Below are 57,671 nucleotides of genomic sequence, written 5' to 3'. Positions count from 1 at the left end.
AAGCACCATACAATCCTAAATGCTCGTCTTCTTGACTAGAAAAAGTGTGTAAAATTTCGCGGACAACTGTAAATGCTGAAGGTTGTTTACTGCGTTCTTCTTCAGCAAATAGTTTTTTGGTAGGTTTAACAAAGCCTACAACATTGTTATTGTCTAGGGTGACTTTCTCCAGTTGGATTGAGTTGGATAAACACTCTAATAGTAATGGCAAAAGCACCCGACCGCGTTCATTTAACGCTATCAAAGTAAAAGCATTGTCCTGTGTAGTCAATTCCAATGGTGGATTGACAAATCCGATCGCCCATCTTTTGTATCTGCCTGGATATTCGTAACTGCTCCTTAACAAACCTCCACGCTGAGAATTTAAGTGGAATAGAATGTCTTCGAGAGCAGTGTCCATCTTAACTTCTGTGATGGAGCGAGAAACAAGTACACCGCCAAGGGTTTTGTAGGAACGGGAATCAAAAATCATAGAGAATATCTCTGGAAGAGTTATTAGTCAAAAGCCATTAATCATTATTGATAACTATCTTCAAATTAAAAACAAATCCAGATAATCCGATGTCAATTTAATTCAAACTATCCAAACCTGCGTATTCTTTTAAAAGATGTAATGAAAAACTTTTTGCTTCTTATTTAACAATACTAGATATCAAGCAGGTAAGACATTGAATAATTTTTCGATTAGGTGTCAATTTATTCGCTTTTTATACTGCTTTTCTAGTACATTTCCTAATAGTGCTGGTTGAAAATCTCCGCCTCCCTCAAAAGTAGTAGATCATCTCACAACCTCAGCGTTCCTTTGCGCTTCCCTCAGCTACCTGGAGCGTTTAAAATCCAATCCTAAAACTCCCTCAACAGCGATATTGCCTGCCTATACAAAAACAAATCCACCTCATGAACCTCAATTCCTTTTCCAATTCGTTGTAACAGCATCAAAGTCAACTCTCCCCCCAAATGTTCGCGGAACTCAGTTAAACCCCGAAACAGACAATGAGGATGTTCCAATTGTGATAATTTCTCAACCAGTTCTGGCACATACAACGTGAAACCCAACGCCGATAAAGTACTTAATATCTTTTGCCACTCTGAACAATCCAGCAATCCTACCAAATAGGAATAGGTGCTATCCAAAGCAATACCGATCGCAACTGCTTCGCCATGACGCAAGCGATAATTTGTCAAATGCTCCAGTTTATGAGCCGCCCAATGTCCAAAATCCAGGGGACGAGACGAACCCATTTCAAAAGGATCGCCGCTATTGGCAATATGTTCTAGGTGCAACTGGGCGCAACGATAAATAACTTGTTGCATAGTATCCATGTCTCGCCGTGCAAGGGCTGGGCTGTGAGAGTGGATATAATCAAAAAAGCTAGCATCCTTAATCAGCGCCACTTTGACTGCTTCTGCGATTCCAGAACGCCAATCGCGATCGTCTAAGGTTGTCAAAAAGGCAGAATCATTTATAACTGCATAAGGTGGCGCAAATGTGCCGAGAAAGTTCTTTTTACCAAAGGCGTTGATGCCATTTTTCACCCCAACCCCGGAATCATTTTGTGCTAACACCGTCGTCGGAACCCGAATCAGACGAATTCCCCGGTGAGCAGTTGCGGCTGCATATCCTACCAAATCCAATACAGCCCCACCCCCGATCGCTAACACGTAACAATGGCGACATAATCCGGCTGCTTCAATCTGTTGGTGGATTTGATCTACTAAATTGCGATCGTTTTTAGCAGCTTCTCCTCCCGAAATTATCATCGGTTCGGCTGCGATCGCTACTATCTCTGCATAAAACTTGGTATACGCTACTAATTGCTTAACCAATTCCGGTTGATGTTGTAATATTCCTGCGTCTACTATCGCTACAACTTTCTTCGGCTTTGTCTCCCCATCTGCTGTAATTACTTGGGCTAAGGTAGGGTTTTTCAACTCAAATAAATTTTTGGTGAAGTAAACCTCATAGTTGAAAGTAACCGAAACACGTTGATGAATTGGTTGCAGATTGAATTTACTTTTTTGCTTAATGTCAATTACCATGTTTTTGCTGATATATTTACAAGTGTGGCACAATTGAAAGCTTGAAGGAACATTTCTACCGAATGAGAACCATTTATTTTTACTTTATTATTGATGATGAAGAACGGCACGCTGTTGATGCCATTCGGTCGAGCAAATATTGATTCCGCTACGAAAGCTTTAATCGTAGCATCATCACTCAATTGTAGGCGTAATTCCCTAGAATCCATTTGGTAAGCTCTACCTATGGCAATCAGAACTTCAATATCTCCGATGTTCAAACCGTCTTCAAAGTAAGCTTTATAAATGGCTTCTACGACATCGTTTTTTACCTTTGCTGGTGCGAGTGTAATCAATCGATGCGAAAGCTTAGTATTGACAGCCAAACGGATTTTTTCAAAATTTAGCTTGACTCCAGCAGCCTCACCTGCATATTGCGTAGAATCAAACAGATATTGCAGTTCTTGGGCTTTGATGCCTTTTCTATTTTGCATAAAGCTGTGAAATTCGTACCCTTCATCAGGAATGGTATTGTCGAGAATAAAGGGATGCCACCGGATATCTACTTCTTTTTCTGGCCATTGTGCCAGTGCATCAAACAGATGCTTTTTACCAATTCTGCACCAGGGACAAACGGGATCGTGAAAGATGTCTATCAGCATAGTTTTTATCCTTCAAATGCTAATATTTGTATGCATCTGGGGTTTAAAATCTCGTTGGAGATCGGTTGTATTTAAAGGCTGTAGAAAAACGTTGATTTTTTCTTCAAAAAAGTTTTGAGTAATTTCAAATTCCTGAATTAGTGCGTCTCTATCTTTCCTTGCTACCAGTCTTGCTAAACGGCTGTAAGTCTTAGCTAAAAAGCTAATTGCATTACACCTTTCTTCTGTAGCTAGCATAATATCAACACATAAATTAGGATTTTGAGAAAACAAACGTTTAACAATGTCAATTTCTTGACGATAGTTAGGTGTTGACATTGTTAAGCTCTGCTCTACGTCCACTTGTACTTGTGCTAAGAAAACACCAAGACTAAATCTACAGAAATGTTGCGTTGCTTGAATAATCACCATCATTTGATCGTGTTCTTCAGGCGTGCAAACAATTACTTCTCCACCTTTACTTTTGATAAAGTCTAATAACCACTGAAATGAATCATCATTTCGACCTAGGCACACTACCACCTTTTGTCCCAAAAACGATTTGATATTTGGCCCAAACATTGGATGTAAACCCATGACTGGGCCGGAATGGTGTTCGAGCATCGCCTGAGTTGGCTGAGTTTTTACGCTCGTGATGTCACACAAAGCTGTATTTGAGCCAAGGTATTTCGCTGCACGCTTGATAACATCAACTGTATGTTCAATAGGAACGCTTACTAATACTAATTCTGCCTGACTTAACAGTTTATCTGCGTATTCCCAATCTTCATGTTCGAGAATGCTAACATTGTGACCTACAAGCGAAAGCTGCTCTTGAAATAATCTTCCCATCCTGCCGTGTCCACCGATGATGGTAATTTGTCGGGGAGTGACATGATTTGTTGCAGATTTAGGAATCAGAGTAGCATGACAACTATTTACTACACTTGCCCAAACAGACTCAGGAATACCAGCTTGAGCGAGTAGGGGAGCCACATCAGCCAGTTGTTCATCTAAAGAAGGTTGTTCTGATGCTGCTAATAATGATATGCGATCGCTCAATAAGGCGATCAAGCTTTGGTCAGTTTTTTTAAGCTGATCTGAATTAGTCATTTGTCATTTGTCATTTGTCATTTGTCATTTGTCGTTGAGAGACTACGCGCACAAGGGACGTGGTATGTACCAAAAAGTCTTGATCAACAAGTGATTCCTTAGAACTCAATTCGGGCAAGAGATCCAAATTCGTTGCTTTTTTGGCGATCGCATCCGAAAATAAGTCTTCATACCGATCTAGCGCTTGCTCAAAGGAATAGTTTTCTACCGCAAACTTTCTTCCTTTGCGTCCTAATTGTGCTGCTAATTCCGGCTGATTATATAAATCCAGCACCGCCCCAGCTAAAGCATCTGCTGACTCTGGCTCAACGATAATACCGCCACCACTTTCTTTGATAGCTTTGGCAGCAGTACCGGCGGCGGGAACTGAACCGACAATTGGGCGACCACTGGCTAACAGCAGTGGTATTTTAGAAGGCATATTGAAGGAAATCACATTGCTCTTTTGCACAATCAACCCGACATCTGCGGCTGCTAACATTTGCGGTAGTTTTTCTCGCGGTTGCAGGGGTAGCAGCAAAACGTTATCTGCACCACAAACAAGACAATGTTTTTGCAACCTTTCGAGGGCTTGGGGTTCGCCTGCGATCGCAAAGACAATATCATTAATATGACGCAACCGAGATGCTGCTTCTATTACTGTCTCCAAACCTTGCGTCAGAGCAATATTACCTGAATAAAGCACTACAAATTTATCATCGAGTTGATGGGTAGCTCTCCAAGAATTATTCTCCTTCGGCAAAGGGCGGATAAAATTTAGATTCACCCAATTGGGAATGCAGGCAATTTTATTAGCAGGTACACCTTTATTTATTAAATTATCTACAAAGCCATCAGCAATCACGCTAATGGTATGTACAGTTCGGTAGGCAAATTTTTCTAAAGCTTCCAAAGCTTGAATCATCAACTTATTTTTAATTAGCCCAACACGCACAGCAGCTTCCGGGAGGATATCTTGCACGTTCAGCACTACTGGGCAGTTGTATAGCCAAGCTATTAAGGTTGCAGGTAAACAAACTAGTAGCGGCGGCACTGTTAAAAGAATTACATCAGGTCGCTCACCCTTAAGGGCTTGTGGTAAACTCGTAAAAACAAAGCTCAACTCTAGCAGTAGCCTGTCTATAAGGTTAGGTTTAGACTTAATCCGCAGGTAACTACGCTGAATTTTGACACCGTTTTTATGTTCAGTAACGTATAACTTCCCTCGATACCCATCGTAAATCTGACGCTGAGGATAGTTAGGCATACCTGTGATTACTCGCACTTGATGCCCTCGCTTCACCAGCCCTTCTGCTAGTTCAGTCATTAAAGGTGCAATACCAATTGGCTCTGGATGATAATTGTATGAATAAATCAGAATTTGCATGAACTGTTAATGTGCTGAAAGCAGCTTGATAATGTTGGCTTTATTGTGTTATCCAGCTTTTAACTCCCTTGTTCCGGATTTAATAACCTGAAATTTTCGTAGAAAAGTTTGTAGGATGTGTTACCGCCGAGAGTATAGCACCGAATTTATTGAGATGGTGCGTTAGCCAAGGGCATAACGCACCCACGAAACAGAAGTTTTAGATTTTGTTTAATCCACTTCAGCCTCTGAACTCGGAACTTCAGCCTTTGAACTCGGAACTTCGACCTCTGAACTCGGAACTTCGACCTCTGAACTCGGAACTTCAGCCTTTGAACTCGGAACTTCAGCCTTTGAACTCGGAACTTCGACCTCTGAACTCGGAACTTCGACCTCTGAACTCGGAACTTCGACCTCTGAACTCGGAACTTCAGCCTCTGAACTCGAAACTTCGACCTCTGAACTCGGAACTTCAGCCTCTGAACTCAATACAGTTCAGTTAAGCCTAAAACTCAACTCTACGTAGGTTGGGTTGAGGAACGAAACCCAACACTTCCGTGACTTTGTTGGGTTTCACTTCGTTCTACCCAACCTACAATTTTCTTAAGTGAACTGTATTGCCTCTGAACTCGGAACTTCGACCTCTGAACTCGGAACTTCAGCCTCTGAACTCGGAATCGGTCACTTTAGTGCTACTCAAGCATGAGAACTCAGCACTGTTTTTCCAGTTACTTCTCTAAACTGAAGACTGGCTTTTGTTGTCCACGTTTCCGCAATGTGATGGTAGCAGCCCCAAGTCCGAGCAATGCTAAACCCAATGCTGAACTAGGTTCAGGTACTTTAGTTCTGTCTTCTACGTTTAGCACTTGGACGCGACCTTGGAAGAAATCGCCCACATAAAGCTTGCCATCTTTGTAGCTTGTGCCACCCGTCCAGTTAAATCTGCCGGGAGTGAGGTCGAGGGGATTGCCAAAAGGAGGACCAGTTAATGCTGGAGGCGGTACAGGGTTACCTGATGCATCGCGGGCATTTTCACCGAAGGAAGTCAAGAAGTTACCGTTTTTATCAAATACCTGTACGCGGCTGTTGATAGAATCAGCTACATAAATATTCTCTTCTTCGTCCACTTCGATGCCAATTGGTTGAAGAAACTGTCCAGGTTCGCTACCTACTGAACCAAATGCCAACAGAGGGTTACCATTTGGATCGAGTACTTGAACGCGGTTGTTATACTGGTCAGCTACAAAGATATTTCCACTAACTGGGGAAATTCTTACACCTGCTACACCTTGGAATTGTCCAAGTTCAGTCCCAGCGGTGCCACCAATTACACCAAGTGGCTGTCCGTCTGCGGTGAATTTAAGAATCCTTTCGCCGTTAAAATCACCTATGTAGAAGTTGCCAGCTTTGTCAAATGTTACACCAGATGGTCCAAAGAAAATCCTACCTGGTATGAGACCGGTAAATTCTCCATTTGCAAAGGATCTAATAAAGTTACCCTGAGAATCGTATTGATTCACGCGGTTGTTGTAAACATCACCTGCATACAAATCCCCTGTTACTGGATTAAAGTCTACAGTTGTTGGCTCGTCAAACTGCCCCGGTCCTGTGCCGCCGGAGCCAATTGCTCCAATATACTGACCGCTTGGACTAAATTTTTCAATTTTGTTACCGAGGTTGTAGTTAGGAGTACCATCCGCTGGGTTAATACCGCGTCCGTTAGCTATGAGGGTATTCCCTTGGCTATCCACCGCTATACCTTGGGGAACAAACAGTTGCCCAGGGCCGAAGCCAGGTTCGCCGATACTTCTGTCGTAAGTTAATGTTACAGCCTTGGCTTGGGCTGCTGTTGCCAGCACCATGAATCCAGTACCGAGAATGCCGATTGATAAATTTTTGACTAATCCCATGAGTTTGAAGTCCTGGTTGTATGAGTGTATACTCTTTCCTAGACTAATTTTGTTCCCAGTCCCAGTTCGGGAACCCTAATATTCGGGCTGCTGCCTCCTGTTTGAAATGCAACTTTCTGTGTGAGGCAGCAGCCTATTCTCTAACTATTACCTGACACCAGGTAATGAGGAATTAGACTATCTCTGCTTTGGGTAGTAACTCATCCAACTTTTCTGGACGTTTGCGCTTGGCGATCGCAGCAGTTGCGCCTACAGTAGCAAGTGCTAGTAAACCAACTATTGAACCAGGTTCGGGGACTCTTTTTCTAACGACACCATCCACCCGAACAACCGATCCTATATCTGGGCCAACACCGCGCTTGGTGATGTATATTTGCCCGTCAGGGCCAATATCGATTCCAGCAGCCGACTCCAGCCCTTCACCGGCAGTGACGAGGGTTGTGCGAGTTAGATCAGGAGCAACTTGAATCAGAGAACCAGGGAGGAACTTTAAGTCACCCTTCAATTGAGATTTGTCGCTGAACTGTAACACCAGCAAATTGCCTTGATCATCAAAGGTTAGGTCAGTGATGTGCGTAAACCCATCCAGAAAAACCTCTGGGTTCCCATCTTCGCTGATCCGGAAGATCCGCGATTCACCTTCTGGATAAGGAAAACCCGTATATTCACCAACGTACAAGGCTCCATCGGGGCCAATTGTGCCACCTGTAGATACCGATTGAATTGCTATCTTTCCTCCTGGAAGTATATCTATTAACCCTGGAGGCAATTCTTGCCCTGGTGGTAAAGGTGGCAATTTTGAAGCACTAAGGACTTTCTTGGGAATTCCAATTACCTCAGACTCACTTCCGTCAAGTTTGATTTTGTAAGCGGCGTTCCCACCCCCGTCAACGACATAAGCAGTGTCGCCATTAACGGTCAAATCAAAAGGATTGCTAACTACATCCCCACCATCTGGATTATTAGCGATTTCATACTTGGCGAAGTCGAAAATGCTGTCCAGCTTCCCGCTATTCAAGTCAACTTTGAAAAGTTGTGCTAAAAGCGGGCTATTCAGTACTTTATCGGGTGTGGATGGGGGAAAAGTAACAAGTTGCTGCTCTGGAATAGGGAATTGAGAACCAAAGTTAAGTGTTTCTAAATCACGATTTCCTGGATAACCAGCAAACCCAGTCAGAAGATAAGCATTCCCTTGAGAGTCGAATTGTATGTCTTGAATACCAGCACCTTGGTTGCCAGTGGGTTGTTCTGCTAAAGATTGAAAGTTATTAAGTATACGCTGTTTGGTGCCGTCTGATGTAACTTTAACGAGTGAACCAGTGTTACCAGCACAGATAGGCTGAAACAGTGTACTTGGAGATGGTTGGCAATTCCCGTTTCCTCCGATACCTGGCTCTGCTACGTAAAGAGTCCCATCGGGGCCAAAGCTAACACCCCGTGCATTACTGACTCCATCGACAATTGTCGTTAGCGTTGCAGCTTGTACAGATGGTATTCCACAAATAGCAGCAAAACAAAATGTAACAGATGTAAGAGCAAATGACTTGAGTTTCATACCTTTGGAGATTGAGAGTTAAATAAGTGGAAACTTTTATGGTTTTAAAGACAACGAATCCCAGTCTTTGAAGAACGCAGGATTGGTTTGAAACTCTTTACTTGAGCGCCACAGCTCCATTTACGGGAGGTTTAGTAGCTCTCTTCTTGTGCAACCAACCAACGCCGAAAGCACCGATCGCTAATATGCCTAAAGCAGAACTCGGTTCAGGGACAGATTTGATATTTTCAATTCTGAGAACTTGTCCAAGTCCAGGGCGATCGCCTCGGTTTGTGACGTATACTGCACCATCAGCACCAATAGTCAAGGCGCTAGGCGACTCTAATCCATTCCCACTCAGAAGAGTTGTACGTGTCCCATCGGTAGCTATTTTGATGACAGAACCATCAAAATCACCCTTCCAAGCTGACTGATTGGCGTACTGCAAAGCATATAAATTGCCCTCAGGATCAAATTCCAAGTCTGTCAGTTGGGTAAAGCCATCGGCATATACTGATGGTTTGCCATCAGCACCGACTCGATAGATTTTTGCCCCACCTTCTGGGAAGGGAAAACCTGTAAATTGGCTGATGTAATAAGCGCCATCAAGGCCTTTTGTCACACTTGAGGGTACTGCTTGGGTTGCAAACTGCGATGGGCGAAGCCCCGCCGTAGGCGATCGCACCACTTCACCTTGAGATGGAACCTGTGCTGGTTCATTAGATGGTGTACCGGAGGGTGGAAAGACGGGATTAGCTAATATGTCTTGGGGGAACGCAACTATCGCCTGCAAATTACTGCCACCAGTATTAACACTGAGTAAGTCGTTTGCACCGGCATCAACTGCAACTAAATTGTTGCCATCTATGACAAAACCCAAGGGATTGCTACCGACATCACCACTATCGGGATTATTGGCGAGTTCATAGTTAGCTAAATCGGCAATACTCTTCCAGGAATTGGTATTAAAGTCGGGAGCGATGATTTTACCGAGGTCAGTGTTACCTAAATTGCGATCGCGAAAGGCTGGATTAGCGCCATACCCAATTAGAATATAAGGTTTACCTTGAGCATCAAATTTGATATCACGAGGCCCGGCGGCTCCAGTACCATCTGGTAATGCTAAGGAAGAAAGTCCTGTAAGTATGCGTTCGGTTTTACCATTCTCAATTTTGGTAACTGCCCCACTTGTGCCATAGCATAATGAATCGCCTTGACCGCTTGCTGGTGGAACACAACCTCCACTTCCCCCTATTCCCGCCTCTGTAACATAGAGATTACCATCAGGGCTAAAGCTCAGACCTCCAGCGTTATATAGACCGTCGGCGATTACTGAAAAGGATGCAGCTGAGGCAGCTTTGATTCCAGAAAAAGCGGCAACACAAAAAGTGAGGATAGTAATGGTAAGTTGTTTCAGTTTCATATTTTGTCCATTGTCATTTGTCATTTGTCATTTGTTAGTTGACCAATGACCAATGACTAATGACCAATGGCTAGTGATTCTGGAGTTTTTGGTAGATAGCTCATTCCCCGGTCAAATGATTTGAGGTTTCCAGCTTTGGCTTCGAGTAAACGTTTGATGTTCATGCTCTCAGCGCCAAAGTCTTCAATTTGAAGTTTGCCGTGGGTGACGGTTCCATCTGTTTTCCAGAATGTGATTCGATGCAGGATGAAACCTGAAGCTTCGGGATCAGCGAATGCATAAGCGGTTGGGATGAGTAACGCTACAGAACGCTGATAATATTCGTAGTCTGGATAAAAGTGTTCTTGTTCAAGCAAGTAGTATTTGCTCAGACTATGAACCCGGACGGAAACTTTTACCTTCTGGTCATATTCATCTTTGAATTCACCGGAATCAGAGGTAATATTACCATTTGGTCGCAGTAAATGTGCCCACTCGTCTACGTTTTTTAGGTCTTTTAAGTATTCAATGCCGATTTCAATTGGGGCATCAACATAGATGGTGTCAGTATCGATAAAGTGGCTTCCTTTGGCTGCTGAGGTCAGACCAGCCTTGCGTTCTAAATTACCTTTGAGAGAACGACACTCGGAAGTGTGTACCGTGTGAATTCCCTGCATAATCATCTGAGTTTGCCGTTTTGGATCGACAAAGCTTAACCAATGGAAGTATACGCCTTTTTCATCTGTTCCCGGCTCGATGTAGTCGGTGGGAAATAACAAAACTGGGTAAACCTGAAAATATTTCTGATACTCTAATCCACAGTGCCACTCAATGCCGTAGAAAAGCGGATTTTCTAATTTTTTAACATGATAATAGAGGTTTTTGTGATAACCAGATGCAGTTCCGAGCCAGGTATCTTCGTCAATTTGCTCTTTCATCCGGCTATAAAGCGTCCATTCGTCTAAGTTTTTTAAACTACAAAGATACTCAAAGGCGCTCTCTGGTGAAGTAGCAATGTAAGCTGATGTTGCAAAGGTATTCTTTTCCACTTTTTACTCCTTAAGATAATAACAATTAAGCTGCGATCGCTTTAGTCCTGTTTCGCTTACCGCTCTGAATCCGGTCTTCTGCCAATCGTTTGGCAGCATCGTTGGTAGTAATTCCCTGCTGTTTAGAAATATTAAAAATCGCTAGTAGTGTGTCATAAATGTTATGCACTTGCTTAAAAGCTTTTTCTTCGTCATAGCCAATCATTTCGTTGTAAACATTGATTAGCCCTCCGGCATTAATTACATAATCAGGGCTGTAAAGAATGCCTTTTTTGGCAAGCATTTGACTATGTAGTTGCTCATTCTCCAATTGATTATTAGCTGCACCAGCAATAATAGAAGCTTTTAGAAAAGGAATTGTATGACTATTAAGAATTCCTCCTAAAGCGCAAGGAGCAAAGATATCTACATCAAGAGAGTAAATCTCGGCGGGTTCTACAATACTTGCGCCAAAAAGCCGTTTTGCTTCTTCCGCTTTTACTGGATCTACATCGCTAACAAAAAGTTTGACATCATGCTCATGTAAGTGGCGACAGAGGTTTTTACCTACGTTTCCTAAACCTTGAACTGCAACTTTCATGCCATCAAGTCTTTTGCTTTGCCAACGAGACTCTACAGCAGCTTTAATTCCTAGAAAAACTCCTAGTGATGTTATGGGAGCAGGCCCGCCAGACTTTTCTGATACCCCAACAACATGTTTGGTTTCTTGACTGATTGTCCGCACATCGCCGGGGGTAATATTGACATCTTGTCCGGTAATAAAACGCCCATTCAGACTATCAACAAAACGTCCGTAAGCTCTCAACAGATCATCTGTTTTATTTTCAGGATTAGCGATAATGACTGCTTTTCCGCCACCAGCCGGGATGTTGGCACATGCAGCTTTATATGTCATCCCACGACTCAGACGAAGTGCGTCTTTTAAAGCAGCTTCTTCGTTGACATAAGGCAAGAGTCTTGTAGCTCCCATCGCTGGGCCCAAGGTCGTGTCATGGATAGCAATAATTGCTTTAATTTCGGGATTTTTACCATGACAAAAGAGAACTTGTTCGTGACCCATTTCTCTAACAGTTTCAAATAGCAGCATTTTCACCTCTCGATATTGTTTGGTATTGGTTAGAGAAAGTAATTTACATTACAAAATGTAAAGATATAGACACAAAAACGCTCTGGAATATTAAGATAGGATGAAGTAAAAAAGAGTAATGTTCTAAAAAGCAAAAATTCCAGTTGATTGGGTATAGTTTTTTGGCTGGAATAAAGTTTTTACCACTTTTAAATTCATCCTTTGTCTTTTGCTGAATGGTTAAGATGTTTTAGTGTCTATAACAATTGAAAGAAATTGTCAGGTTTTAAAGTCATACCATCGGAAATGAAACTTGTTTGGCTGGATTTTTAGCCGAACTTGATTTAACTCCTTGTGCTGCTAAACTTTTATTACGTCCACCAGAGGGTGCTGGTCGATCAGCGTCAATCACTACATCGATTAGAAAGGGAACGTTTGATGCGATCGCTTGTTGTAATGCTGCTTCGATATCTGACTCTCTGAGGACTACAACCGCTTCTGCTCCCATACCACGAGCAATCATGGCGAAGTTTGTTGGTGGGAGTGTTGCATCTGCGCCCTTTAATCCCAAGATTTTCATCCCTTGATGGCACATGTTGTAACGCGCATCGTTGAGTACAATCCAGATTGCAGGAATTTTGTATTTCACAGCTGTGCTGATTTCGTTATTCATCAGCATTGCTCCATCGCCGACAATTCCTACAGCCTTGCTATTGTTCGCCAGCGCTGCACCCAATACTCCTGTGACGGCGTGACCCATTGCGCCAACTCCGGTGCTGACTCGGTAACGATTGGCTTCGGAAAATTGGAGTAGATGAGTTGACCAAGTAAACGAGTTACCACATTCCGCCATTACTACGGCATCGCTATCTTCAACAATTATCTTTTGAATTGCTGCCATCAATACTTCTGGCCGCACTGGATAATCTACGTCTGGTGCAGGTTCAATTGCTTTTTGTTCTGGACGAGGTAGTGGCATTGTGGAATCAGGAGCATCTGGTAATTGCTGCAACAACTCTTCCACAAAAGCTTTGATATCAGACCGAACTGCGAAAGTTTCAACGTGTGGATAGGCTACACCCGGTACTTCGGGATCAATATCTACATGGACAAAACCTCCTTTTGGAACTAGCGCCGAACTCCAGAAGGAAGTCGGTTCACCAAGGCGGGTTCCTAATACGAGTGTGCGTAGTGGAGGTTGCTGTTCCATATAAGTTAAGACGGAAGCATGACCGCCTAAACCTGTAACACCCACAAACTGAGGATGATCTTCGGGGAAAATACCTTTACCACGGGGTGAGCACATGACTGCTGCTCCCGTTCTTTCAGCGAGTTCAATAATTTCCTCTGCTGCGTCACGCGCACCGAAACCAACCCAGATAGCAAAGGGGCCAGATGATAATAACTCTACAGATTTAGCGATCGCTTGTTTTGAAGCAGTCATCGGAAACGGAGTAACATCTAGTTGAGGCAAGGATATATTCTCAACTAAACTTGTCTGCACTGCGGTGGGAATGCTCAAATGGGCGACAAATCCGCCTGGTTGCGCCATAGCCAAAGCAAGTTTGCGGAAAATCTGCGGTAGTTGAGCCGCAGATTCAATAGTGATTGCATAGTTGAATAAGGCTCCTGGGGTAAAAATTCCCCCACTGGGCAATGTGTAAGTGCTGGTTTCTTGAATTGCCCAACGTCCACGCTGCGGTGCTGAGGTACAAGCCGACAACAAAATCACCTTTGCACCTTCACCACGAGCTGCAAATAACCCGGTGAGGGCGTTAGTGATCCCCGGCCCTGCTGTGGTAAAAACTACAGTAGGACGATTATTGGCAAAGTATGCTTCGGTCGCTGCAAATGCTGCTCCTGATTCATGGCGGAAGTTCAACACGTCGATGCTGCTATTTGACAGCGCCCCCCAAAGGCTTGCCATCGCACCACCTGCGACACCAAAGGCGTAGCTTACTCCCAAATTTACCAACATCTGAGCGATCGCATCGGCAACTGAGAGCGTTGGGGGTGTTTCGTCGTTTAAAAAAGGCTGAATTCCACCGTTATTCTCCGATTCATCAACCTGACGAGAAACGTCAGACACAGATTCTACATATCTGTTTGCTGGAAATTCCTTGTATGGCTCAGTGGTGATGAGAGGAGAGTTTGAACCAGTATAGTTTTGACTCATTAGTTTCACGCAATTACATAAAATTACACAAAGGCTTTCTAGTTTACAATCACAGTGATGGCAATATTTAATACAAACGACTCTGTTGCTTTCACAGCTATGACCTAGCTTAGTCGTTCATAGAAACGGTTAATCGCTGCTGATTGATGCAAGTGATCGCACTACCAAAAATTTTTACCAAAAGCATACAGCAATCAATACTGTGCTTCTTGTGACCAGAATAAGGGACATAAAGACTGTTGTGCAATCAAATATTCTTTGATGAGGGTGTCAAATCTTTCGTTTTTACTATCATGACTACAGTGCTTAAGTAGGTTGGCGGGGAAAAACTAAACCATATAAAGGTCTATAAACCAGCAACTAAGCTTAATTCAAGCACTTCTCATAAACTTTACAAAACTTCATATAGTTAAGTTTAATAACGCTGACTTAATTAATGACCCGCTTGCAGAGATGCTTGCTTTGTGATCTTTACTATAATCAAAACCTATTTGCAATGAAAAATCTTTTGAATAGGCTGTCAATTCTTTCGCTTTTATCGTGATTGCGACATTTCCAACCTAGTCATTCTGAAAGATTGATATACTGCGATCGCACTTAAGACACATTACCAAATTTACAATAGAAAATCTTTTGATCGGGGTGTCAATTCTTTTGCTTTAAGACTTGCACAACTTTTATATTTTTTCGCAAAGGTTATCTAGGGAAGCCAGCGCCCTAATGAGACAGTCCGATCTTCTCCGAAGTAGCTTGTTTCTTAACTTTTTATATTTCCTTTGAGAGATGACTAAACATTCAGTACGTAATTACTTGACAAAATATGTTTTTGATAATACATATTTTGCTAACATATATTTAGTATAAGAATATAATGTTGCTTTATGAAAAAACAAACACAATAATATACGTGAAAATATACGTATATTTTTTGATACGAATGTACTCCTTACGACAGATGACTAAGCATATAATTCTATAGTTAAATTTCTGAGAGACGAAGTTAAGATAAATTAAGAAAATAAATTGAGCAGTAAAATTTGTTCATCTAAGCCAAGCCCAGCACTGCAAATTCATTTACAGCAGTTTTCTGTTGCATGAAGTACAAAGCTATGGGTTTTGAGGCAAGAGGGAGGAGGCAGAAACTCTTTATATCTAATGCGTGAGTGCTGCATTTTGTACCTCACATAAAAAGCAAACTGCTGTATGCTGAAAATCAAACGACTTTACACTAGTACAGCAGGCGGGTAAATCCAGCTACAATCTCAATTAACAAGACAAGTTGCTCTGAGTAACTGGTTAAGTTTACTAGTAGTTCGCCAAAGTCCTTGGTTGCAGAAAGGTTAAAAGATAAAAATTTTTATCCTTTAACTTTTTCCCAGTCGAAACCCGGCAATTTTAGGTTGGTAAACCATTAGTTAGCTCTGGTGCAGGGCTAGTTTAAATTTAAAATACCTTTTTTACTTATAGATTAAGAGTTTTGAATTCTTATCTAATAAGGTTTATTGACTAATCTAGATTTGATTTGTCTAAATTTTGTGTTTTCATAAAAAGCTGTTTAAGTCAATAAAAAGTTTTAACTAAATATTTAGTTTTTTTAGGAAAATTTGGTTTAATAATTCACTTTTTATTGGTATGATAAGTTTTGTTAACAGGATTAGTAATATTTTTTAATTTACTAACTAATCTTATTTTTGAACAGCCTAGCGGTGCTCCAAAGATTTTAGTAAGTTATGACTATTAACTCATTAATGGCTATGGTACTGATTGATTACCAGGAGGAAGTAGGAATATGAATTCTGGCGATTATACATTAGCTAGATCAAACAATCAATGGGTGCTACAACCAGAAGTAGAGATGAAGTTTGCTCACTTCCTAATAAATCACGCTGTAGATGCTGCGTTCTGTTTAGGAGAAAACGCACAATTTCTCTACGTCAACGATGCCACTTGCCGGATGACTGAGTATTCCCGTGAGGAATTACTTTCGATGAGGCTGCATGATATAGATGTAGATTTTTCTCTGCACAATTGGTCAGATATTAGTTCCCAGAATTCCCTTACCTTTAAATCTCGCTACCGGACAAAAAGAGGTCGGATATTTCTGGTAGAAATATCCATTAGCCATGTAAAACAACAAAATATGGAATTTGGCTGTGCTTTTGCTCGTGAGATAAGTGATGAAATAGTAGAACTGAGCGTGCAAAAGTGGACTGATGAATTAAGGGATGCCAAAGACAATTTGCAACAGGAATTTTATCAACTCAAGGCAAAAGAAGTAGAGCTAGAAACATCTCTTTCTTTACTTCGTTCTACTCTCGAGTCTACTGCCATTGGTATTGTTGCAGTTAACTTTGAGGGAGATATTCTGAGCTTGAATCAGAAATTTGTGGACATGTGGCAGATCCCAGAGTCCCTAATACTATCTAAGAAATGTCCTCGATGCAAAGCCTTTTTTGAGAATCAACTTAAAGATCCCCAAGCCTTTAGTCGGCTTATTTGGGAAGTGTCTAGCCAATCTGATTTCGAGAGCTACGACATTTTGGAGTTGAACAATGGAAGAGTTTTTGCACACTACTCTAAACCTCAGTGGCTCGAAGGCAAAATTATTGGTAGAGTGTGGAGTATTTGGGACATTACTGAATCGAAACAGACTGAAGAAGCATTGCGGTTGAACGCAGCTAGATTTAGGACTTTAGCAGAAACGACAGATGTTAGCACTTTTCTGATTCAAGGCACGCGACTTTGCTACATAAATCCAGCAGTGGAGAAACTCACTGGTTACACAGAAGAGGAACTGCTTACAGGTTTTGATCTTCGCAGACTGATTAAAAGCAAAAAAGGCAGACAGATACGTAAGCAGGGTGGAGCAGCTAAGTTTGAATATCAGGAGATGAATATTCTGACAAAAAACGGCACGGAGCGCTGGCTAGCTTGCGCGGTTGCAATGCTGGATGGAGGGCTGGATTTTGGTGGAAAACCAGTAGAAATGATTGCAGGCATCGATATTACCGATTACAAATATGCAGAATTAGGTCTTAACCAAGCTTTAGAACAAGCAAAACAACTTAGCGAACTGAGAGCGCGTTTTCTTTCTATGGTTTGCCATCAATTCCGTACACCACTAAATATTGTTTCATTTTCTAATAGCTTACTAAAGGAAGAAGTAGACAAACGTACACAGAAAAAAATACAACCACTACTAGATCACATTCAAAAAGCTACCGAACAACTCAGTCAGATGTTGGATGATATTTTGTTCTTCTCTAAAGCAGAAGCAGCAAAAATAAACTGTGAACCAAAACCACTTGAGTTAGTTGGGTTCTGTAATGATTTAGTTGCCCAAATGCAGATGAGCGTTAGCCAAATTCCGATTAATTTTGTCAGTCAAGATAACTCTTTAACAGCCTGCATAGATAAAAAACTGTTAGAGCCGATTTTGAAAAATTTACTCGACAATGCAATTAAGTATTCTTCCTCGCCCATTGCAATTGATTTGAAACTTTTTTGCAAAAATGAGAAAGTAATTTTTCAGGTCAAAGATAGGGGGATCGGTATTCCAGTAACAGATCAACAACGAATATTTGAGCCATTTTACCGTGGTACTAATATTGATAGTATACCTGGTACTGGATTAGGGCTATCAATTCTTAAAACTCTTGTAGATTTACATCACGGTCAAGTCTCTGTAGAAAGTAAAGTTGATGTGGGCACTACGTTTACTGTGATGTTGCCATTAATCAAATCAGAGTTTAGTCGTTCCGAGTTATGAATGTTGAAATTAAGAGAATTCTTAATTAACAGCTTAACAATCATAACTATCGGAAAAAAATAATTAATCTCATGCCTATTTACATATAGCAATCCGATTTTATTTTTGAACTTATTGCGTAGGTGGGGAGTGGGGAGTAAGGAATTAGCCCTTTCGAGTTCAGGGCGAGTTTTTTCAAAAATCAAATATGAGTCCTATACTCACCAAAGAGTATAGTAAGCAGCTTCTGCAAAAAGTTATGGTAATAAAAATTATGCATGAATCACCAAAGAAAATTCTCGTCATTGAAGATGATAACGTTACCCGCAATCTTTACTTAAAGGGTCTTGAGGCTAAAGGTTTTGATACGATAGGTGCTGACAACGGTCTTGCTGGTATCCAACAAGCACAAGAGCATATACCCGACTTAGTAATTTGCGATATCACAATGCCTGATATGGATGGTTATAGCGTTTTAACTACGCTACGCCAAGATCCTGTTACAGCAATTATTCCTTTCATTTTTCTGACTGGCAGTAGTACCAAAGCAGATGTTCGCAAAGCTATGGAATTGGGAGCAGACGACTATCTTACCAAACCCTCTACACTAGATGAATTACTCAGAGCGATCGCTATTCGCTTGCAAAAGCAAGCTACTCTTCAATACTGGTGGGCTATGAAATTGGAAAAAGCTCCACAATCAGTATTTGCAGATAATACTACAGCGATCGCTGAAGGTGTTAGCGTTGGCGTTGGCGTTGGTGATAGCGAAGCGGTAGCGACGTTAGGAGCGTCAGCCTCTGGTAGAGAAGCCCCTGATACAGAAATCATGATGCCTCATAAGTCAATTTTTCCCTACATTCCCCAATTAAAAGAAGTTTTCGACTTTATCGAAGCCCATTATCATCAAGGAATTACTTTGTGTGATGTGGCTGTTGCTGTTGGTTACTCACCTGCTTACTTAACTAACCGAGTAGCAAAGCAGACAGGCGAGACTGTAAACTGCTGGATTGTCAAACGCCGGATGGCGGGAGCACGTTTTCTACTCCAAAATAATGATCAGACAGTCGAGAAAATAGCGAAAGCATTGGGCTATCAGGATGTGTCTCATTTCTCCCGCCAGTTTCGCCAACATCACGGTTTACCTCCCCAGGCTTGGCGCAAAGAGCATCAACTTGTATCGCAAAAACAGGTAAAACTTTGGCAAAATTGCTAAAGCATAAATACAGCAATTTTTAGGTATTTAGATTATGACTAAGACGGGGAGTAGGGAGTGGGGAGTGGCGAGTAGTGTAGTTCAACAAGAAAGGCAGGGGACAGTGGGCACTATTCATGCTACCGTCTTCAAATAAATAGTTGCGTAAACTCATATATTAAATCCACCCTGCCCTTACGTAACATGGCTGGATCTAATCTTTCAGTAGTGTTACAAGTCATCAAGACAACTAAGCGTTGCTGCATCTGAATACCAGACTCATCAATTACACTCTGATACAAAGTGCCATCCAGCAAACTCAGAATGTGTTCGGTTTTGTTATTGTATTGCGCTACCTCGGAAGCACGATTTTGCGCTAGATTATCAGCTTCGTTAATAACGATACAGATACGTTCTATGTAAGTTGGTGGGACAAAGTTAGCGATCGCATCATGATCTAAAATAAAAATTACATACCCTAAAGGTACAAGAATTTCTTTTGCTACTGCCTGTGTCCAGACTGTTTTACCTGTACCTGGTTGCCCATGTACAACAACCGCTAACTGGTTTTGATTCAGAATCGCTTGTTGTACAGAATCAGTAAAGTTTTGGATATCTGCTGGAAATGTGCGAATGTTAAATTGACTGTGAACTTTGCCTACACGACTTTGATATCCACTCAGCATCACTGCTAAGTCGTAAGTAGCTTTGTTAATTAGTGGCGCGATATTTTTCGCCATTAAAGTATATTGTCGTCGCCCGCGATCGTAGGGATCAATTTGTAACCAAACGTCATGCTTCGCCCAGTAAGCATAAACAGTATTGATAACATCTAAACGTTCCCAGCTAACAAATTTCTCTATAGGAAAATAAAAATCTCTTTCTGAGTAATACTGGGTGATAATGTCGGGATTACCCAACACTCCTAAAACTCGCAGTACAGTAATTTCTTGCAGTCGATTAAGAACATAATCAATGGGAATGCTACTACGACTGACAAATTGGACGATGGGCGTTTCCGTACTCAAAACATCTTTGTAGCGATGATCTGGTGATTGAGGATCTGGCGTGATGTAATTCCAAAACTTTTCAACTTCGTAGCGGGTATTATCAGATACAACATTTAGTAAATTAGCCCACCAAGCATAATTATTTCGTCCCAAAACATCAGCAACATTACTCGCTAAACTCAAAGTTTTTTGAGTTAATTCGCGGGAGTCACTATACAACAGTTGCCACAAAAACCCCCAGTCTAATTCTCGGTTAAACGGTCGCCAACCGCTAGCAAGCAAGCTCTGGCGGGTATTATTTGTAGGAGTACTTTCATTACTTCTAAAATAGTCAAAATCCATATTTGTTTAGTTATACAGCGTTAATCGAGTTATTTTGTGTTAACTATGAGATTTTGAAAAATTGTTCTCATAATATTAACTAATTGCGTACAAATGGTAATTTTATTTTCACCGTGCTGTACTGGCTAGGAAACCTTTTTAATTTAACTCATTCTATATGTAATATACTATATTACAAAATAACTACTTGCGTCAACTTTTTTGGCAAAGCAATTGCTAAGTGGGAACTTACTTTTAGTTCTTGATGTAACTGCGCCATTTATCCATCTCTAGATGAAGACTAATATCATCGCCGTGGAATTACTAAAATGCAGTATTAATTATTACAATAATTACAGAGAATTTTAACTCCTGTCCGTGGGTTTAAGTCCCCCGGTTCAATAAAAAAGCAAGTTTTGTGTTGGGGTTAAATCCCCATTACAAAACAAAATTTACGAAAGCGTTGCGTTAGCGAGTCCGCGTACTCTTACAGAGAAGCAAGCTACGCGCAGCGTCTCGTAGAGAGCGTCATTACGAATTACGAATTACGAATTACGAATTATTTAATACCTATAAAATTTCTGGAATCGCTGTTATTTCATTCGATTTTCATTCGCTTTCACCTGTCCCAGCACCAATCTATTTCTAGTTGCCCAGGCACTTACCATTTGGATTTCACTTTGGTTACTAGTTGTATCATAATAACCACATAAGATAAGGTTTTTCCATCTATAGCAACAACTTCACCCTCAGTTATTTTTTGCTAAGAGCTAGCTTGTCTCTTTTTCAATATTTAGATGCGTCTGCCCTGGCATTGCTCTCTCTTCCTCTTCTAACTAACTCTACCTTTAGAAGGTTGCTTAATCAATTAAAAAGAAACTAATTTACATCTATAGTGGTAGTCTTTAACTAGTTCCGTGGGTTTAAGTCCCCCGGTTCTATAACCGACAAGTTTTGTGTTGGGGTTAAATCCCCATTACAAAACTTAATTACGAATTACGAATTACGAATTACGAATTATTTAACTGTCTAATTAAACAGTTTTTTTCATTAAATGGGCTACTGTATATTTACGGTTTGTTAGCAAAAGTTACGCTTATTTACAATCAAATTGTTTATTTTAAAGCCAACTTGATGTTAAGTTTATTGACTTGCTTGTTTATTAATTATAGGATTTTGATAAAAAAGTAATATAAAATAATTAAATTTTTTCAGACATTTTCTGTTTTGATTTTTTAACATTTTTGAGGGGTCTAAGTCCCTCGCTTCTAAATCGCGACAAGTTTTGCGGTGGGGTTAAAATCCCCAGACGCTCTCGAAGAGACGCTAAAAGCGAACGCGGACTCGAAGAGAGCAACTCTTGGAGACGCACTCGCGTTCGCTAATGCAAAACAAAATTTACGAATTACGAATTACGAATTACGAATTATTTTAATAATTACCACTAGCGATCGCTACATTAATAATGTTGTACCGAAAGCCAATAAACAAGTTGCAAAAATTCATCCAAAAACAGAGTTATTTACATATAGGGGTTTTCTTGGCAACTCTGTTGAGCATCATATTGTTCAGTTGGGTAGGACTCTCGCAGCAACCAGTTATCCTGAATCTGTTAATGACTGCCCCTGATGCCGAACCTTGGAGGCAGGGTTTAATTAGAGACTTCGAGGCCGAGAACCCAGGTATTCGCATTAACCTAGTTGAAGGGCCGAATGCCACAAATTTGCTCGAAGACCTGTACACCTCATCTTTTATCTTGGGTGAATCCCCTTATGACCTGATTAATATGGATGTGATCTGGACATCCAAGTTTGCTGCTGCTGGATGGTTGCTACCTTTAGGCGATCGCATTTCTAAAGAGGAGTTAGGAGCATTTTCATCCCAGGATGTAGAAGGGGGACGTTACCAAGACAAACTGTACCGCATTCCAGTGCGTTCGGACGTGGGAATGCTCTACTACCGAGAAGATTTAATCAAACAAGCAGGATTGAAACCGCCAGAAACTTTTGATGATTTGATCCGAATTTCCCAAGTCTTGCAAAAGAAAAAGCAGGTGAATTGGGGCTATGTTTGGCAGGGTCGCCAATATGAAGGACTTGTGGCGATGTTTGCGGAAGTTCTCGATGGCTTTGGTGGCTTCTGGGTTAATCCCGACACCCTCGAAGTTGGACTAGATCGACCAGAAACATTACGAGCCATTGAGTTTCTGCGTAGTACCGTTAGGGTTGGCGTTTCTCCTCCTGGAGTCACAACCTACCAAGAAGAAGATACCCGGCGCTTATTTCAAAGTGATCAAGTAGCATTTTTACGCAGTTGGCCCTATGCGTGGCCTTTAGCCCAGGCAGAAAATTCGCCAATCCGGGGCAAAATTGCGATTAAACCGATGGTTCATGCTCCTGGTAAGACGGGAGCGGCTTGTTTAGGGGGCTGGGGTTTAGGGATTGCTAAATCTTCTCAACATCCTGAAGAAGCTTGGAAAGCAATCCAGTATTTTACCAGTCGAGAAGCACAGCGCCGATTTATTTTTAGTGCAGGCTATGTGCCAAGTCGCCGGGATTTGTTTACAGACCCAGAGATTGTTGCTAAATACCCCCACTATCCGCAGTTATTGGAGGTCGTGGACAATGCAGTTTTACGTCCGCCGATCGCGCAATATGCTCAGACATCAGATATTTTGCAGCGTTATCTCAGCGCCGCGTTATCTGGTCGGATGAATTCTGAACGAGCAATGCAAGCTGCTGCTGCGGAAACGCGGCGACTGCTGGGGGCAGGGGGCAGGGGGCAGGGGGAGTTAGAAGTTAAAGCATTGGCTTAAAGACTTGTTCATCCACCTCGGATACTCATTCATCCACCTCAAAGACTCATTAACGGAGTTCAAAGGCTCATTCATCCACCTCAAAGACTCATTAACGGAGTTCAAAGACTCATTCATCCACCTCAAAGACTCATTAACGGAGTTCAAAGACTCATTCATCCACCTCAAAGACTCATTAACGGAGTTCAAAGACTCATTCATCCACCTCAAAGACTCATTAACGGAGTTCAAAGGCTCATTCATCCACCTCAAAGACTCATTAACGGAGTTCAAAGGCTCATTAACAGAGTTCAAAATCCCCAATGCCCAATTCTCAATGCCTTATGACCAATGACAAATGACAAATGACAAATGACCAATGACAAATGACAAATGACAAATTTACATACACTCAGAAGTCGAGAACAACAGACAGCATGGATATTACTAACACCCGCATTGCTGCTACTGTTGTTTGTATTTGCCTACCCGATTTTACGAGCATTTTGGTTAAGCGTATTTACTAGAAATCTGGGAACAGAGCTACAACCCGTATTCTCTGGTTTGGAAAATTATGTGCGGATGGCGGGGGATGGTCGTTTTTGGCAGAGTTTGTGGACGACAACGGTGTTCACAACAGCAACCGTAATCTCAGAACTACTGCTAGGACTGGGGGTTGCCCTAGTTCTCAACCAGGCGTTTTTTGGGCGGGGCATAGTGCGTACAACGGCGATTATACCTTGGGCTTTGCCTACTTCTCTGATTGGTCTGGCGTGGGCTTGGATTTTTAACGATCAGTTTGGGGTTGTGAACGATATTCTGCGGCGATTGGGGCTGATTGAGACTGGGATTAATTGGTTAGGAGATCCAACGCTGGCGATGATCGCACTGGTTTTTGCTGATGTTTGGAAAACTACGCCGTTTATCAGTATTCTGTTGCTAGCTGGTTTGCAGTCGATATCACAAGACCTCTATGAAGCTTACTCAGTCGATGGGGCAACTGCTTGGCAAAGCTTCCGCAATATTACTCTGCCACTGCTGCTGCCGCAAATCTTAATTGCAGTGCTATTTCGGTTTGCTCAAGCTTTTGGGATTTTCGACTTGATTGCTGTGATGACCGGGGGTGGCCCTGGTGGCGCTACGGAAGTGGTGTCATTATACATTTACTCGACGGTGATGCGCTACTTAGATTTTGGTTATGGAGCAGCTCTGGTAGTAGTGACATTTTTAATATTGATTGCGGCGGTGGCGATCGCTAGTTTCTTGCTTAACAAATACCGTGCCAAAACATCAGGAGCCATTTAACCCATGAGTGTAACTCCCCAAGCAGTTCCAACGACTCCAAGACAAACAGGGAAAACCAAGTTTTCTCTTAAAAAAATCTTGCTGCCGATAATAGTTGTATTAGTGGTGATATTCAGCCTAGCGCCAGCCTTATGGCAATTGCTGACCTCGTTTAAAGTTAATGAGGATATTGCCGCCGTTCCTACTGTCTATTTTCCCACACGATTCACTTTCAATCACTACATTGAGTTATTCACCCGTCGTCCATTTTGGCGCTACATCTTCAACAGTGCCTTTGTATCGATTACTTCTACAGCTGTATCTTTAGCGATCGGCGCACCTGCGGCTTATGCCCTCGCACGGTTACGCCCTTGGGGTGAACGAGTTATCCTCGGCGGCGTTCTAATTGTTACCTTATTTCCTGGAATTCTATTGTTCTTAGGACTGTTAGAAATTATCCAAGCGCTGAGATTGGGCAACAATTATCTGGCGCTGATTATACCCTATACTGCCATCAATTTGCCGCTAACAATTTTAGTACTTAGAAGCTTTTTTCAACAATTGCCAAAAGATTTGGAAGATTCCGCTAGGGTCGATGGCCATAACACCTTTCAACTACTATGGCAAATCGTGCTACCCATGACCCTTCCCGCCTTAGTGACTACTGGAATCCTCACATTTATTTTTGCTTGGAACGAGTTTATTTTCGCTCTCACGTTTATGACTCGTGAAGAGTTGAAGACAATTCCCGTTGCTGCTGCTCAGTTGGGTGGTGCGACAATATATGAAATTCCCTATGGCCCGATCGCCGCTGCTACTGTTGTGGGGACGTTACCCCTAATTTTACTAGTTTTGTTTTTCCAGCGCCGGATTGTCCAAGGTCTTACCGCTGGTGCCGTCAAAGGATAAAAATCAAAATGGCTAAACTCGAACTCAAAAATTTGAATAAAACCTATAATCCTAAAGTCGTCCCTGTCAAGGACGTTAGCTTAACTGTAGATAACCATGAGTTTCTGACTTTACTTGGCCCTTCCGGCTGTGGCAAATCTACCGTCCTACGGATGATTGCGGGTCTTGAAGAACCTACTCGTGGTCAGATCAAGATTGGGGAGGTGGATGTCACCTATAAACGAGCAGCCGATCGCAACATTGCAATGGTATTTCAAAGCTATGCACTCTATCCTCACATGACAGTGTACGAAAACCTCGCTTCTGGACTCAAGCTGAAAAAAGTACCACCTACAGAAATTAAACAGCGAGTGGCAGAAGTGGCAGAAGTTTTAGGATTAGCAGAGTTAATGAACCGCAAGCCTGGTCAAATGTCTGGAGGTCAACGGCAACGGGTTGCTGTCGGTCGTGCTTTGGTGCGTCATGCTGATGTATACCTGCTGGATGAACCCTTAAGTAACCTGGATGCACTACTGCGGGAAAGAGTTCGAGCCGATATTAAGCAAATTTTTGCAGCACAAAAAGTGCCAGTTGTCTACGTCACCCACGACCAAACCGAAGCTATGACGCTCTCCACGAAAGTTGCATTGCTCAACGATGGCTATGTCCAGCAACTTGACCCACCTGAGTGCATCTATAACCATCCAGCTAATCTATTTGTGGCTGGATTTGTTGGTAGTCCGCAAATGAATTTGCTAACTTTACCTTGTAAGGGACAATATGCGATCGTGGGTAACTTCCAAGTGCTTCTTCCAGATATACCAACAGTACCACCGCAGATTGTTCTGGGAATCCGCCCAGAAAATGTCCGCATTGCTCAACCAGGTGATACCCAAACTATCCAAGGGCGAGTGTTTTTAGTGGAAAACTTGGGTATGCACTATTTAGTCAGTGTCAGGATTGAGGGTTCACAAACCGGAGCGATTACGGTACGTGCTTTGTTGCCAACAGACCAAAATTGGAGTGGCGAGGATATTACATTAGCATTGCCCCCTGAGGATATTCACTGGTTTGATGTTGAATCTGGCCATGCTCTTGTTAGGAGACAAATGTTAGGTGTCAGGAGCTAGTACCGCAAGACGGAAGTCAAAAGTTAACACTGAGCGAAGTCGAAGTGTCAAAAGAATTGTATTCCAAGCTGTTGCGCCATTTAAAATGGTATGTTTCTTTACGCCGTGCTGTACTAGGGCGTGTCATCAAATAGGTGTCATATCATGTTCGACTTAATACTTATGTCATTGCGAGCGGAGCGCGGCAATCCCAAACCTTTGCGATTGCTTCATTCCACTTCGTTGCATTCGCAATGACATATTATAAGTGATTTGCCGAACATGATATCAATCTAATTTAGAATTGATAGCCGAGGGCGAGTTGAGTAATGGCAAGGAGTGCTGTCATGACGCGCCCCTATGCTTTGCGAGTAGACAATAATCTGGTTCTTCTTGTTGTTAATCAAGTTGAGTATTTGCCATTAATTTCTATATAACCCTCTGAAAGATCGCAACCCCATACAGTTGCAGAGGCTTCACCAATATTAAGACTCACATGGATATTTACTTGATCTTTGGACATAATTTGCCGCAACTGCTCTAGATTTTCATCAGTTAAGCTATTAGGATAAACTTTCACATTATCAAATCTGATAACAACTCTTTCTGGATTTATCTGCTGTTCATTTTCACATTTGCCTATAGCCATAGCAACTCGTCCCCAATTCGGATCTGCTCCATAAACGGCGGTTTTTACTAATGGTGAATTCACAATTGCTTTAGCTACTGTTTTAGCTTGTGCATAGTTAATCGCTGAATCTACAGTCACCTCAATAATTTTGGTAGCGCCTTCTGCATCTTTGGCAATTTTCAGCACCAATTCTTGTGCAATTTCTTGCAATGCACTGGCAAAATCTGCTTCTGAAACTTCACCGGCTATTCCATTAGCTAGAATTACGGCGGAGTCACTAGTGGAAGTGTCAGTGTCTACACTCAGGCAGTTAAAGGTTTTATCTATAGTAGAGCGAAAAATAGAACGAAGGCTATTTGCAGAAATTGCAGCGTCAGTAAAAAAGAAAGTTAGAAGGGTAGCCATATTAGGCTCAATCATGCCGACACCTTTGGCAATTCCTACCAGCTTGGCATCGCCTATTTGCCGTGTAGCTAGTTTCGGTACTGTATCGGTGGTCATAATACCACGGGCTGCCGCATGAAAATCAGCAGGAGTCAAATTTTTCCCCAATCCTAATAAACCTGCCCGAATTTTTTCAATTGGGTAACGTCTGCCAATTACACCTGTAGAAGCTATCACAATATTATGTGCAGCAATTCCAATTTCAGTTGCAACTAATTGCAAAACCTCTTGAGCATCAGCGATCCCAACAGAACCATTAGCTACATTTGCATTCTTAGATATAACGACAATTCCTTGTGCTTGTGAATCTTTTAAGTTATTGCGGCTAATCGTAACACTTGGCCCAGCAAAAATACTTTGAGTGAAGACTCCATCAGCAACACAAGGAACTGATGATTTAATAAATACAAAATCATCAGTTGTATCTCGTATTCCTAAATTAGTAATAAATGCACTAAAGCCTTGAGGTGTGGAAGATATAGCTAATGACATTTTTCTGGATTTAATAATTTGTTTTAATTATCTCATACCATTTGCAAAAATATTTGTGATATATGAATCGCCTGTAGGGGAGTATAGATGTGCATACGTGTCAACTTAAGGTAAAAACGTTTATTGACAAAGATATCAGATCCCCCAATCCTCTTGGGGGCTAAAATTCTAATTCACCACTTTTTCACGCTTGTTATTACCAACATTTTTTAAATCTTGGGCTTCGTTACCATTCCCGCCTCGGAATAAATTCCAAGGCTAATAGCTTGCATTCCTCTCAAGAGGACTAAATACAAAATTTTCAGCCATGTAGAAGACTATCTTATATAAAAGGGAAAATTTCAGTCCACGCTTAGTGGACTTTAGCTATCAGCGCAGAACTTAAGTTCTGGGCGGGATATCGCGTGAACGCGACACCTTGACTGTTACAAAAATGTGGATAACGACAACCTTTTTAAGGGTGCTAGTAGAGCGAATCCCAAAGACTTAGGGTGTTAGGTTGTAAGCTTAAGTTGACACAAATGATAAATATAGGACTAATATTTGATTTCTGAAAAAGCTTGGTACAACTCGAAAAGCCTAATTCCCTATTCCCTATTCCCTACTCCCCACTCCCCGCCTATCGCGCTTGCGCTGCGCTTCTCTGCGAGACGCTTTGCGAACGCGCACCACGTAGATAATTTCAAAAATCAAATACGATTCCTATATGTGCCTCTAGAAACGTATCTGTAGCAGAAATTTTATAAAATTTTAATAGAAGCTAAAAATCTATAAATCAGTTAATGTGACAGTAAATGTTGTCCATCCGTTACTGCTTTCTACTTGAATGTATCCTTGCAGTTGTTCGACTAATTTCTGTACTATAGGTAAACCTAATCCCGAACCACCTTGATTCCAGATATCTGCATTGGGAACGCGATAAAATTTCTCAAAGATTCGTGGTAACTCTGTTAGCAAAATTTCTGCTGAATTACTGATAGTAATAATTGTTTTTGCAGGCGCTTCCAAGGAATTGTGACGTACACTTAAGACAATTTCACCACCTGCTGGTGTGTATTTACAGGCATTATTGAGCAATTCTACTAAGATTCGTTCCAAGCTAATACCATCTGAGAACAACGGCGGGAGATTTGAAGGGAGATTTATCTGTAGAGTTTGCTGATGTTCTTGAACACGGATTTGAAACGGCTCAATAACCCAAGGTAACCACTGTTGTAAGAGTAACGAATCAGGTGTCATAACTGGATAGGATGAGCTTTCCAGCCGTTGTAAGTCTAGTAGATCGTTAATTAATCCTAGCTCGCGATCGCACTCGTCTTCCATCAGCTGTAGATAGTGTTGAGCTTCCTCAGTACCAGGAGATAATTGTACAATTTGAATCATTAACTTTATATTACTCAAAGGCCATCGCAGTTCATGGGAAACTAAATTCAAAAAGTCATTTTTGAGTTGATTTATTTCCTCCCATTGCACCAGAAGTTGCTCTTGCTCAATTTGCTTTTGACGCGCCTCAATCGCTCGTTTGCGCTCAGTAATATCTCGAAAAACTAACACAGCACCTGTAATATTATCTTGATCATCTTTAATTGGTGCAACACTGTCATCAATTGGTATTTCTCCACCGTCTTTAGTAATCAGAATAGTTTCTGCTGGGAGACTGACTATAATACCATCTTGAAGGACTTTTATGATCGGGCTTTCAATAGAGTTATGAGTTTCTGCATTAGCAATATTGAATATTTCTGATGAATTTCTGCCACAAGCTTCTTCCTGTTTCCATCCGGTTAGATTTTCAGCAACCGGATTCATAAAAGTTATCAATTCTTGCATATCGCTAGCAATCACACCATCGCTGATACTTCTTAAAAGTGCATCCAGCCATTTTTTATTTACCTTTAATTGCCTTTCTAAACCATGTTTAGTCAGACTTATTTCAATATTTGTTTGTAGTTCTCTTTCTTTAAAAGGTTTTATTAGGTAAGCAAAAGGCTCAGTTATCTTAGCTCGTTCCAATGTGTTTTCATCCGCATAAGCAGTCAAATAAATTACTGGAATATCCAAACGCTTATAGATTTCTTGAGCAGCTTCTATCCCGTCCATTGAACCTTTTAGCTTAATATCCATTAGCACTAAATCGGGGGATATTTCTACTGCTTTATTAATTGCTTCTTCTCCTGAAGAAGCGATAGCAGGAACCGTGTAACCGAATTTTATAAGTCGATGCTGCAAATCTTTGGCAACAATAGCTTCATCTTCTACAACTAAAATTTTTGCCTTTGTCATATTTTAGTTATTTTATATTAATGTAAATTTCACCTGGCATTCTACTCCAATAGAACCTTGGATATCGATATTCCCTGCAATTTGATTGGTTAAAGCATCTACTAACTGCCAACCTAATGAGGCCATATTTTTAAAACTGAAATTTGATGGTAAACCAATTCCATCATCACTAACTATAAGTGTAACCTGATGGTCAGTATTTTTGCTCATTTCGATATAAATCGTACCATTTCTACCTACTGGAAATGCATATTTTAAAGAATTAGATACAAGCTCATGGATAATTAAGCTACAAGGAATTGCTGTATCCAAACCGAGAAATACTTGCTCATCTATATTTATTCTCAGAGCGATCACATTTTCGTTAACTTCATAAGCACTAAATAAACTTGCTACCAAATCTCGAATATATTCACCAAAATTAATCTTTGCCAAGTCTTGAGACTGATACAATTTTTCGTGAACTAAAGCCATTGATGCAATCCGTTGCTGGCTTTGTTTGAATATTACTAAATCGTCTTGATCTTTGATATAAGCAGATTGCAAACTTAACAGACTAGAAATAACCTGTAAATTATTTTTGACCCGATGATAAATTTCTTTTAATAACACCTCTTTTTCTAAAAGTGATGCTTGGATTTGCTCCTCCCACTGCTGGCGATCGCGCTGCGCGGCAATTCGTTCGCTAATGTCTTCGACCACAGAAATAAAATACTTTGGCTCCCCACTAGATTCGCGCATTAAAGATACGGTGAGATTAACCCAAACTATGGAGCTATCTTTGCAGAAATAGCGCTTTTCTATCGAATAAGTTTGAATATTATTTGCTAAAATATCGTCAATATATTTTAGGTCGGTGTTAAGATCATCTGGGTGAGTAATATCTTGGAAAGTTAGCAACTGTAGTTCTTCGGGTGTATAACCGACAATATCGCAAAGCCTCTGGTTAACTAACAACCACCTTCCATCTATAGCTACATGGGCGATGCCAACAGCAGCTTGATGGAATGCAGCACGGAATCGCTGTTCGCTTTCTCGCAATGCTTGATCTATTCGCTGGCGCTCAGTAATTTCTGCCTGTAGTGATTGATTAATTCTTGTTAGCTCTGCTGTGCGTAGCTCAACCTTGCTTTCTAGTTGGTTAAGTAGGCTATTTAGTGCCTCCTCTGCTTGCTTGCGCTCAGTGATGTCAGTATGTGAGCCTACCATCCGCACTACGTTACCATCTTCATCCCACAGTGCTTGACCTCGATCCAAAATCCATTTGTAAGTGCCATCTTTACATAAAAATCGATACTCGATAGTGTAAAACGGTGTTTTCTGATCAAAATGCTCTTGAACTGCTTGTGTCACCCAGTCAAGATCATCAGGATGCACTCGTATCAGGCATTCATCTAAATAGTTAGAAATTTCCTGCTCTTCGTAACCGAGCATTTCCTTCCAGCGAACCGAGAAGAACACTTCATTGGTTTTAACATTCCAGTCCCAAATTCCATCATTATTGCCGCGCAAAGCTAATTGCCAACGTTGTTCACTTTCCCTTAATACCTCCTCAGTCCGTATGCGTTCAGCAATTTCTTTTGCTAGTTGGGAGTTTGCAGCCTCTAGTTGGGTATGACTCAGTAGACCCAGTGCCTGGGGTATTAATGGCACAAGTTCTATGGCTGTCAATACTGAGATAAAAGCGGTGATAGCTTTAATTAATCCTGATAGCCAATAGGTAGGATACCAAAGCGTCCACACATCCATTAAATGGGTTGTGCCACAAGCAACGATGAATATGCCAAACATCAGGAACATCCAGCCGAAAGGCACATCTCGCCGTTTACGGACAAAATAAATCAACATTACTGGAATTGAATAATAAGCAAGTCCAGTTAACACATCTGAAACCAGATGCAACCATACCAATCCTGGCTTCCAGAGGTAGCAATGTCCGTGAGGAATAAACTGGCTAGTAGAGAAAAAATTATTTAAAAATTCCATCATAAAAACCTAATACACAGCACAAGTCTTCACCAAAGCCCGAAGTGTGAAGGAAGAGGTTTTGAGCCTAAGACCTCTGTAGACGCGCACAGACCTAGAGAGTGGCTTCTGATACTCTAAAGAAAAACACGTTCGGCGTTTGTCAGAGCTTTCCCGTACTAGCATTAGGCTAGTACACAATAGCAGTTTCGGCTTCTACATCCTTTATCTGTCATCCTTTCTGAGCTTTTTAAGCTGATAATGTAAGGTTTATTGAAATAAAAGTACCGCGATCGCTTTGATTTTTGTTACCGTAGATTCTCTGAAATGAATTCTTTATATATATAAATGCCTTTAAAAAAACACAGTAATATTTCGCTCATATAAAATAACTAGTACTGAATTTTTAAGTATATTTTCGGTTTAATAGCTTTCAAATTAATGTCTGTATGCTAAGTAAAAATTATAAAAGTTCGGTTCCCCGTAACTCACACCATACGCTGATACTTGCTTTTGACTTAGTGGCACGCTGACGAGTCTCCTTCTCTTGGGGGTCACTACAGACAATGACCAAATGAACTCAGGAATTTTGCCAAGGATGTTCAAATACAATACGCTTGGGTTAAGAAGAATGCTACGTTGGGTTGAACATTCGTGTTACCCAACAAAGGCTTGATCATGTTGGGTTTCGTTCCTCAACCCAACCTACACTAGTTTTATTTTTTAGCCTTAACCCAAGCGTATTGTGTTCAAATATTAATCTAAGTAAATCGGCGCGGAAAACTAACTATCTAAACATAAATAAATACGCCAGGTTACTGAAGATATGGGCGCTCGTCTAAGAAGATTTCTAGTGTTAGCATAAATTTACGCTAACACTTTTTATTTGTCAAAAGTCCAATCACGATCGCTCACTACAACAAAGTTTTAGATATTGCAGTTTGCATGGGCCATTTGGAAGATGTTAGATGCTTCTCTGTTAAAGAAGTTTCGTGATATACCAAATGGATGAGAACTAAACGCCAGTACATTCTGAATATATCTTTGTGAATACCATTTTAGTTTAATGTTCGTACAGCCAGTAGAGAAGCAGAAGGGAAAGAATTTGTATCAGTTATTAAGTAAAATGAGATAACAAACTAACTGGCAATAAAAATATTCCTTAAGTCTAATGTAAGACACACCTAAAGTATGAAGTTAGAAATTATCAGGTGAAATACGATTGTAGAGCATTCTTAATCTAGTCTTAAATGTTAGCAGGATCTGGCTGCTTAAAATTTCTAGTTTATTTCTACCCAACTAACAAAAATTAATGTAAATAAAGTCATTAGATTGATTAAGGTCAAAATCCTGTTTAACCTAGCGATCGCTTGTACTTATTAAGTAAGCCGATGTGAATAATTAAAAGGTTTGTAGTTTACCCTATAGGGGAAGTAAGTTACACTTCATGTCTTATATATATGGCTTTAGGCGTTATAACGAGCCACTTTAATTAGTTCTACATTGTTGCTTAACATAGTTTTATTTATCTTGCATACTTAGTTAACGCATCTAAATAAGTAGCTAACAAATAATTGAATTCATTATGATTGGTACGAAATTTTATGGTTAAAGATTTTGTTTTTTGTCTACAAGAAGCAGCTTTATACTTTATATCCAAAAAATACCGGCCACATAAAGATCCTTCTGAATGCTTTGTGAACCCTCCCTGTGGATGTGCCAATCCTGGGCAAAATTCCCAGTGTGAAGATTGTGCTTATCTTGAAGCCTGCTTGTCTGATTGCAAGCTCCAAAAAGTTTCATTATCTTCACGTTCATAAACTAACTTTAATGCCAAATTAATTCCTGCGATAGAATTGATTTTACTCTTATGGTAGAAGTCAGGCAAAAAACTAGCAGCTATCATGAATAGGAATAACAAAATAATTCACAATACAATAAGTAATAAAAAATTATGATGCAAGTGAATGTAATTTTATTAAAAATAAATATTATTATTCCTTGTCGTTGTGAACAAACAACTTGTTACTGGGTTCACAATTATATCATGAATTAGTAATTACTGATTATGAATTAGTTTAAATCTGACGACTAGTTAAGTTGTTGTGTGTGGGAGCTTAAAATGCTTTCAAATTTCTAAAAGAAACTAGGTTAAAGACTCCTTAATCTGTCTTGTAAAAATTCCCCTAATTTAACAGTGGATTGAGTAGACAATATCGGTTTTGAAAATCAATCAACCACAGAAATCTAGAACATAATAGGAACCATAACTATGAAGCCTTTTGATTTATCTAAAGCTGTTTTGGCTACTGTCTTTGCCATCAGTTTCGCTTCTTTATCTTTACCTGCTTCTGTTTCTGCCCAAAGCGGAAGCTCCGGCAGTGGAGGCTCCAGTGCTGGGAGTAGCTCAGGTACTGCCACTACAGGTAGTGGTACAGGTAGTAGTGGTATAAATGGCACTACAGGTAGTGGTACAGGTGGTAGCGGTATAGGTGGCACTACAGGTAGTGGTACAGGTGGTAGTGGTATAAATGGCACTACAGGTAGTGGTACAGGTGGTAGTGGTATAAATGGCACTACAGGTAGTGGTACAGGTGGTAGCGGTATAGGTGGCACTACAGGTAGTGGTACAGGTGGTAGCGGTATAAATGGCACTACAGGTAGTGGTACAGGTGGTAGCGGTATAGGTGGCACTACAGGTAGTGGTACAGGTGGTAGCGGTATAAATGGCACTACAGGTAGTGGTACAGATAGTAGTGGTACAGGTGGTAGTGGTACAGGTGGTAGTGGTATAGGTGGCACTACAGGTAGTGGTACAGGTGGTAGTGGTATAGGTGGCACTACAGGTAGTGGTACAGGTGGTAGTGGTATAGGTGACACTACAGGCAGTGGTACAGGTGGTAGTGGTATAGGTGGCACTACAGGCAGTGATGCTACAGGCACTGGCACTACAGGTAGTGATGCTACAGGTAGTGGTACAACAGGTGGTGATGCTACAGGTACTAATAGGAATACAGGCGTCGCAGCTTCCGAAAGAACTAGCGACCGCGGTTTCGATTGGGGTTGGCTAGGTTTACTTGGTCTAGCCGGTTTAGCAGGTCTGGCTCGTAATCGGGAAAAAGTCCGGGCTTATAGCGATCCTAATGAAGTAACAGGTACTCGTTCTAGATAGTATTCACCACACTGTAAGAGCCGTATAACTGTCGTTTGTTTCAACTTCAGGCTATTACAGTGGTTTGACGACATGTGTAGGGGCACAATATATTGATATTACGCTCCTACAATCGCACGCCAGTTCGCTCAAGTCGAGCTACTGCCTTGCCCAATGAACATTACATTTGCTAAAACTTGTATTTTTGTTAACTCACGCACAAGGCGTTGAGCTTGATGTTTATAAAGTGGTATAGGCAACACTCCAGACAAATTATTCATCCATTGCCTAGCAGTAAGGGGAGTACATCCCGTAATCAAGACTATTTCTTGGGCACCATACATAATAGCATTTGTAGTCAGAGCTTTTTCAATCTGCACCTGCCAAAGGCGAGGCAGCATTTCACCCCATTCAATTCGCTGCAAACTACTGCTTGTGGCTAAAACAATCAAGCGATCGCTAGCATAAAGCTTAACATCATACCAGGGCATCAAGGAGTAATTGTCTCGGCTATATTTCTGGTAGAGAATTGGCACAACACTGTACCCATAGGCTATTTCAGATAGAAGCAACCCATCAAGAGTATCGCCCTCTTCAATTTTGTATTCCGTCACCATGACTATTTGCTCGCTCAAGTGAAACAAGCTCAGAACATTTTCTCCAAAGGCAGCACAAGCAAAGACTTCTGCCGATAAAGCCGCGCCACACAAAACTTGGGCATAGGGAAACAAAGGGGCTATATTATCACTAAAATGGCGATCTTGAGAGCGAATAATCAAGCTAGTGGCGGGGTTTATTGCATGAGCCATCAAACCAATTTCCAGATTTTCCATATTATCGTCCCCAACTAAAACGATGCTTTTAGCACGGGAGAGATTCACCTTAGTTAATGCTTCGGTAGCATACAAAGTTACAGGTTTTGAGGCAGAAGGATAATTTCTGTTTTAAGTTATTGGTTTTTTGGCTCATTTATTTACAAACTGCTGTAACTCATTGTTGGCGTAATTCCTTGAATTAGAGTCCCCAATCCCCAGTCCTTCTTCACGACAGCAAACTAGCAGAATTGACATCCAAAAATAACGTTGCTTGGGATTGTTGACGGAGAATAGAAGCCGGACAGTCTGTATTTATAGCTCCTTGCAACATCTCTTTTACCACATTCGCTTTACGTGTTTCTGGAGCCAGACAGATAATTTTTTTAGCTGAACAAATCGTCGAGATGGTGACAGTAAAAGCATACTGTGGGACAGTTTCTAGATTCGGAAAGTGACCTGTACTTACTTGTTGCTGACGGTTCACTGTATCCAGTTTCACTAGTTTCACACTGTAAGGATCTTGAAAATTTGCTACTGCTGGATCGTTAAAAGCCAAATGTCCATTTTCGCCAACACCAAGACAGCATAAGTCAATTGGTTGTGCAAGGAGTAGTTTAGTGTAGCGATCGCACTCTGCCACTGGTTGCAATGTATCACCTTCTATATAATGAAATTGCTTAGGAATAACCCGCTTCTCTACACGTTCTCGCATATAGCGCCGGAAACTCGCAGAATGGTCAGCCGTAATTCCCAAATATTCATCTAGATGGAACAGAATAATCCGTGACCAATCTACACCACCCAATGCAATCAAAGCATCGAGAAATTTGAGTTGGGAGTTACCTGTTGCTAATAAGACAGCAGCTGTATCCTGAAGATTAAGAACTTGCTGTAAATGCTTTTGCGCGATTTTGGCAACATCCTGGGCCATTTCAACTTCAGAGTTGTAAATCTGCACTAGTAAATCATCAACGCAAAAAAAGTTTGTAACGGCTAGCATTTTGCTTACACAGAAGGTTATCAATTATACGGTAGTTTCTTGAGAAGCTCTACCTGACCAAATAATTCGTAATTCGTAATTCATGGTTTCAGAGCCAATAACTTCAGTTATGGAAAATATAGAAATGCTCCGCATCCTCAGTTCAAGCCCCAACCCAATGTATGGGGTATCAATTACGAATTACGAACTTGTACGCTCGCGTAGCCGAAGTATTAGTAATTACGAATTGGAGCGAAGCGACTTGACTGCCCTTATATGTCCTATCTAGTATAGATTTTAGAATTTAGCGCGACTTTTTGCCCTGTATTGACGAAGGAACAATCACTAAGGACAAGAGATCCCCCAACCCCCTTAAAAAGGGGGCTTTTAGTTCCCCCCTTTTTAAGGGGAGCCAGCGCGGTCTTGGGGTCTCCCCAAGTGGAGCGACTGGCGTGGGTTAGGGGGGATCAAGGTTTCAAGTTTTCACCGCGTAATTCCTATAAGGGCAAAAAAACAATGTAAACTATTTAAATTAAGTTAACAATTATTTACATTTTACCCAAAAATCATGCTCGCTGCAATTCTCTTTGACCTAGACGGCACTATTGTCAACACTGACCCTATACACTACCGAGCTTGGCGGGAAATGGTGTTAAATTACAGCATAGAAATTGACGAAACATTTTACAAATCTCGAATTAGTGGGCGGCTAAATCCAGAAATCGTTAAGGATATTCTGCCACAATTATCAACAGCAGAAGGGCTAAAATTTGCAGATGAAAAAGAGGCGCTTTTCCGCAAACTCGCCCCGCATCTAAAACCGTTGAGTGGATTTTCTGAACTACTAGCATGGACAGAGACACATCAGTTAAAGCGGGCATTAGTAACTAATGCCCCTAGATTAAATGCAGAATTTATGCTAGAGGTTTTGGGAATAAAAGAAGCTTTCCATACAGTTGTTTTAGCGGATGATTGTATTGCAGGTAAACCTGACCCTGCACCCTACCAAGTCGCCCTGAATAAGTTGGGGATTACAGCAGAGGAAGCGATCGCTTTAGAAGACTCTCCCTCTGGTATTCGTTCGGCGGTGAGCGCAGATATCCGCACTATTGGCATCGCCTCCACTCACAATCCCCAATTTTTACAAGAAGTCGGCGCATTTATGGCAATTCCAGATTTTACTGATTTACAGTTGTGGACATTGCTCAACTCACTCATTGAACCAGATTTGAGTGCGATCGCTTCTAACTTATAAGCGCAAAATCTTAGAACATCAAGAGTAGAGACGCGGATTTGTTAACCTGTCTCTACTTATTTTTCCGCAAGAATCGCGTAAATTTCCCGTTTAACTTGCTCTAGAAGCTCACGCACCCGATTTATACGCTCCATATTGCCACTGCGAGCAACCTGCACCACAACAGCAGCTAATTCTGTTGCAACATTCCGCAACTCAATAAACTCTTGGGGCTTACCTTTCACGAAACTTTTGAAGGTATCCCAAGGAGAGTCTGAAGTTTCTTGTTGGGCACGTTCTGCCAATAATTGTCTACCTTCATCGGTGATCGTGTAAATCCGCTTGCCACCTTCCTGTGCGCTCTTGAGATAACCACCTTCCTCCAGCAATTGGAGTGTTGGATACACTGAGCCAGGACTGAGGCGACGGAAACCACCATAGCGAGTTTCCGCATCTTTAATTAGGTCGTAACCATGACTAGGATGCTCGGATAACAATTCCAGCAGGATGAACTTGATATCACCCCGACGAGTCCGATATTCATCTCCCCAACCACGACCAAACATTTCATTGCCGAAGTGTTTGCCATGATCTCTACCATGATGCTTGCCATGCCCAAACCAAGACTTGACAAACAATGAATCGTCTTCGTTAACTCCTGCCCATGCAGGTGCGCCAAAACGTGACCGAAAGTGTCTAAACATAAATGAATCTCAAATCAACTTTCTCTACTCTACGATATATCGCAATCTATCGCGATATATCGGAATAGAATTTTGATGAAGATTTTTGAAGTAAGCAATGCCAACACCACAAGCCATGCCTGCGGCGGGCTGCGCCAACGCAAAGCTAGCCGAAACTGATGAAGGCTCAGGAACGTGAATTAAATAAAAATCAATTATTCAGTAGAAATGCGTATGCATATTTAAGTCTTCTGATTATATGAATAGTAGGATTAGCCCATACAGGAGAAGACAGTAATGCTCTTAAACCAAGCTCAAGTAGAGCAGCTAAAGGAAATAACTACACACTTGCGACAAGTAAGACAACAAAAATCTATATGCATAGAAGAAATAGCTGCAAGAACACTCATCAGAGCAGGTGTTTTGCAAGCTTTAGAAGAAGAACGATTTGAAGAATTGCCTGAACCTATTTTTGTTCAAGGATTCATCCGTCGCTATGGAGATGCTTTAGGAATGGATGGAAATGCTTTATCACATACTCTTATAAGTAATGTAGTCTGCCAAGACTCCAAGAATGATCGTAAGAATTCAGACAACAAATCAAATACGTATATACCTCTTGTTGTTACCTACATTCTCTTATTAGTCGCTGCATCTGCTGGTCTTTTATATACACTTAATCCACCACAAATTACATTTGAATCCCCGACTCCAGAAGTCAATAGTCAACAGTCAATGGTTAGTAATCGGGGAGTGGGGAGTGGGGAGTAGGGAGTGGGGAGATGAGGGAGATGAGGGAGCAGGGGGAGCAGGGGGAGCAGGGGAAGCAGGGGGAGAAAGAATAACTAATGCCCCATGCCCAATTCCCAATGCCCAATGCCCATTTTCAAGATATTTGCGGTTTACGCAGATGCCAACTAGTGGATTGCTCATAAGCGTAAGCTACTTGAAACAGTAGGTCTTCTCGCAGAACATTGCCAATTAGCTGTAATCCTATCGGTAGCCCCTGATCATCAAAACCACATGGCAAACTTAAACTAGGTAAACCAGCAAGATTCACAGGAATAGTCATCAAGTCAGTTAAATACATGCTCAAGGGGTCAGTAGTTTTTTCCCCTGCTTTGAATGCTGTAGTGGGAGATGTGGGACAAACTAACACATCAACCGCGCCAAAAGCCTTTTCAAAGTCTTGCTTAATTAGGGTGCGGACTTTTTGCGCTTTCAGGTAGTAAGCATCGTAATAGCCAGCCGAAAGTGCGTAAGTGCCGATCATAATCCGGCGTTTGACTTCTGTACCAAAACCAGTGGCACGGGTACGAGTGTACATCGATAGCAGATTATCGGCATCAGGGGCGCGGTAACCATATTTAACGCCATCGTAACGAGCTAGGTTTGCTGATGCTTCTGATGGGGCGATGATGTAGTAGGTGGGTAAGCCATAGCGAAAAGTGGGACAGGAAATTATATGAATTTCCGCTCCCAAACTTTGTAGTTGATCTACTGCTTTGGTAACAGCTTGTTCCACTACAGAGTCTAAACCTTCACCAAAAGTTTCTTTGATGATCCCAATTCTTAGCTGACCTCTGGGTTTGAAGTCTGGTTTTAAGCTAGCAGCATAGTTGGGAATGGCAACTTTGAGACTGGTAGAGTCTTTGGGATCATGACCTGCGATCGCACTTAATAATATTGCCGCATCTTCCACTGTGTTTCCAAACGGCCCAATTTGATCCAAAGACGAAGCGTAAGCCACCAAACCATAACGGGAAACCAAACCATAAGTCGGTTTCATTCCTACCACACCGCAAAAAGATGCAGGTTGCCGAATCGAACCGCCAGTATCAGAACCAAGAGCAACCACACATTCTTGAGCCGCCACCGCAGCAGCAGAACCCCCCGAAGAACCACCAGGAACTCGTGACAAATCCCAAGGATTAGCCGTGACTTGGTAGGCAGAGTTTTCTGTGGAACTACCCATCGCAAACTCATCCAAGTTGGTTTTGCCTACCATTACCGCGCCAGCATCTGCCAGTTTTTGCGTCGCTGTTGATTCATAAGGCGGCACGAAATTTTCCAAAATCCGGGAGGCGCAGGTGGTAGGAATTCCCTTAGTACATAAATTGTCCTTAATCCCAACAGGAATGCCTGCTAGCAGCCCAATTTCTTCTCCCGCAGCAATTTTGGCATCCACAGCACCCGCCTGCTCTAATGCCCGTTCTGCGGTCACATATAAAAAGCTGTGCAATTTCGGCTCTAACGCTTGAATGCGCTCTAAAGCTTCTTGGGTAATTTCAACGGCAGAACGTTCTTTCTTAACCAGCTGTTGGTGCAACTCGCGGATGGATGCCATGATTGCTCTCTTTATGACTCAAGTCATTGATTTTAGTACATATTGGCCGATATTGGGTATGGGGCATTGGGCATTAGTCATTAGTCATTTGTCATTTGTCATTTGTCAATAATCAATAAATAGTTCTTCTTCCTTGCTCCCTGCTCCCTGCCCCCTGCCCTCCACTCCCACTCACTTTACTTTCAATACAGACTTCCCTAAAGACTGGCAAATAACATCATTTTGCGGTGTATGGATACGGCTGCACAGAACGTCACGGTAGTGTCGCTCTAAAGGATTCTTTTTTAACAGACCAGGATTACCAGTCAGTTCTAAGGCAATCTCTACAGCACGAATCGAGTTAGTTGTGGTGAGGTATTTAACAGCTTGTGCGTGTAATCCTACGTTAGGCTCATACTCGCCCTGATCAATATCTTGAGCCAAGCTATAAATCAATCTATTGTTAGCAAACAGCAGTGCTTCTATCTCACCCACAGCAGTTTGAAAGCGTGGCAGAGTTGCCAGTGGCTCTTTGAGATTAGAAGGCGATCGCTCCCAAAGATATTTTACAAGCCAGTCTCGCGCACTAGTAGCAACACCTAGATATAAAGCACTCACTGTCAAACTGCCCCAAGTGGAAATCAGAGGATCAAAGGATGGCGCGGCAGATATGGGGCTAATATTCAAAGCATACTCTCTTGGGATTAATACATTCTCCAAAATGAGATCGTGGCTGCCTGTAGCTCTCATCCCCAGGTGATCCCAGGTTTCGACAATTTGCAAACCAGGCAGATCGCGCGGAACCAGAAAACTGCCAACTTGTGGTTCATTCTCAGTTGTCCGTGCCCAAACAATAAAGTAGCTGAGGATGGGACTACCCGTGGTGTATTGCTTGTGGCCTGTTAAACGCCAACCCTCTGTTGTCCACTCGGCAATTGTGGCAGGCAATCCGCCTCTAGCTGGCGTTCCTAACTCAGGTTCGACACGGGCAGCATTGAGCAGGGCAATACCTTCAATTGATTCACGACACAGCCGTTTATATACTTCTGGATGCCAGCGACGGCTACGGGCTGCATGGGCATGTTGGAGATAGTGCATTGTCAGTACTAGCGCCGTCGAAGCATCGCCACGCGCTATCCCTTCAATCACTCGGCAGATAGTTGGCAGCCCTAAACCCTGTCCACCTAATTCACGGGGAATGGTGAGGCTGAGTAATCCTGCCTCATGCAAAGCTGTAAAATTCTCGAAGGGAAAAGAACCATCTTTGTCATGTGCCCCTGCACGGGTGGCAAAGTCTTTGGCCAGAGCCTCAACCTGGTCGAATATATTATTGGGGAGAGTTTCTAAGCCTTTGGCTACAAAGGTGTCTGGCACTGCTTGCTCTAACTGTGACATAAATACTCCTTTAAAACTCACTTTACTACTGAATCCCATCCTGCGAAAAATTGATGTTCCTGCAAACTTGAGATGCTTTCATCGGAGTTAAGCGATCGCAACTACTTGTAGCCTAAACCCTACTTTCTTTTCTTTCTCAGCATCTGACCTCAAACTCAGGTCTTTTGGTGATTTTTTCAAATACTACTTAAAGTCGCTCGGATTTTAGTAATTAGTAAGTATGACACAAACAGCTTTCTAATAGCAAGCCAACCATCGGAATTTACGTTTGATTTTGACTTGGCTTGATTGGATCTATGCGTTGTTGATTGTTTGACAATCGTTCAAACATTTGTATTAAGGCTAACTGCATTTCTGGCGTAAATTCCAACGTGCCAGAACGCAGATGTAAATCTAACTGAGGGAAGGGGATTTCAATTTGTCTTTGCTGTAGTGATTCGTAGATATTGTAGTATAAATCACTTTTGAGCAAGAATTGTTTATTAGGTTCCGCAGTCCATACTAATAACTCAAAATTTAAGCTGTTGTCGCCAAACTCTTTAAATAATACTAGAGGAGAAGGAGCCTCCAATACATTAGGATGCTTAGAGGCTGCCTCTAACAGAGCAGCTTGCACGACTTTGGGATCTGAACTATAAGCAACGCCAACGGGGAGATGAAGGCGAGAAATCGGGTTGCGGTGGCTCCAGTTGATTACTTCTTTTTCCAAGAAGCGAGAGTTGGGTACAATGATTGAAACGTGGTCAAGAGTCCGAATCTCGGTACTTCTGCCACCTATTCGCTCGACAGTACCTGTATATTCCCCAACTTCGACAAAATCTCCAACCTGAATCGGACGCTCAAATACTAGTACTAAACCACTGCCAAAATTCTTAGCAATATCCTGTAAACCAAAGCCAATTCCAACGCTTAAAGCACTTGCTAAGATTGTCAAAGAGCTAATGTCAAGCCCCCAGATTTGTAGCAGTACCAGTGTACCAATAAAAATCAGACCATATTTGAAAAGTATTACAATCGCTTCTTGAGCGCCACGATTGATTCCAGTAAAAGATAGAATGCGAGAACGTAAAAAATTGGTTAAAGTTCCAGCAAAGATAACTAAGCCGAACAACAAACCAATCAAAATTATTAATTCAGTAAGAGAGTAAGGATTCTTGCCTAATGTCAGGATAGGTGAGGTGAAACTGGCGCTCAGGATATTTGAAATTTGGTAGCTCCATTGACGAGTGAAAGGAAAGAGATTAGTGATATAGAGAATCGCACTTATCCAAAGTGCGATACGCATACTTGCTAATAGTAATTTGAAAAATAATTCTAATACTTTAAGTGGTTCCGAATTAGATGTCTCATTGTTAGTAGTAGTTAAGCGAAGTGAAGCTATTCGGAAAAAATGATGCTTAATCCATCCTAATAGCCAACTGAATCCGGCAGTTATGAGTAAAATTGCTACTGCTAGAAAAGTTGTTTGTTGGAGATAGGTTTTAGTTCGCTCTAAGCGAGCTTGCTGTAACGCTTCTTCAATTTGCTGCCCCCAAATGGTTGCCTGCTCATCAACTGTGCTACCTGGAACACTATCTTGTTCTGTAACTGTTAACAGATAGCGGTCATTTAGCAAAATAGTAGGTAGCTGGTTGCGTTTTTCAATTTTAACTTGAATAGATTCAGAAGTTTGAATCGCATTTTTTAATTGTGAGTTGATTAGATTTGTCCGTTCTTGAGCGCTATACTGACCAGAATCGCTGATCTGAAAAAGCTGTTGCCCATCTAAAATAACCGGAGCTTTAGTTAATGCTTGAGCAACGACAGGAGTTAACCAGATAAATAAAACAAAAGTTAGTACTGCAATGAAAATATTGAAATATTTGGATGGCAGTTGCAAACGGTGAGAATAACGCATTAGAATTATAACAAGATAATTTTAGTCGAGCTAATTAATATTAACTAGATTTTGTCACAATCAATTTTTTACCATAAAATAAAAGTAATAGAAAGAATTTAATTTAGAGTTACAGAACTGTTAACTAGCGACAAGCCAAGGAAGCATTTATGCATTTTTGCAGTGCTACAGACAAGCGCAGGCATCGCTCTTGATGCATTTGTAATTGTTGCGATCGCTCCACAGTCAAGTAATCCAGATTCCGCTTCCTTGGGGATGTCTGCGCCTACGCCCTTCCCCGGTAGCAGGATTTGTGACTTTCCCTCTCCTGGGATTTCAGAGAAAATATAAAAGGTATAATTACTCCTGCGTCTTCCGAGGGAAGCCAGTCAGTTGAAATATTTGTAATAATTTCCAGTAATTGCTGTTACATAATTTTATTCATTAAATTTTAATACCCTTGTACCGCAAGGCGGAAGTCAAAAATCACGCATTCACGCATTCAAAAGTTTTGTATCTCAAGGCTTTTGCAAGTTTTAAAATGGTAGCTTGATTTACGTCGCGCTGTACTAACTGAATATAACCACTTGATTAAAGGAGAGTTTTTTATGTCAGTCCAAGACTTGGAAGAATTTTTTCACACACAATTAGTCAAACACGGTGTAAATTACAACTTGGCTGCAAAAGCAGCTAAAATATTGGCTTCTGGCAAACCTGATGAGCTATTAACAGCAGAAGAAAAGCATTTGGCTACAGAAGTTTGTCAGCAGTGGTCGAAACAGCGTCAACGTCTAGAGCGACTCAATTCTCATTTATAGAAGTGAATAAGGATATTTGGTAAAAATTGTTAGTTTAGTTATATATCCCAAGGAGAAATTAGCCCTGAGAAGCCCACACTCACCGTCGATAGGAGTGTGTGGAGTATGTCACTTTAAGAGATGGTAAATTATCAAAAATATGTAGAAGTTTGACACATTCTTTTAACTTTGTCTAAATGCGATCGCTCCGATCATTTCACATATAGCGGTTCCCATTCAGATGGGGTACAATATTACATCACGAGGTGTAGGGGCACGGCAGTGCCCATAGGTGTCAACTTAACGTGAAACCCTTGTCAAGACGTGATATTGAGTTCATTCACTTACCATCACGATCCGCATTACCCCACCCCGGCTTTGCTGACGCAAAACCTCCCCTCCCCGATGCTTTGGGGAGGGGATTGAGGGGTGGGGTAGAACGGTTGTGGGACATAGGTTTGAGCTTAAGTTGACACCAATGGGCAGTGCCGTGCCCCTACGGGTGTACCTCACGTAAACGACAACCGCTATATTTCTAAAGGTTATAAATTGCGCCATTCTCAGCTAACCACTGTTTGCGCTCAAGATAATCTGGTATAATATTCTCCACCCTATGCCAAAATGCAGTGCTGTGATGCGGTTCAATTAGATGCACTAGTTCATGAACTGCCAAATACTCAATCATTGCTCGTGGTAGCATAGCTACCCGCCAGTGAAAATATAAATCCCCTTTGTGTCCGCAAGAACCCCAACGATTCCCTAACTCACGTACTTGTACTGAACGAGGCGAAGTAGTAACTCGTTTAATCAGTGTGGCAATTTGTTGTTCTACAATTAGCTGAAGGTGTTCCCGATACCACTTAATAAAGTGTTCTCGACCTTGAGCTTGTGCTGGGTGCTGTAACTCAAAGCGGCTTTGATATAGTCTCAGAGATGGCTGTTGTTGAACTCCATCCACTACTTTGAGGCGATAGCTGCGTCCTAGATAATAAAAACCTTCACCTGATACGTATTCTTTAACGCTAGCTGGTGGATTTAATGACTCTTTTTTTAAAAGTTTACTGTAAATCCAGTAACGTTTCTCGCTGACAATTCTTTCTAATGTTTCTATTGGTACTTTTGGGGGAGAAACTAAGACTAATTTCCCATCACGTTCGACGGTAATACCTACGGTGCGGCGTTTGGAACTGTGGCGAATTTCAAAACTCAGGTCGCCAAAGGTTATGCTTGTCATGCCATTAAATTATCACGATTTCTCCTAGCTACTTGGACTAATTTATCCGCAACTTCTTCGAGTTGCTTGTAACTCACTAAATCATGATCATCCAAGTAGCCGGCTATCCACCTTCTTAAATCCTCTTGGACTATTTGGCTACCCCAATTTACCCGTCGTATTTCTTGGCGGATATGTTCGACAATTTCCACAGTTGCTTGAGCAAGTTCGGGGAGTTGTTTTTGGGAATATTCATCTAAAATGTTGAGAAATGGCATTTGAGTTTTGGGATCTAATCCAGTTTCATCTGTAGTACGGCCAGTTTGGATTTGTTCTATATATTTCCGCAAAGCCTCAACTTTTGCTTCCCAGTTATCAGCTAAAGATTCCAGAATTTCTGTGAGTTTTTCACTTAAATTTTTATAATAAACGGGGTCTTCTTCATAATTTACGCTGATATGGTGACGGGCAGCGAATTCCATTTCTGCGGCTTGTGCTTTAATCGAGCGATGGCGCTGGACATGGGTTTTAAAATCCAGTGACATGATATCAATCGGTGGCACTTTTGGGTCAATACCTTGCGATTCAATATATTGGTCTATTAATGCTCTAACTTTCTCTTTGGCGCTAACTATATTAAGTTTTTCATCTCTGTAGAGGTCAGCAACAGCTTTTTTAATAAAGCCTAGTTTTTTGGCATCTCGAACAAAATTATCGGGCTGACGTGCTTCTGAACGCGGCAATATTGTATCGAGAGTGTTGATAAAGTCTTTTAAACAGTCGTTAAATTCAACTCTGAGGCGTTCATCTTTGAGCAAGTCTACACAAGCATCTACATCATCAATTGTGCAGTTGTTTTGAGTGAATAAAGCAATAACTCGCTGGTGTCTGTCGCGCAACTTTGGCAATTCTGCACGAATATCAAACCAGGCAGATTCTGTATCAAGATTCTCGTAAACTGAGAGTGCAGCAGCGATATCAACGCCGTAATAATCGACCACTAACCCTTCTGTTTTTTTATCATCATACACTCGGTTAACACGAGCGATCGCTTGCAGCAATTCGTATTCTTTTAGCGACCTGTCTAAATATAAAACTTGTTCTAACGGTGCATCAAAACCTGTAAGCAGCATATTTTTTACAATTAAAATCGCTAAACTATCTTGGTCTAAAGGCTTTTTAAATTTCTCAATATTAATTTCTTGTTGACTTTTATCTGTCCACTTTTTCCAGCTAGTGTCATCTCCCTTATCACCAGAGATAATAGTAGCAAATTCTAGTTTGCGTATCGTTTCAAGATGTGGGAGTGCTTGAGCAAAAAAACGAGTTTCCGCATCAAGCGATTCTAAAGCCTCCGTATTGAGACTTTGCAAAATGAGGGCGCGGTGTTTTAGCTGCTGTACTATTTCCCGTTGTGCTTCCACAAATGCCTCTTGGTAACGGACGGCGGCGAGACGGGTAGAGGCGACTACTTGCGCCTTAAAGCCTCCTACTAAAATGCGCTCAATATAATGACGCAGCATACTTTTAGCTTTGGCTTTAATTAATTCCCGTGCTTCGCCAACTTGGGTTTTAGTCGCGTATTTAGCTTTAATTTGCGCCCGTTCTTCTGGGGTTTTATCAGCAAAGATAATTTCAAAAAGTTGGTCGAGGTCATCACCTTGGGTTACAGTACCTCTAGCTTCTAATCCTTCGTAGACAATGGGCAAAGTGACTTTATCTGCTTGGGATTGGCGGATATTGTATTCGTCGATAAATGAACCAAAAATTTGCAGCGTGGTTTTTTTGGCAGCTTTGACAATGGGTGTACCAGTAAAGCCGATACGGACACAGTTAGGTAAGGCTTCTAATAAGTTGGTGTGGAGGGTTTTGGCGTGAGAACGGTGTGCTTCGTCAATTAGCACTAAGATATTTTCCGAAGGATTGAGGTTTTTCGGAATTGGTTCAATTTCTGCTTCTTCATCAGAATCTTCGCCACCTTTAAATTTCTGAATCATTCCGAAGACTAAGCCAGCACCTGGTTGTTGCAAGTATTGTTCTAGCTTTTTGACGTTTTTAGCCTTTTGTAATGGTTCCCCGGTGAGGATGGCGGTATCTGCAAGTTGTTTTTCTAAGTCGCGGCGGTCGGTGACAACAACAATTTTAAAGCGGCGTAATTCTGGGATGGTGCGAATTTTCCGAATTAGGTAAACCATTGTCAGGCTTTTACCTGAACCTTGGGTATGCCAGATAATGCCACCGCGTTGGTCATCTGTGCCATGTTGGGCGCGGGTTTGATTGTGCTGAAGTCGTTGCAGTGCTTTATAAACTGCCCGATATTGCTGGTAACGGGGGACAATTTTGATGGTGCGTCCGCCACTGGTTTTAAATAGAGTGAAATTATGCAGGATGTCGATTAGATTAGCTGGTTTCAACATCCCGGTGATGAGGGTTTGGCGAAAATTTGACCTCTCCCCCAACCCCTCCCCTCGCAGGGGAGGGGAGTCATTTTCCCCCATTCCCTTGTAGGGAAGGGGGGTTAGGGGGGTTAGGTCAGTTTTCCAATCGACATAATGTTCATAATTTGCGCCGATGGTTCCGGCTGTTGCCCGTCCTCTAGACGCTGCTATCATTAGCAGATTGTAGTGGAATAATTTTTCTGCGCCTTCTGGTTGACTGCTACCCCGTTGGTTGGAATATTTCAATAAGTCTTGAATTGCTTCAGTTATCGGGTTATCTAGATTAGGACTTTTACATTCAATCACTACTAGAGGAATGCCGTTAATAAGTAGTACCATGTCTGGGACGATAAACCCCCGATTACCAGTTGCCCAAGGCGGGTTTACTCGGTATTGATTGATGGCGATAAAATTGTTGCGATCGCCATGTTCAGGATTAAATTCAATAAAATGAACGGTGTGCTGTTTGCCGTCTTGTCCTAAAACAGTAGTGCCTTTGAGTAACAATTCTGTAGCGGCTTGGTTAGCTTCCATTAATCTATTTGCGCCCAGGCGTTCTAACTGACTGACTGCGGCTTGCACTTGTATATCATCAAGCCAGGGATTGCCGTTGTCATCTAGGTTGATGCGTTTGATAGCGGCTTTGAGGCGTTCAGTCAGTAAAACTTGCTTAAAGTTTTCCCGTTCCGTAATTGCGGGATTGTCCCAACTACCTTGTATATATTGCCATCCCATACTCGTAAGTTGTTGAATGATGGGCAGTTCTACATGAATATACTCAGGTGTTGGTTGCGGCATAGAGGCAGTATTTGGGGTAAATTACAGCAATAGAGGGCGATATATCCAAATCAAGAGTAACCGCACAGTTATAAATTTGAGGCGATCGCTGTAATAAAACTTACTTTTGCCTGGTAAATCAGTTTTATGGTTAACGCATCGGCGTGTTATGCCATTGCATCGGCTTGTTATGCCATTGCATCGACTTGTTATGCCATTAGACCTCTTGCATAAATCAAAAATAAAGAACCCCACCCCGCATTTGCTCACGCAAACGCTCCCCTCCCCGCTTGCGGGGAGGGGTTAGGGGTGGGGTGTATTAGGGACTTTTGCAAGAGGTCTATTGTATCGGCGTGTTATGCCATTGCATCGGCTTGCTTATCTGACTTTTCACGGTATCTGGAAAACCTCTCTCTAAATCTCTCTCCTCTTAGGCTACGGTGTACACACAAGTCCATTCGTTCAGAACACAAGTCCATTCGTTCAGAACACAAGTCCATTCGTTCAGAACACAAGTCCATTCGTTCAGAACACAAGTCCATTCGTTCAGAACACAAGTCCGTTCGTTCAGAACACAAGTCCATTCGTTCAGAACACAAGTCCATTCGTTCAGAACACAAGTCCATTCGTTCAGAACACAAGTCCATTCGTTCAGAACACAAGTCCATTCGTTCAGAACACAAGTCTTTTTTGAGCCTTTGAGGGAATGAAACAGCTTTGCTTTTCGAGAGGGGTTGGGGGTGGGGTAAAACCTTGGTTAATCAGCTATTTCAGACTTGTGTGTACACCGTAGCCTCTTAGGAGAGAGACTTTGAATTTTCCCCCTTCCCGCCACGGGTTGGGGGTTAGGGCTATTTCATTCTATACATAAACCGCCCAGAACTAAAGTTCTTTGGCTTTTAGCTAAAGTCCGTTAAAACGGACTAGAACCTTTTCTCAGTCATCTTTAGATGACTTTCGCTATTAGACTGGTGAATTCATTCTGAGGCGGGCTTTTCGGAGAATGAAATAGCCCTGGGTTAGGGGGTTAGGTGAATCGTTAGCTTTTCCACATAACGTGAAAAGTCAGGCTTGCTTATGGCTCATAATACTATTACTGAATATATTTATCGTAAATTAAAGGGTTTAAGACCCCAACCATTACATGTAGCATCCATTTCAGTCGGGGTTTAAATCCCCGTCTGAAATGTCTAAAATGTTTGAATTTTGAATACTTCGACGCCGCTCAGTACAAGTTTTGAATTTTGAATTGTTAATTGATGCCGGGGTGAGTGGGTGAGTCAGTTATCTGATGAGGAGATTTATCAGGAAGTCGGTAAAATAGTCGCAAAATTTAACCTGTATAAATGTGACGAATGTGCTACTGCTGTGATGCAATGGTTACAAGAAAATGGTATTGAGGGAAAAATTATTTTTATTAGGACAACAAAGCGTAAGGAGTATTATATTTTGAGTAAGGAGAGCATCCCAAATGTGTAAGTTATATCAAACCCATGTTATGAATTGTCATTGCGAACGCAACGTAGTGGAGTGAAGCAATCCCATCTCTTGCGATTGCTTCACTACGCTACCGCTTCATTCGCAATGACAAACATATTCTTGCAAAATTGGGATGCTCCCTGAGTAAGCGCTTGGAACGTCGCGGGATAAATGAGTCAATTACACTTAATGGTAAACACTACGGTGTAGAAGTTCGTGGGCGAGTATTTGATAATCTCTCAACAGATGGATTGACGAGAGAAGATTGGATGGATGATTTTAGCTGTCCAAGTGAACAATTTATCATTCAAGAATTGCCGCAGTTATAAAATAGTTTTATAGGTTGAAATGGGGGTTTGATATGGGCGGACTGTATGAAGTTTTGCAAAAAATTAAAACGAAGCCGGGGATGTATATTGGTAAGGCTTCGGTGAGTGATTTATTTCATTTTATTGTTGGATATGAATTTGCTAGGGGAGAGTTAGATATTGAACCCACCGCATGGGAGAATGATTTCCATGAAAATTTCCAACCTTGGGTGCAGAAAAAATATCATGTCTCAACTTCTAACTCTTGGGCAAAGATAATTATGCTTCACTGTGGGAGTGAACAAGAGGGTTTAAATAGTTTCTATCGGTTGTTAGATGAGTTTCAAAATCGAGATAAAAGTTTAGAACCTCAACGGAAGGTAACTGCTAGTTATGAGGTTACTAATAAAAGTTGATGTCTAACGCGATTTATTCTTGGAACCCCTCTCCAAACCTCTCCCCGAAACGGAGAGAGGCTTTGATTCTTGCTCCCCAACACTCGCAGGGAAGGGGCTGGGGGTTAGGTTTGAAAGAAAGTCCCACACGGCGCTATCTAGATATTTTTCACCCGCACTTTGCCAGTTAATAAGTCTTGCATCAGTCCGTATTTTTGGAGTTTGAGCTTGTTAAGGTAAGCTTCTTCTGTGCGAATGCGATTGTCGTATGAATTTAATAAACAGGTAATACTGTTTTGTTCATCTAAATCTTCAGGTAAAAGTACCAAAAATTTTTTAATAATATCTTGGCTGATGTTCTTCATGCCTGCACTACTACCAGTAGCATTACTTTCAATTTGTGAACGAATATAAGGCATTTGTAAAACATAAAATATAAATTCTACTTCTGCCCTATTTAAATCAATATTTAAACGTAAGGTTTTGTCACAAAGTAAAAGTCTAGATGGAGAATTTCTTACCAAACAAGTTAACCCTACCAATTCATAGGTGTTTGACCTTGTTATAAGCAAATCACCGTCTTTTACTTCATAATTTTGGTTAATAAAAAGTCGATTAATTATTACTTTATTTTCTTCAGCCTTGAATCCATTAGGATTTACTGCACTGATTTTTAAAACACCCCATTCTTTGCCTGAAGCTGGTATATCAGGACAATTAGGGCTTTTTCCTGCATCAATACTGGTGAGAACTTGACCTAAATATTTAACCTCCCACTCCTTCGGAATCATCCCCAGCGCCGAATCTTTGAACTGTTCAGGATGCGCTTGTGAATCTCTCAATTTGCTATCGTTATCTAACCCGCGTGTGAGCAAGTCTTGCAGTAGTCCGGCTTTGGTTTGTTTAAGTTTTATAATAAGGGAAGATGTGCGTGCGATCGCTTCATCCATAGTATCCAAAATCTCAGCAATACGTCGCTGTTCAGGTAAATTAGGAAATCGAAACAAAATTTTGCGAAATACTGATTGTTTAATTCCTAATACTGTTGAACCTGTTGATTTTTGTTCTAATCGTCGGCGAGACTCAGACCAATTCAGTAACCAAAATAAATAATCAGCATCAAGTGCTTCAGGGCTAGCACGAAGTGTAAGGAGACGTTGAGCTAAAGCAATTTTATAACTGGGAACTCTTGCAACATTTCCTAAAGGAGCTTCAGTTGTAAACAGAACATCTTCAGCTTTTGCAAATCCGCGTCTCATCCAGATGTCATAATTTTTTTTATCAATATATTCACGCGGTTCTGGATCTAAATACCCATCACGAACATTTTTTGCAGTAACTAAAGGAACGCCGGAATTAGTTTTCTCTGGAGTTTTACCTCGGTAATCAATAATTTGTTGAAGTTTATTCTCTATGGCACATACTTCCCAATCCGTCGGAATCTTCCCAACAGGCGAATCCTTAAACTCCTGATTCTTAACCAAAACCTCACGCATACCCCAACCCCTGCAAAAGCTCATTTAACCAGCTTTCAGGGTAGCTTTTCAAAACCAGCCTGAATAAAATGCTTGTCAAAACTTAAAGCTGTACGGATTCCCAACTGTTTCATTACCACAAACGAAACACAATCAGTTAGTGAATAAGACTTATCATCATACTGCTGGAATAATCGCCACCCCTCAAAAAACAGCACTTCATCAACATGAATAAACTGAACTGATGGACTACTTAGCAAGCGATTACCAACTTCAACAGCTTTAGCATGACGATTTCGACTATTAAAAAAAGTGACTATCTCATCAAAAATATAAGATGTAGTTACCAGTCGAGGTAATTCCTGAATAAAAACTTGCCAATGTTTTAATGTTACATCGTGATTAATATCATCAGATGTTTCTAAGGCAATGATATAACTCGTATCTAAAAAAACAGTAGTCATTGACCAGAACCGTAAATATAAGTATCAGCCTGTTCTGAAGCATTAGGAACACCACAAGATACAGGGTTCATTCCCATCTCCAAAATTGGATCGCTTTTAATAGTTGTTATTACTACAATTAAATTATTTTCCTTGCGAATTTCTACCTCTTTAACTCCCTCTAGAAACTCTTTAGGAATCACTACACCTTGTTCGGTAACTTTAACTTTCATCAGCTATTAATCCTATCAATACTATATATCAAGCATATCCCATAACTGAAAAGCTTCCCATTCAGCAGTTGCAAATTCGGCTTCCATTTGCAACACATCCTTTTGGTAATCCGCATCATTAACCATTTCTGCTAATTGTGCATCAATTTCTGCCCGCTTTATTGCTTCTAGTTCCCGACGCAAAGCCTTAGCAATAAAATCATTACGACTTTTAGCTTTTCCTTGTTGAATAGCTTTATCAGTCGCTGCTAATAGTTCGGATGGTATTGCTACATCGTCAAGAATAACTAGGTTTTCCATACAAAATAATTTGCCCAATTTTCCAGCCTACCTTTATAGTGACACGACTTAAACATACCCCAACCCCTGCAAAAACTCATTCAACTTCTTCGCTGCCGCATCCCGTTCCGTCTCAATATCCTGCAACGTCACCCGATACTTATCCCACCAATTCTCTACCGTCGCAATCACCTGCTGACGATGTGCCGTAACATATCGCTCTAATTCAGCAATTAACCCATCTTTGAAAATCGCTAAGACTAACTCCTGACAATCTTCATCAGTCAACGCAGCCCGCGCAGCTGACAAACGGTTCACCAATTCATCCTTTAACGTCTTTAATTTTGCCTTTGCTTCCTTCAACTGCTGAACAATTTCCTTATAAGGTTCTAGTTGGGCTTCTATTTCGGCAATTTCCGCTTCATTCTCTTCAATAAAAACCTCAAGTTCAGCAATTTTATCCTTATTAAATAAAGATGCCTTCTTTAAAATCTTGAGTTCCTTCTTCGGCTCTTTAATCAAATTTTTTATATACTTAAGGTCTGCCTCTAAATCCTTGACAATATTAACCGCTTCTGATTCTTCACCTTCTTCAACATCCACCTCAGCTTCCTCTCCCTGCTCAAAAGCTGACTTTTGCTGTTCTAATTCTGCAATCTTCGCCTCAGCCTCAGCAATATCTTGTAAATAATCCGGCATCAACCGCCCGACTAACTTATGATTTAGAGGGTCAAATTTTGTCTGCTTTTTCTTCTCCTCATCATCTTGCTCTAAAGCATCTTTAATCGTATCTACCCAACTATCAACTAAACCACCAAAACCTGACTCTGATAAAGTTCTCAGTTCATACCTCTGTTCATTCCACCAACTAGCAACCACACCCGCCACTTTAAAGCGGTCAAGTAATCCCACAGGTTCCAAGCTATCCACAAAAGAACTAAAAAACTCAGCGCGGAGTTCCATCACCTTTTTAGTTTTAGGCAAGTCACCCAAACTAGTCGAGTGTACTTGCCACCAAGCAGCAAACACATTATAAAGTTTGCCTTCTTGCTGCTGAACACCAGCATCAGATTCTATAAAAGTTTTAATTTGAGAACGTTCTGTGATTGTAGAAATAAAATCAAGGTAATCATTCATCTATGTAAAAATCTGCTGTAAATTTAAAACAAAACCAGGGAGAACATCTTCACCCGATAAACTTGTGGGAGATTGTAAAACTTCTGGTGCAAGATTTGGGCGATAAATGATTACTTCTTTATCTTTAGGATTAATTAACCAACCCAGTTGTAAGCCATTTGCTAAGTATTCCGCCATTTTGGTTTTAGTATCTTCCACATCATCAGTTTCAGAAACTAATTCCACTGCAAAATCAGGACACAAAGGGATAAATTTCTTTCTTTGTTCTGGGGTAAGAGCATCCCATCTTTCTATCCTTACCCAAGAAGCATCAGGTGAACGAGTTGCCCCATTTGGCAGTTTAAACCCAGTAGAAGAATCAAAAGCTTTTCCCAAATTATTTTGATTGCTCCAAAACCATATCTGACCTAATAAATCAAAATTACGGTTTCCCGTTTCTCCACCAGTAGGTGACATGATAATTAATTCCCCTTCAGCAGTTAACTCTAGTCGTAATTCTTTATTCACAGCTACAATTTGTGCAAATTCCTCATCAGTAAATTGCAGATTAGGAGGTAATTGTAAGGTTACAGTCATAATTAAGCACCATCAAAATTAAATATTGACCTCTCTCCTTTTAGGAGAGAGGCTTTGAATTTTCCCCCTTCCCTATAAGGGAAGGGGGCTAGGGGGTTAGGTCTTTCTTCCCACAAAAATCCTAGTTGCATCAAACCCATGCGCTGCTAATAGCGAAGATTTGGCCTCTACCTCTACTTTAGGAATTCCCCCCAACAAATGCGCCCGTACATCGTGCGGTTCTGGTGGTGGCGCATTGTCAGCATAGCGGCGGATATTGCAGTTGTAATCGTTATCTCTTAATTCTTCTTTAGTTACTACTGCTGAATATCCAGGTAAAGACAGAAAATTTTCAAACACCCAGGAAATCTTTTCAATATGCTCAGGACGCAAATAATTTTGAGCGCGACCTGCATAATATTCAGCATCAGCATTAATAAACAAAACTTTTCCCTGGCGTTCAACAGGTTTCGCCCCTTGTGGACACATCACCAAAATACAGGCGGGGATACCTGTGCCATAAAACAAATTGGGTGGTAAGCCAATCACCACCTCTAATTGATCATTTTTAATAAAACTCTCCCGAATTTTCTTTTCTTCTCCGCCGCGAAACAGTACCCCATGCGGCATTACCGTCGCCATCATCCCATCAGTTTTGAGAACAGCTAACATGTGCTGGGCAAACATCAAATCTGCTTTTTTACCCGTCTCAGGACAATAACCATGCGTAAAGCGTCCAGAAAATTGCATTCCCTGGCGGCTATAGTTTTGAGAAAAAGGCGGATTACTGATTACTCTGTCAAAGCGGATTAGTTCACCGTCAGCAATATGCAAAGGATTAAACAGAGTATCGTCATTATGTATATCTGCATCTCTAATGCCGTGCAGCAGCATATTAATTTTGCAAATTGCCCATACGCCACCGTTGTTATCCTGACCGTATAGTGCTAAATTTCTGGCATCACGACCACATTCTTCTACATATTGCTTGGACTGAATTAACATTCCCCCAGAACCACAACAGGGATCATAAACTGACATCCCAGGTTGAGGTTTTAACAGACGCACCATCAGTTGCACTACTTCACGCGGCGTATAAAACTCGCCCCCTTTTTTCCCGGCTGAATCTGCAAACTCTTTAACGCTCTTTTATTACTCTCATGAGAGTATAATTAATTACTAACAGTTTAACTTAGCAAGGGTATTTAATTGGGTTCAAGAACGGCTACCTCCACGATCACCGTGGTAGATCAGTACTGCGATG

The 57,671-nt window shown here is 41.4% G+C and carries 46 protein-coding genes and 2 pseudogenes (1 of these 48 running past the window's edge); 14 read left to right on the top strand and 34 right to left on the bottom strand.

Features of this window, described 5'->3' with window-relative positions; genetic code table 11:
* The 12 genes from LC653_RS25270 to scyA all read right to left on the bottom strand — a co-directional run.
* Positions 1-472 carry the start of an anthranilate synthase gene (locus LC653_RS25270; RefSeq protein ID WP_229497461.1) on the bottom strand. Its footprint begins 1,733 nt before the window's first position, so 472 of the gene's 2,205 nt are visible here — the first part of the coding sequence; the start codon lies at positions 470-472; its stop codon lies off the left edge, out of view.
* A gap of 371 nt (positions 473-843) precedes the next feature.
* Positions 844-2,040 (bottom strand): 3-dehydroquinate synthase, encoded by a 1,197-nt coding sequence (locus LC653_RS25265; RefSeq protein WP_229497460.1) that lies wholly within the window; start codon positions 2,038-2,040, stop codon positions 844-846.
* Positions 2,034-2,681, bottom strand: a complete 648-nt coding sequence (locus tag LC653_RS25260; RefSeq protein WP_229497459.1) for a DsbA family oxidoreductase — start codon at positions 2,679-2,681, stop codon at positions 2,034-2,036. Before LC653_RS25260 ends, LC653_RS25265 begins: the two co-directional genes overlap by 7 nt.
* Before the next feature lie 12 nt (positions 2,682-2,693).
* On the bottom strand, positions 2,694-3,773 hold the full coding sequence (tyrA, locus tag LC653_RS25255) for a bifunctional chorismate mutase/prephenate dehydrogenase (protein ID WP_229497458.1): 1,080 nt from the start codon (positions 3,771-3,773) through the stop codon (positions 2,694-2,696).
* Positions 3,774-3,783: 10 nt separating this feature from the next.
* Entirely contained in the window at positions 3,784-5,139 is a 1,356-nt protein-coding gene (locus LC653_RS25250; RefSeq protein ID WP_229497457.1) for a glycosyltransferase family 4 protein, read from the bottom strand.
* Between the two features lie 210 nt (positions 5,140-5,349).
* Positions 5,350-5,607, bottom strand: a complete 258-nt coding sequence (locus LC653_RS25245) for a hypothetical protein (RefSeq protein ID WP_229497456.1) — start codon at positions 5,605-5,607, stop codon at positions 5,350-5,352.
* A gap of 239 nt (positions 5,608-5,846) precedes the next feature.
* Complete coding sequence (scyF, locus tag LC653_RS25240) at positions 5,847-7,028, bottom strand: scytonemin biosynthesis PEP-CTERM protein ScyF (RefSeq protein ID WP_229497455.1); 1,182 nt, start codon at positions 7,026-7,028, stop codon at positions 5,847-5,849.
* A 172-nt stretch (positions 7,029-7,200) separates the two neighbouring features.
* Complete coding sequence (locus LC653_RS25235; protein ID WP_229497454.1) at positions 7,201-8,583, bottom strand: ScyD/ScyE family protein; 1,383 nt, start codon at positions 8,581-8,583, stop codon at positions 7,201-7,203.
* 97 nt (positions 8,584-8,680) lie between these two features.
* Entirely contained in the window at positions 8,681-9,985 is a 1,305-nt protein-coding gene (locus tag LC653_RS25230) for a ScyD/ScyE family protein (RefSeq protein WP_229497469.1), read from the bottom strand.
* A gap of 56 nt (positions 9,986-10,041) precedes the next feature.
* Positions 10,042-11,013: a scytonemin biosynthesis cyclase/decarboxylase ScyC gene (scyC, locus tag LC653_RS25225; protein WP_229497453.1), complete on the bottom strand. Its 972-nt coding sequence runs from the start codon at positions 11,011-11,013 to the stop codon at positions 10,042-10,044.
* 25 nt (positions 11,014-11,038) lie between these two features.
* Positions 11,039-12,100 carry a tryptophan dehydrogenase ScyB gene (scyB, locus tag LC653_RS25220; RefSeq protein WP_229497452.1) on the bottom strand — a complete coding sequence of 354 codons (1,062 nt, stop codon included), beginning with the start codon at positions 12,098-12,100 and terminating at the stop codon, positions 11,039-11,041.
* Positions 12,101-12,371: 271 nt separating this feature from the next.
* On the bottom strand, positions 12,372-14,255 hold the full coding sequence (scyA, locus tag LC653_RS25215) for a scytonemin biosynthesis protein ScyA (RefSeq protein WP_229497451.1): 1,884 nt from the start codon (positions 14,253-14,255) through the stop codon (positions 12,372-12,374).
* Between the two features lie 1,789 nt (positions 14,256-16,044).
* Between scyA and LC653_RS25210 the strand changes: the two genes are divergently transcribed.
* Positions 16,045-18,024, top strand: a complete 1,980-nt coding sequence (locus LC653_RS25210; RefSeq protein WP_229497450.1) for a scytonemin biosynthesis sensor histidine kinase — start codon at positions 16,045-16,047, stop codon at positions 18,022-18,024.
* 253 nt (positions 18,025-18,277) lie between these two features.
* On the top strand, positions 18,278-19,219 hold the full coding sequence (locus LC653_RS25205) for a response regulator transcription factor (protein WP_229497468.1): 942 nt from the start codon (positions 18,278-18,280) through the stop codon (positions 19,217-19,219).
* Positions 19,220-19,347: 128 nt separating this feature from the next.
* Here the strand turns inward: LC653_RS25205 and LC653_RS25200 are convergent, their stop codons facing one another.
* The gene (locus LC653_RS25200) at positions 19,348-20,550 is read right to left on the bottom strand and encodes an AAA family ATPase (protein ID WP_229497449.1); all 1,203 of its coding nucleotides are present in this window, start codon (positions 20,548-20,550) and stop codon (positions 19,348-19,350) included.
* A gap of 552 nt (positions 20,551-21,102) precedes the next feature.
* Positions 21,103-21,289 (bottom strand): annotated as a pseudogene (locus LC653_RS25195) (ISAs1 family transposase); the annotation flags it as partial.
* A 705-nt stretch (positions 21,290-21,994) separates the two neighbouring features.
* Here LC653_RS25195 and LC653_RS25190 point away from each other — a divergent pair.
* On the top strand, positions 21,995-23,344 hold the full coding sequence (locus LC653_RS25190) for an ABC transporter substrate-binding protein (RefSeq protein ID WP_229497448.1): 1,350 nt from the start codon (positions 21,995-21,997) through the stop codon (positions 23,342-23,344).
* Here LC653_RS25190 and LC653_RS25185 read toward each other — a convergent pair.
* Positions 23,321-23,647, bottom strand: a complete 327-nt coding sequence (locus LC653_RS25185; protein ID WP_229497447.1) for a hypothetical protein — start codon at positions 23,645-23,647, stop codon at positions 23,321-23,323. The genes LC653_RS25190 and LC653_RS25185 overlap by 24 nt on opposite strands.
* A gap of 69 nt (positions 23,648-23,716) precedes the next feature.
* Here LC653_RS25185 and LC653_RS25180 point away from each other — a divergent pair, with 69 nt between their 5' ends.
* Genes LC653_RS25180 through LC653_RS25170 form a run of 3 tightly spaced genes read left to right on the top strand, consistent with a single transcriptional unit; the run spans position 23,717 to position 26,625 of the window.
* Positions 23,717-24,628 carry a carbohydrate ABC transporter permease gene (locus tag LC653_RS25180; RefSeq protein WP_229497446.1) on the top strand — a complete coding sequence of 304 codons (912 nt, stop codon included), beginning with the start codon at positions 23,717-23,719 and terminating at the stop codon, positions 24,626-24,628.
* Positions 24,629-24,631: 3 nt separating this feature from the next.
* On the top strand, positions 24,632-25,516 hold the full coding sequence (locus tag LC653_RS25175) for a carbohydrate ABC transporter permease (protein ID WP_229497445.1): 885 nt from the start codon (positions 24,632-24,634) through the stop codon (positions 25,514-25,516).
* An 8-nt stretch (positions 25,517-25,524) separates the two neighbouring features.
* On the top strand, positions 25,525-26,625 hold the full coding sequence (locus LC653_RS25170; protein WP_229497444.1) for an ABC transporter ATP-binding protein: 1,101 nt from the start codon (positions 25,525-25,527) through the stop codon (positions 26,623-26,625).
* Positions 26,626-27,007: 382 nt separating this feature from the next.
* Here LC653_RS25170 and argJ read toward each other — a convergent pair whose 3' ends face one another.
* The 3 genes from argJ to LC653_RS47480 all read right to left on the bottom strand — a co-directional run bounded on the left by argJ (position 27,008) and on the right by LC653_RS47480 (position 32,443).
* Positions 27,008-28,171 carry a bifunctional glutamate N-acetyltransferase/amino-acid acetyltransferase ArgJ gene (gene argJ, locus LC653_RS25165; protein ID WP_229497443.1) on the bottom strand — a complete coding sequence of 388 codons (1,164 nt, stop codon included), beginning with the start codon at positions 28,169-28,171 and terminating at the stop codon, positions 27,008-27,010.
* A gap of 768 nt (positions 28,172-28,939) precedes the next feature.
* Positions 28,940-30,454: a hybrid sensor histidine kinase/response regulator gene (locus LC653_RS25160; protein WP_229497442.1), complete on the bottom strand. Its 1,515-nt coding sequence runs from the start codon at positions 30,452-30,454 to the stop codon at positions 28,940-28,942.
* Between the two features lie 12 nt (positions 30,455-30,466).
* Positions 30,467-32,443, bottom strand: a complete 1,977-nt coding sequence (locus LC653_RS47480; RefSeq protein WP_229497441.1) for a PAS domain S-box protein — start codon at positions 32,441-32,443, stop codon at positions 30,467-30,469.
* Between the two features lie 2,248 nt (positions 32,444-34,691).
* On the opposite strand from LC653_RS47480, the gene LC653_RS47475 reads away from it, so the two are divergent.
* Positions 34,692-35,591, top strand: coding sequence for a WGxxGxxG family protein (locus tag LC653_RS47475; protein WP_229497439.1), 900 nt, complete (start codon positions 34,692-34,694; stop codon positions 35,589-35,591).
* A 128-nt stretch (positions 35,592-35,719) separates the two neighbouring features.
* Here the strand turns inward: LC653_RS47475 and LC653_RS25140 are convergent, their stop codons facing one another.
* Positions 35,720-36,403 carry a TrkA C-terminal domain-containing protein gene (locus tag LC653_RS25140; RefSeq protein ID WP_229497438.1) on the bottom strand — a complete coding sequence of 228 codons (684 nt, stop codon included), beginning with the start codon at positions 36,401-36,403 and terminating at the stop codon, positions 35,720-35,722.
* Between the two features lie 208 nt (positions 36,404-36,611).
* Positions 36,612-37,385 carry a glucosamine-6-phosphate deaminase gene (locus tag LC653_RS25135; RefSeq protein ID WP_229497437.1) on the bottom strand — a complete coding sequence of 258 codons (774 nt, stop codon included), beginning with the start codon at positions 37,383-37,385 and terminating at the stop codon, positions 36,612-36,614.
* A gap of 547 nt (positions 37,386-37,932) precedes the next feature.
* On the opposite strand from LC653_RS25135, the gene LC653_RS25130 reads away from it, so the two are divergent.
* The gene (locus tag LC653_RS25130; RefSeq protein ID WP_229497436.1) at positions 37,933-38,619 is read left to right on the top strand and encodes an HAD family hydrolase; all 687 of its coding nucleotides are present in this window, start codon (positions 37,933-37,935) and stop codon (positions 38,617-38,619) included.
* 56 nt (positions 38,620-38,675) lie between these two features.
* Here the strand turns inward: LC653_RS25130 and LC653_RS25125 are convergent, their stop codons facing one another.
* Complete coding sequence (locus LC653_RS25125; RefSeq protein WP_229497435.1) at positions 38,676-39,302, bottom strand: PadR family transcriptional regulator; 627 nt, start codon at positions 39,300-39,302, stop codon at positions 38,676-38,678.
* A 276-nt stretch (positions 39,303-39,578) separates the two neighbouring features.
* Here LC653_RS25125 and LC653_RS25120 point away from each other — a divergent pair, with 276 nt between their 5' ends.
* Complete coding sequence (locus LC653_RS25120) at positions 39,579-40,052, top strand: helix-turn-helix domain-containing protein (protein ID WP_229497434.1); 474 nt, start codon at positions 39,579-39,581, stop codon at positions 40,050-40,052.
* Positions 40,053-40,167: 115 nt separating this feature from the next.
* On the opposite strand, the gene gatA is transcribed toward LC653_RS25120, so the two are convergent.
* From gatA to LC653_RS25105, 3 genes are all read right to left on the bottom strand, one after another.
* Complete coding sequence (gatA, locus tag LC653_RS25115; protein ID WP_229497433.1) at positions 40,168-41,628, bottom strand: Asp-tRNA(Asn)/Glu-tRNA(Gln) amidotransferase subunit GatA; 1,461 nt, start codon at positions 41,626-41,628, stop codon at positions 40,168-40,170.
* Positions 41,629-41,799: 171 nt separating this feature from the next.
* Positions 41,800-43,002 carry an acyl-CoA dehydrogenase family protein gene (locus LC653_RS25110; RefSeq protein WP_229497432.1) on the bottom strand — a complete coding sequence of 401 codons (1,203 nt, stop codon included), beginning with the start codon at positions 43,000-43,002 and terminating at the stop codon, positions 41,800-41,802.
* 262 nt (positions 43,003-43,264) lie between these two features.
* Positions 43,265-44,899 (bottom strand): mechanosensitive ion channel family protein, encoded by a 1,635-nt coding sequence (locus LC653_RS25105; protein ID WP_229497431.1) that lies wholly within the window; start codon positions 44,897-44,899, stop codon positions 43,265-43,267.
* Between the two features lie 162 nt (positions 44,900-45,061).
* Between LC653_RS25105 and LC653_RS25100 the strand changes: the two genes are divergently transcribed.
* Together LC653_RS25100 and LC653_RS25095 are read left to right on the top strand one after the other, a co-directional pair.
* Positions 45,062-45,229 carry a hypothetical protein gene (locus tag LC653_RS25100; RefSeq protein WP_229497430.1) on the top strand — a complete coding sequence of 56 codons (168 nt, stop codon included), beginning with the start codon at positions 45,062-45,064 and terminating at the stop codon, positions 45,227-45,229.
* 257 nt (positions 45,230-45,486) lie between these two features.
* Positions 45,487-45,696, top strand: a complete 210-nt coding sequence (locus LC653_RS25095; protein ID WP_229497429.1) for a hypothetical protein — start codon at positions 45,487-45,489, stop codon at positions 45,694-45,696.
* A gap of 514 nt (positions 45,697-46,210) precedes the next feature.
* Here LC653_RS25095 and LC653_RS25090 read toward each other — a convergent pair.
* The 3 genes from LC653_RS25090 to LC653_RS25080 all read right to left on the bottom strand — a co-directional run bounded on the left by LC653_RS25090 (position 46,211) and on the right by LC653_RS25080 (position 50,786).
* Complete coding sequence (locus LC653_RS25090) at positions 46,211-46,909, bottom strand: M48 family metallopeptidase (RefSeq protein ID WP_229497428.1); 699 nt, start codon at positions 46,907-46,909, stop codon at positions 46,211-46,213.
* Positions 46,906-50,124, bottom strand: coding sequence for a type I restriction endonuclease subunit R (locus LC653_RS25085; protein WP_229497427.1), 3,219 nt, complete (start codon positions 50,122-50,124; stop codon positions 46,906-46,908). Before LC653_RS25085 ends, LC653_RS25090 begins: the two co-directional genes overlap by 4 nt.
* A gap of 335 nt (positions 50,125-50,459) precedes the next feature.
* Positions 50,460-50,786: a hypothetical protein gene (locus LC653_RS25080; protein WP_229497426.1), complete on the bottom strand. Its 327-nt coding sequence runs from the start codon at positions 50,784-50,786 to the stop codon at positions 50,460-50,462.
* Positions 50,787-51,378: 592 nt separating this feature from the next.
* Here LC653_RS25080 and LC653_RS25075 point away from each other — a divergent pair.
* The 3 genes from LC653_RS25075 (at position 51,379) to LC653_RS25065 (ending at position 52,306) form a co-directional block, all read left to right on the top strand.
* The gene (locus LC653_RS25075; RefSeq protein WP_229497425.1) at positions 51,379-51,582 is read left to right on the top strand and encodes a papain fold toxin domain-containing protein; all 204 of its coding nucleotides are present in this window, start codon (positions 51,379-51,381) and stop codon (positions 51,580-51,582) included.
* A 152-nt stretch (positions 51,583-51,734) separates the two neighbouring features.
* The gene (locus LC653_RS25070) at positions 51,735-51,911 is read left to right on the top strand and encodes a papain fold toxin domain-containing protein (protein WP_229497424.1); all 177 of its coding nucleotides are present in this window, start codon (positions 51,735-51,737) and stop codon (positions 51,909-51,911) included.
* Between the two features lie 32 nt (positions 51,912-51,943).
* Positions 51,944-52,306, top strand: coding sequence for a hypothetical protein (locus tag LC653_RS25065; RefSeq protein ID WP_229497423.1), 363 nt, complete (start codon positions 51,944-51,946; stop codon positions 52,304-52,306).
* A gap of 137 nt (positions 52,307-52,443) precedes the next feature.
* Here the strand turns inward: LC653_RS25065 and LC653_RS25060 are convergent, their stop codons facing one another.
* From LC653_RS25060 to LC653_RS25030, 7 genes and pseudogenes are all read right to left on the bottom strand, one after another.
* A complete protein-coding gene (locus LC653_RS25060) occupies positions 52,444-53,781 on the bottom strand; it encodes a restriction endonuclease subunit S (RefSeq protein ID WP_229497422.1) in 1,338 nt (445 codons plus the stop codon).
* 35 nt (positions 53,782-53,816) lie between these two features.
* Complete coding sequence (locus LC653_RS25055) at positions 53,817-54,224, bottom strand: type II toxin-antitoxin system VapC family toxin (protein ID WP_229497421.1); 408 nt, start codon at positions 54,222-54,224, stop codon at positions 53,817-53,819.
* Positions 54,221-54,436 (bottom strand): AbrB/MazE/SpoVT family DNA-binding domain-containing protein, encoded by a 216-nt coding sequence (locus tag LC653_RS25050; RefSeq protein WP_229497420.1) that lies wholly within the window; start codon positions 54,434-54,436, stop codon positions 54,221-54,223. The genes LC653_RS25055 and LC653_RS25050 overlap by 4 nt, the downstream gene beginning before the upstream one ends.
* 21 nt (positions 54,437-54,457) lie before the next feature.
* On the bottom strand, positions 54,458-54,736 hold the full coding sequence (locus LC653_RS25045) for a ribbon-helix-helix domain-containing protein (RefSeq protein ID WP_229497419.1): 279 nt from the start codon (positions 54,734-54,736) through the stop codon (positions 54,458-54,460).
* Positions 54,737-54,784: 48 nt separating this feature from the next.
* The gene (locus LC653_RS25040; protein WP_229497418.1) at positions 54,785-55,852 is read right to left on the bottom strand and encodes a GumC domain-containing protein; all 1,068 of its coding nucleotides are present in this window, start codon (positions 55,850-55,852) and stop codon (positions 54,785-54,787) included.
* Positions 55,853-56,431 (bottom strand): Uma2 family endonuclease, encoded by a 579-nt coding sequence (locus LC653_RS25035; protein ID WP_229497467.1) that lies wholly within the window; start codon positions 56,429-56,431, stop codon positions 55,853-55,855.
* A 93-nt stretch (positions 56,432-56,524) separates the two neighbouring features.
* Positions 56,525-57,535 (bottom strand): annotated as a pseudogene (locus tag LC653_RS25030) (N-6 DNA methylase); the annotation flags it as partial.
* Positions 57,536-57,671 lie beyond the last annotated feature (136 nt).

Source organism: Nostoc mirabile CHAB5784 (assembly GCF_020829645.1).
In the GTDB taxonomy this organism is placed as follows: Bacteria; Cyanobacteriota; Cyanobacteriia; order Cyanobacteriales; family Nostocaceae; genus Nostoc; species Nostoc mirabile.
The sequence above is the reverse complement of the archived record's forward strand: the minus strand, read 5'-3'. Positions and strand labels throughout refer to the sequence as shown.

Coding starts and splice junctions, on each gene's coding strand:
- LC653_RS25160 (WP_229497442.1), bottom strand. CDS start 30,454: ATGACAAAGGCAAAAATTTTAGTTGTAGAAGATGAAGCTATTGTTGCC.
- LC653_RS25135 (WP_229497437.1), bottom strand. CDS start 37,385: ATGCTAGCCGTTACAAACTTTTTTTGCGTTGATGATTTACTAGTGCAG.
- LC653_RS25170 (WP_229497444.1), top strand. CDS start 25,525: ATGGCTAAACTCGAACTCAAAAATTTGAATAAAACCTATAATCCTAAA.
- LC653_RS47480 (WP_229497441.1), bottom strand. CDS start 32,443: ATGATGGAATTTTTAAATAATTTTTTCTCTACTAGCCAGTTTATTCCT.
- scyB (WP_229497452.1), bottom strand. CDS start 12,100: ATGCTGCTATTTGAAACTGTTAGAGAAATGGGTCACGAACAAGTTCTC.
- argJ (WP_229497443.1), bottom strand. CDS start 28,171: ATGTCATTAGCTATATCTTCCACACCTCAAGGCTTTAGTGCATTTATT.
- LC653_RS25040 (WP_229497418.1), bottom strand. CDS start 55,852: ATGAATGATTACCTTGATTTTATTTCTACAATCACAGAACGTTCTCAA.
- LC653_RS25085 (WP_229497427.1), bottom strand. CDS start 50,124: ATGCCGCAACCAACACCTGAGTATATTCATGTAGAACTGCCCATCATT.
- LC653_RS47475 (WP_229497439.1), top strand. CDS start 34,692: ATGAAGCCTTTTGATTTATCTAAAGCTGTTTTGGCTACTGTCTTTGCC.
- LC653_RS25050 (WP_229497420.1), bottom strand. CDS start 54,436: ATGAAAGTTAAAGTTACCGAACAAGGTGTAGTGATTCCTAAAGAGTTT.
- scyF (WP_229497455.1), bottom strand. CDS start 7,028: ATGGGATTAGTCAAAAATTTATCAATCGGCATTCTCGGTACTGGATTC.
- LC653_RS25250 (WP_229497457.1), bottom strand. CDS start 5,139: ATGCAAATTCTGATTTATTCATACAATTATCATCCAGAGCCAATTGGT.
- LC653_RS25060 (WP_229497422.1), bottom strand. CDS start 53,781: ATGCGTGAGGTTTTGGTTAAGAATCAGGAGTTTAAGGATTCGCCTGTT.
- LC653_RS25210 (WP_229497450.1), top strand. CDS start 16,045: ATGAATTCTGGCGATTATACATTAGCTAGATCAAACAATCAATGGGTG.
- LC653_RS25180 (WP_229497446.1), top strand. CDS start 23,717: ATGACAAATTTACATACACTCAGAAGTCGAGAACAACAGACAGCATGG.
- LC653_RS25230 (WP_229497469.1), bottom strand. CDS start 9,985: ATGAAACTGAAACAACTTACCATTACTATCCTCACTTTTTGTGTTGCC.
- LC653_RS25130 (WP_229497436.1), top strand. CDS start 37,933: ATGCTCGCTGCAATTCTCTTTGACCTAGACGGCACTATTGTCAACACT.
- LC653_RS25110 (WP_229497432.1), bottom strand. CDS start 43,002: ATGTCACAGTTAGAGCAAGCAGTGCCAGACACCTTTGTAGCCAAAGGC.
- LC653_RS25055 (WP_229497421.1), bottom strand. CDS start 54,224: ATGACTACTGTTTTTTTAGATACGAGTTATATCATTGCCTTAGAAACA.
- LC653_RS25235 (WP_229497454.1), bottom strand. CDS start 8,583: ATGAAACTCAAGTCATTTGCTCTTACATCTGTTACATTTTGTTTTGCT.
- LC653_RS25205 (WP_229497468.1), top strand. CDS start 18,278: ATGCATGAATCACCAAAGAAAATTCTCGTCATTGAAGATGATAACGTT.
- LC653_RS25265 (WP_229497460.1), bottom strand. CDS start 2,040: ATGGTAATTGACATTAAGCAAAAAAGTAAATTCAATCTGCAACCAATT.
- LC653_RS25190 (WP_229497448.1), top strand. CDS start 21,995: ATGTTGTACCGAAAGCCAATAAACAAGTTGCAAAAATTCATCCAAAAA.
- LC653_RS25125 (WP_229497435.1), bottom strand. CDS start 39,302: ATGTTTAGACACTTTCGGTCACGTTTTGGCGCACCTGCATGGGCAGGA.
- LC653_RS25200 (WP_229497449.1), bottom strand. CDS start 20,550: ATGGATTTTGACTATTTTAGAAGTAATGAAAGTACTCCTACAAATAAT.
- LC653_RS25095 (WP_229497429.1), top strand. CDS start 45,487: ATGTCAGTCCAAGACTTGGAAGAATTTTTTCACACACAATTAGTCAAA.
- LC653_RS25260 (WP_229497459.1), bottom strand. CDS start 2,681: ATGCTGATAGACATCTTTCACGATCCCGTTTGTCCCTGGTGCAGAATT.
- tyrA (WP_229497458.1), bottom strand. CDS start 3,773: ATGACTAATTCAGATCAGCTTAAAAAAACTGACCAAAGCTTGATCGCC.
- LC653_RS25120 (WP_229497434.1), top strand. CDS start 39,579: ATGCTCTTAAACCAAGCTCAAGTAGAGCAGCTAAAGGAAATAACTACA.
- scyA (WP_229497451.1), bottom strand. CDS start 14,255: ATGAGTCAAAACTATACTGGTTCAAACTCTCCTCTCATCACCACTGAG.
- LC653_RS25065 (WP_229497423.1), top strand. CDS start 51,944: ATGGGCGGACTGTATGAAGTTTTGCAAAAAATTAAAACGAAGCCGGGG.
- LC653_RS25045 (WP_229497419.1), bottom strand. CDS start 54,736: ATGGAAAACCTAGTTATTCTTGACGATGTAGCAATACCATCCGAACTA.
- LC653_RS25175 (WP_229497445.1), top strand. CDS start 24,632: ATGAGTGTAACTCCCCAAGCAGTTCCAACGACTCCAAGACAAACAGGG.
- gatA (WP_229497433.1), bottom strand. CDS start 41,628: ATGGCATCCATCCGCGAGTTGCACCAACAGCTGGTTAAGAAAGAACGT.
- LC653_RS25090 (WP_229497428.1), bottom strand. CDS start 46,909: ATGACAAGCATAACCTTTGGCGACCTGAGTTTTGAAATTCGCCACAGT.
- LC653_RS25105 (WP_229497431.1), bottom strand. CDS start 44,899: ATGCGTTATTCTCACCGTTTGCAACTGCCATCCAAATATTTCAATATT.
- LC653_RS25140 (WP_229497438.1), bottom strand. CDS start 36,403: ATGGAAAATCTGGAAATTGGTTTGATGGCTCATGCAATAAACCCCGCC.